This window comes from Mesotoga sp. BH458_6_3_2_1 (assembly GCF_003664995.1).
Taxonomy (GTDB): Bacteria; Thermotogota; Thermotogae; order Petrotogales; family Kosmotogaceae; genus Mesotoga.
Genome location: NZ_JFHL01000021.1, coordinates 126,880 through 184,550, shown reverse-complemented (window position 1 = coordinate 184,550; position 57,671 = coordinate 126,880). Strand labels below are relative to the sequence as shown.

Annotated in this window: 31 protein-coding genes and 1 pseudogene (1 of these 32 running past the window's edge); 15 read left to right on the top strand and 17 right to left on the bottom strand. The window is 45.8% G+C overall.

Going from position 1 to position 57,671, the window contains the following annotated elements; translation table 11 throughout:
• The 6 genes from Y697_RS10760 to Y697_RS10735 all read right to left on the bottom strand — a co-directional run.
• Nucleotides 1-1,022 carry the 5' portion of an SUMF1/EgtB/PvdO family nonheme iron enzyme gene (locus Y697_RS10760; protein WP_121551613.1) on the bottom strand. It extends 97 nt beyond the left edge of the window, so only the first 1,022 of its 1,119 coding nucleotides appear in the window; the start codon lies at nt 1,020-1,022; its stop codon lies off the left edge, out of view.
• 108 nt (nt 1,023-1,130) lie between these two features.
• Nucleotides 1,131-2,264, bottom strand: coding sequence for a formylglycine-generating enzyme family protein (locus tag Y697_RS10755; RefSeq protein WP_259462505.1), 1,134 nt, complete (start codon nt 2,262-2,264; stop codon nt 1,131-1,133).
• Nucleotides 2,265-2,819: 555 nt separating this feature from the next.
• Nucleotides 2,820-4,778, bottom strand: a complete 1,959-nt coding sequence (locus Y697_RS10750; protein ID WP_121551612.1) for a beta-L-arabinofuranosidase domain-containing protein — start codon at nt 4,776-4,778, stop codon at nt 2,820-2,822.
• A gap of 32 nt (nt 4,779-4,810) precedes the next feature.
• On the bottom strand, nt 4,811-5,632 hold the full coding sequence (locus Y697_RS10745) for a carbohydrate ABC transporter permease (RefSeq protein ID WP_121551611.1): 822 nt from the start codon (nt 5,630-5,632) through the stop codon (nt 4,811-4,813).
• Nucleotides 5,625-6,500, bottom strand: coding sequence for a carbohydrate ABC transporter permease (locus tag Y697_RS10740; protein WP_121551610.1), 876 nt, complete (start codon nt 6,498-6,500; stop codon nt 5,625-5,627). The genes Y697_RS10745 and Y697_RS10740 overlap by 8 nt, the downstream gene beginning before the upstream one ends.
• A gap of 62 nt (nt 6,501-6,562) precedes the next feature.
• A complete protein-coding gene (locus Y697_RS10735; RefSeq protein WP_121551609.1) occupies nt 6,563-7,810 on the bottom strand; it encodes an ABC transporter substrate-binding protein in 1,248 nt (415 codons plus the stop codon).
• 250 nt (nt 7,811-8,060) lie between these two features.
• Between Y697_RS10735 and Y697_RS10730 the strand changes: the two genes are divergently transcribed.
• Nucleotides 8,061-9,053 (top strand): LacI family DNA-binding transcriptional regulator, encoded by a 993-nt coding sequence (locus tag Y697_RS10730; RefSeq protein WP_121551608.1) that lies wholly within the window; start codon nt 8,061-8,063, stop codon nt 9,051-9,053.
• A gap of 225 nt (nt 9,054-9,278) precedes the next feature.
• On the opposite strand, the gene Y697_RS10725 is transcribed toward Y697_RS10730, so the two are convergent.
• Together Y697_RS10725 and Y697_RS10720 are read right to left on the bottom strand one after the other, a co-directional pair.
• Nucleotides 9,279-10,001, bottom strand: a complete 723-nt coding sequence (locus tag Y697_RS10725; RefSeq protein WP_121551607.1) for a hypothetical protein — start codon at nt 9,999-10,001, stop codon at nt 9,279-9,281.
• A gap of 497 nt (nt 10,002-10,498) precedes the next feature.
• Nucleotides 10,499-13,192, bottom strand: coding sequence for a hypothetical protein (locus Y697_RS10720; protein WP_121551606.1), 2,694 nt, complete (start codon nt 13,190-13,192; stop codon nt 10,499-10,501).
• 460 nt (nt 13,193-13,652) lie between these two features.
• On the opposite strand from Y697_RS10720, the gene gnd reads away from it, so the two are divergent.
• The 3 genes from gnd to pgl are packed head-to-tail and all read left to right on the top strand — an operon-like array spanning nt 13,653 to nt 16,825.
• Nucleotides 13,653-14,588, top strand: coding sequence for a phosphogluconate dehydrogenase (NAD(+)-dependent, decarboxylating) (gene gnd / locus Y697_RS10715; protein ID WP_121551605.1), 936 nt, complete (start codon nt 13,653-13,655; stop codon nt 14,586-14,588).
• Nucleotides 14,575-16,068, top strand: coding sequence for a glucose-6-phosphate dehydrogenase (gene zwf, locus Y697_RS10710; RefSeq protein ID WP_121551604.1), 1,494 nt, complete (start codon nt 14,575-14,577; stop codon nt 16,066-16,068). Before gnd ends, zwf begins: the two co-directional genes overlap by 14 nt.
• The gene (gene pgl, locus Y697_RS10705; RefSeq protein ID WP_121551603.1) at nt 16,055-16,825 is read left to right on the top strand and encodes a 6-phosphogluconolactonase; all 771 of its coding nucleotides are present in this window, start codon (nt 16,055-16,057) and stop codon (nt 16,823-16,825) included. The genes zwf and pgl overlap by 14 nt, the downstream gene beginning before the upstream one ends.
• A gap of 321 nt (nt 16,826-17,146) precedes the next feature.
• On the opposite strand, the gene Y697_RS15015 is transcribed toward pgl, so the two are convergent.
• Nucleotides 17,147-17,275: a hypothetical protein gene (locus tag Y697_RS15015; protein ID WP_259462504.1), complete on the bottom strand. Its 129-nt coding sequence runs from the start codon at nt 17,273-17,275 to the stop codon at nt 17,147-17,149.
• 46 nt (nt 17,276-17,321) lie between these two features.
• On the opposite strand from Y697_RS15015, the gene dapA reads away from it, so the two are divergent.
• From dapA to Y697_RS10675, 6 genes are all read left to right on the top strand, one after another.
• On the top strand, nt 17,322-18,239 hold the full coding sequence (gene dapA / locus Y697_RS10700; RefSeq protein ID WP_121551602.1) for a 4-hydroxy-tetrahydrodipicolinate synthase: 918 nt from the start codon (nt 17,322-17,324) through the stop codon (nt 18,237-18,239).
• A gap of 36 nt (nt 18,240-18,275) precedes the next feature.
• A complete protein-coding gene (locus Y697_RS10695; RefSeq protein WP_121551601.1) occupies nt 18,276-19,277 on the top strand; it encodes a DctP family TRAP transporter solute-binding subunit in 1,002 nt (333 codons plus the stop codon).
• Between the two features lie 66 nt (nt 19,278-19,343).
• Nucleotides 19,344-19,874: a TRAP transporter small permease gene (locus Y697_RS10690; RefSeq protein WP_121551600.1), complete on the top strand. Its 531-nt coding sequence runs from the start codon at nt 19,344-19,346 to the stop codon at nt 19,872-19,874.
• Nucleotides 19,865-21,160 (top strand): TRAP transporter large permease, encoded by a 1,296-nt coding sequence (locus Y697_RS10685; RefSeq protein ID WP_121551599.1) that lies wholly within the window; start codon nt 19,865-19,867, stop codon nt 21,158-21,160. The genes Y697_RS10690 and Y697_RS10685 overlap by 10 nt, the downstream gene beginning before the upstream one ends.
• A 26-nt stretch (nt 21,161-21,186) precedes the next feature.
• On the top strand, nt 21,187-21,936 hold the full coding sequence (locus tag Y697_RS10680) for an IclR family transcriptional regulator (protein WP_121551598.1): 750 nt from the start codon (nt 21,187-21,189) through the stop codon (nt 21,934-21,936).
• Between the two features lie 623 nt (nt 21,937-22,559).
• The gene (locus Y697_RS10675) at nt 22,560-24,050 is read left to right on the top strand and encodes an InlB B-repeat-containing protein (protein ID WP_121551597.1); all 1,491 of its coding nucleotides are present in this window, start codon (nt 22,560-22,562) and stop codon (nt 24,048-24,050) included.
• Between the two features lie 24 nt (nt 24,051-24,074).
• Here the strand turns inward: Y697_RS10675 and Y697_RS10670 are convergent, their stop codons facing one another.
• Nucleotides 24,075-25,772 (bottom strand): HD domain-containing phosphohydrolase, encoded by a 1,698-nt coding sequence (locus Y697_RS10670; RefSeq protein WP_121551596.1) that lies wholly within the window; start codon nt 25,770-25,772, stop codon nt 24,075-24,077.
• A gap of 446 nt (nt 25,773-26,218) precedes the next feature.
• On the opposite strand from Y697_RS10670, the gene Y697_RS10660 reads away from it, so the two are divergent.
• On the top strand, nt 26,219-27,040 hold the full coding sequence (locus tag Y697_RS10660; RefSeq protein WP_121551594.1) for a hypothetical protein: 822 nt from the start codon (nt 26,219-26,221) through the stop codon (nt 27,038-27,040).
• A 469-nt stretch (nt 27,041-27,509) separates the two neighbouring features.
• Here Y697_RS10660 and Y697_RS10655 read toward each other — a convergent pair whose 3' ends face one another.
• From Y697_RS10655 to Y697_RS10635, 6 genes are all read right to left on the bottom strand, one after another.
• Nucleotides 27,510-34,139, bottom strand: coding sequence for a DUF11 domain-containing protein (locus Y697_RS10655; protein ID WP_121551593.1), 6,630 nt, complete (start codon nt 34,137-34,139; stop codon nt 27,510-27,512).
• 93 nt (nt 34,140-34,232) lie between these two features.
• The gene (locus Y697_RS10650) at nt 34,233-36,707 is read right to left on the bottom strand and encodes a DUF11 domain-containing protein (RefSeq protein ID WP_183083793.1); all 2,475 of its coding nucleotides are present in this window, start codon (nt 36,705-36,707) and stop codon (nt 34,233-34,235) included.
• Between the two features lie 20 nt (nt 36,708-36,727).
• A complete protein-coding gene (locus Y697_RS10645) occupies nt 36,728-37,240 on the bottom strand; it encodes a hypothetical protein (RefSeq protein ID WP_121551591.1) in 513 nt (170 codons plus the stop codon).
• 18 nt (nt 37,241-37,258) lie between these two features.
• Entirely contained in the window at nt 37,259-42,406 is a 5,148-nt protein-coding gene (locus tag Y697_RS10640) for an SdrD B-like domain-containing protein (protein ID WP_121551590.1), read from the bottom strand.
• A 498-nt stretch (nt 42,407-42,904) separates the two neighbouring features.
• A complete protein-coding gene (locus Y697_RS15010) occupies nt 42,905-43,027 on the bottom strand; it encodes a hypothetical protein (RefSeq protein ID WP_259462500.1) in 123 nt (40 codons plus the stop codon).
• A 239-nt stretch (nt 43,028-43,266) separates the two neighbouring features.
• Nucleotides 43,267-44,754, bottom strand: a complete 1,488-nt coding sequence (locus Y697_RS10635; protein WP_121551589.1) for a hypothetical protein — start codon at nt 44,752-44,754, stop codon at nt 43,267-43,269.
• A gap of 941 nt (nt 44,755-45,695) precedes the next feature.
• On the opposite strand from Y697_RS10635, the gene Y697_RS10630 reads away from it, so the two are divergent.
• The 3 genes from Y697_RS10630 (at nt 45,696) to Y697_RS10620 (ending at nt 55,380) form a co-directional block, all read left to right on the top strand.
• Nucleotides 45,696-46,550, top strand: a complete 855-nt coding sequence (locus Y697_RS10630; protein WP_121551588.1) for a pirin family protein — start codon at nt 45,696-45,698, stop codon at nt 46,548-46,550.
• 207 nt (nt 46,551-46,757) lie between these two features.
• A complete protein-coding gene (locus tag Y697_RS10625; protein ID WP_259462498.1) occupies nt 46,758-50,096 on the top strand; it encodes a C1 family peptidase in 3,339 nt (1,112 codons plus the stop codon).
• A gap of 376 nt (nt 50,097-50,472) precedes the next feature.
• Nucleotides 50,473-55,380, top strand: coding sequence for a right-handed parallel beta-helix repeat-containing protein (locus Y697_RS10620; protein ID WP_121551587.1), 4,908 nt, complete (start codon nt 50,473-50,475; stop codon nt 55,378-55,380).
• A 313-nt stretch (nt 55,381-55,693) separates the two neighbouring features.
• Here the strand turns inward: Y697_RS10620 and Y697_RS10615 are convergent, their stop codons facing one another.
• On the bottom strand, nt 55,694-57,037 hold the full coding sequence (locus Y697_RS10615) for an APC family permease (protein WP_259462497.1): 1,344 nt from the start codon (nt 57,035-57,037) through the stop codon (nt 55,694-55,696).
• Between the two features lie 381 nt (nt 57,038-57,418).
• Between Y697_RS10615 and Y697_RS14735 the strand changes: the two are divergent.
• Nucleotides 57,419-57,671 (top strand): annotated as a pseudogene (locus Y697_RS14735) (hypothetical protein); the annotation flags it as partial.

Here is a 57,671-nt window from a genome sequence, read left to right as displayed (position 1 = left end):
TTGAAGTAGCTACCTCCCCTAATTACGAAGTCCTTGCTGCCGTCTATTGGGACGTAGGGATTTGTAGTTGAGTCGGCAGTGTATTCCTGGAAGGGTTCAGTGCACCATTCCAACACATTGCCGCTCATGTCGTGTATTCCCAACCCATTGGGTTCCTTCTCTCCGACTGGCCATGTTGAAAGGCTATCAGTAGTGTCATTGTGAGCATTCTCTCTGTACCATGCGACTTCATCCGGGTCGTTGCTTCCTGAGTACTTAAATAATGACTCTGAATCTCCACCCCTTGCGGCGTATTCCCACTCGGCTTCCGTGGGCAAGCGAAACCCATTTACCTCAGACGGGTCATCTGCCATGCCGCCTGAAAGATCGAGCAGATTACCGTTGTCGTCATACGCTCTTGCCAGTCCCGCCTTGTCGCTCAACCAGTTGCAGTAGGCAATTGCGTCATACCAGGAAACAGAAATCACTGGTCTCCTTTCTCTGCCCCAGGAGAAATCTTTGGGTTTCGTTCTGCCCAAGTCGTCGCAGAAAGCATCGAACTCATCAAAGGTGACCTCATACTTCCCGATGAAGTAGTCGTAATCTATAGTTACTTCGTGCAGAGGTAATTCATTCTCGTATCCGTCTCCCCAAGAGTCTCCCATCGTGAACTTTCCACTTTCAACCAATATCATCTCTTCAATGGCAACGAAATTCCAGGAGATGATATTCGAGAATGTGCCTTCGCTGTCTTCGGCCTTCACTTCAAATGAATGAACCCCGGTTCCGTAATCATTCCAGACGTATTCTGTTTCAAGTCCATAGTCATTCCAACCTGCTTCATCGACGTTGACGTAGTACTTCGCAATCGTTCCGTCTGGATCCGATGCGATCCACTCGAGAACGTTCGCTGAACAATCTATTACTCCTTCAGACTCACCGATCTTCTGGAGAACTGGCGGCTGGTTTTCCCTAGGCTTCTTACACCCTGCAAGCATCACCGCAAACAAAACTATCAGCAGTAGTATCAAAAGTCTCTTCATTTCTTCCTACCCCCCCCTTTTATTTCAATGATCGATTGAGAGCATATTGTACTCATCACATTGTTTCTCTTTACTCTATCATCCTCCAATGCGAGTTCAGAAGTATCGCTACTGAGCAATTCTAACGATTCTGAACCCGGCTATGCTTCCGAAATGTATGGGAATTGCAGGGTGACGATAAGAAACTCGGGTGTTTTTCTCAGGAAAGGCCCAACATCCGCCTCGACAGATCCGGTGAGTTCCGCTGGAAACGTACGGGTTTGTTTTTTGAGAAACCGTATATTCTGAGTAGAAGTCGGTGCACCACTCAAGCACGTTTCCACTCATGTCGTAGATATCGAGAGCATTTGGTTCGAGCTGGCCAACCGGTCGGGTCTTCTCGTTAGAGTTGTAATCGTACCAGGCTACTAGTGAAGGGTCATCGCTTCCAGACCATTTGTATTCGGAGTTATGTTTGCCTCCCCGTGCGACATATTCCCACTCGGCTTCTGTCAACAATCTGTATCCCAGTACTTCTGTAATGTCCGTCGTTAGCTTTCCCTCAGAATCGAGCAACTGACCTTCATTGACTTCGCAGCGACTTACGTAGGCAGGAGGCAGACCATCCTTTTCACTCAACCAGTTGCAGTATTCTATTGCCATCCACCATGGAACATTGATTACAGGCCTGCTACCCATTCCCCAGCCTTCATCGGAGGGAATTACGGCCCCCTTATCTACGCAGAACTCGTTGTACTCGTTGAAAGTAACTGGATACTTCCCCACAAAGAAATCGTACGTGAGTTCAACCTGATGGGTTGGTTTCTCCATGTTAAACCCGTCTCCCCAGGTATCTCCCATGGTGAAAGAACCCCCACTCACAAAGACGAAGTCTCCCAAATAGGGTTCAAATAAGAGAAAAGTGAAAGCCCAGAGTATCGGTTCAGAAGTGAGTCCTTTGTCGTCTTTCGCCCTCACCTCAAAGGTGTGATCTCCTTCTTGATAACCGCACCAGGTATAACTGGTCTTTGTACTGTAATCAATCCATTGTCCGCCGTCTGTCCTATACTGATACAGAGAGACGTAGCCATCGTCGTCATAACCGAGCCACTCAAATGTAATGCAGACATCAAGTGTGTCGCCAGAAGGTCCGGAGGATTCTTTCTCGATTACAGGTGGTTGATTATTCCTGAAGATGCATGAGGTTGTCACTAACATTGCAATTGATAAGAAAAGCACTAAGAAAAACAGTCTGAAATTCATTTTGTTTCCACCTCCCTAAAGCGCCACGCCAATGCTTAGATGGGTTAAACCTGCATAAGGAGGCAGATGCCAACTTATGAAGTGCTCCTATTAACCATGACAGCCAAATGCTGAGCTGACAACGCTAAAACTAAGTTGGCGCGTCTCTCCTAGCAGGTCTTGCAGATTGAGCTCAGAACAAAACTAAGCTCAAGTTCAATTATCTAGCTATGCGCCAAAAGAGAATCTATTAGGGAATTCAACGAAGTGAAAACACTGCAGACTTCAACGAATAGTCGATTTCTTGTCGACGCCACAACCACATACTATCAGACTTCTCTCTCTCAGCGGAGCAAAATCGACAGTCAAAGCTCATTTCCTCGTGCGACTAGAGGTGCCTTTGTGATCAGCCAAGCACATCGGTCAGTCTAGAACACAAAATCTACTGTGCCATATTGTCTCTTTGGATCTTGGAAAGCCATCCGAACAAGGGTTTCGGCCTTCACGTGCCTTGAGGAATAGACCCTTCACAAGTGGTTGTCTGAAACGATTTTGGAAGTGCTGCTATCATCGTTATTAGTCTCCTTCTTTCTTTGCTTCGAAGTAAGGAAACTGAGCTATTCTCAGTCGAGCCGCACCGTAAGGAATCAAACATACTTTCTCTAACGGTCCATCCGGTTTTACAGGACTTTCTGGGAGAGGCCCCGCCGAATTCCTTTCCATCGACCATTCTTCTACCTTAATTGCATCGGCTTCAATCAATACTGGAACTCGATTCTGATCAAAGGGCTGCTCGGACGATTTTTGTGTTTGCTTGACAAAAGAAAAGCTCTTTTCTGGGTTCTTGAGATCCACTTTCAAGGCGTAATTCCATGGGCTGGTTGTGTAAACCTCATATTCAGGAAACTCCCCATCTTTGTTCGTTGTGTTCCACTTTTCATCAAGTCTCAAAGCGAAAAGAAGAGGACCTTTCTCAACACTAAGTGAGTTTCTGAACCATTTTGAGGTTCTAACCCTAGACTGGAAGACCAACTCGACTAGATCTCCTTTGCTCCATGATCTTCTGATGGTCAGATATCCCCCAAAGACCTCTAGATCAAGTCTAGAGCCATTCAATTTTACTTCAGTTCTTGTAGCCCAGCCTGGAACCCTTAAATGAAGAGGTACTTCGAGATCAATGTCAGAATCGAATATAATCTCGATTTTGTCGTCAAAAGGATAATCAGTTACTTCTCTTATCAAAAGAGTCTGCCCAGATATGGACGTTTCTATGTTGCAGGGACCGTAAACCCCGAAAACCAACCCGCCGTCACTGCTCTTGTAACATAGATTCTTCACGAATTTGGGCCATCCTTGATGCATGTTCGCCGTACAACAACCAAAGTTCGGTTCAAGTCCGAATACATTTGAATCATCTAGATTGTTGTACCAATTGCGTTTGGCGTGACTGCACATTATCTGATTAGCTTGCTGATCGTATTGATGTGTGAGCAACTCTTTGTCAATTGTTGCGGGCAATGCGTTGTATGCAATCTTTTCGAGAATGTCAGCGAACTCGATATCATTGAAGACTCTGAAAAGCATCTCCAGCGAGAACATGTACTCGACTACTGCACACAACTCAGTTCCTTGGGAGGGATCATTTCCATTTAAGTGTTCGTCACCTGTTATCATTCCGTTTGATGTCCCGTGGTAAGTAGTCAGTTTTTCTATACCTTCTTTAACTATCCTTAACTGATTTTCGTCTCCATAAAGCAGATACCTTAAGGCTGGATACTTGATACCCATCACGACATTCACGACATGAGTTTCCTGAAACAGCTTAGAATATATACTGCTATTCTTTTTCTCCTCGTATTCGTAAAGCCCTTCGAGTCCCTTTCCGCTGGTAGCTTTCATGAATTCTTCCCAGTCCAGATACTCTCCGGTCGGCCTTGTGTACTTGAATTCTTCAAAATAATCGGACCAGTTCATTGACTTTTCAAAAAACCTCTTGGCAAGATCTAATAGGAAGTCATCTCCAGTGATACCATGAAGCCAGAGTATCACATAAATATTTTCCGCACTTCTGGTGTTTTCCCAAATTGCGAATTCTCTAGAATCTATGTTTCGAAGTTGATACTTGAAATACCTGGTCAAAAAACTAACCACACGTTGATCCTTAGTGTATTCAAAGTAGTTCTTTATCACTTTGAGCATGACCATTCTTGGCCACCAATCATCATTGTCTCTTGGTCCGAAGAAACCCTCCTCGTTCTGGCTTCCCAGAGCCCAGGTTATCCATTTTTCAGCCTTTATCTTAAGCCCTGCATCTTCAAGTAGATAGGCCAAAGGAATTAGACCATCACAGTAATAGGGCCCTCTCTCCCAGTTTTCGCCGCTTCCCCCAAGCCAACCGCTATCAGGACCGACATCTTTCCAGACCTCTTCCAGTCTTCCCGTCAGGCCTTTTGCCTGAATTCTGAGTTGCCTTTCCAGCCATCCGGCAGGCTTTACCTCACCTAGAGGTAGCTCCTTGAATTTCGTATCTATCATTGTTTCACTTCCTTTGTATTCATCAAGCTTTTCTATTCTTTGTTAGTCCCTGCCGTCATTCCTTCCACATAGTATTTTTGCAAGAGAAGAAACACAAGAATACTGGGAATGATGCTGAATGTTGCACCAGCATTGATAAGCCCCCAATCGCGTGTAAATCTAGTTGTCGCGAACAGAGTAATCCCTACCTGTATGTTTCTTACATCATTTGAACTGGTGAAGTTCAGAGCAAGGATAAAGTCGTTCCAGGTCATCAAGAATACATAGACTATTACAGTTGCAATTGCAGGTAATGCGAGCGGCAAGTGGACCCCAAATAGAATTCGTATTTCCGAAGCTCCATCTATAAGAGCACTTTCCCTAAGGGTATTGGGCAATGAAGAAAAATAATTCTTCATCATAAAAATGCAGAAAGGCATAGCATAAGTTGTATAGATTAGTGAAACACCAAACAACGAGTCCAGAAGCCCCATTGCATTCATCAGATTATACAAGGGAATCAAAAGAGACTGATATGGAACCATCATAATTGACAGTATTACCAGAAAGATTATATTGCTGCCTTTGAAAGGGAGCTTGCTTAACGAATAGCCTCCCATTATGCTCAGTATCAAGACCATTCCTATACTTAGTCCGCAAAGTATGAACGTATTTATGACATATCTTGTGAATATGGAATCTCCGGCTGTAAAGAGCTTCGTAAACTGTGCTAGAGTTGGTTGTTTCGCAACTAGACTTGGTGGATACGACAAAACCTCACTGGAGGGCTTGAACGAAGTTATTGCAGCCCAGTAAATCGGTATTATGAAAACTATCGAGATTATAATCAATGTGATGAAGAGTTTCTTACTCATTTTGGAATCCGCCTGCCTTCAACTGCAAATAGCTGATAAGAAGTAGAATTCCCAAAAATATCACCGATATTGCCGACCCAAATCCAATATCATAGAATTCGAATCCGATTTTGTTAATGTACATTACAATGGTCTCGGTGGTCTTCAGTGGGCCTCCTTTTGTCATTATGTAAAAGTGATCGAAGGCTTTGAAAGAACCTGCCAGTGAAAGAATCAAAGCGAGTACCAGTGTAGGGCGAAGAAGGGGGAGCGTTATGTACCTGAAAACTTGCGATTTCCTAGCCCCATCGATCGAAGCTGCCTCATAAATCTGAGGTGAAATTCCCTGTAAGCCCGCTATGACAATTATCATTGTGAATCCAAGAGTCTTCCATGCGACCATTATGGAAACCATAATTCGGGATAACCACGTCTGCCCGAGCCAGTTGATTGGTTGGCCTATCATGTTGAGAGATATCAGAATGTAATTAAGTACTCCGTAAGAGTCGTTGTATATCCATTGCCATATATAACTAGCAGCTACAAAGGAAATAGCGTATGGTACAAAAAAGATAGTTCTGAAAATCTTTGTTGAGCGTGAAGTCTTCTTCAAAGCATTGGCCAGCATGACTGCAGGAACAAAAATCATTGGGGTAACAATTATTGCGTAGATTACGGTGTTCCAAAGAGTTTTCCAGAACTCATCATCTGCGAGTGCCTTCTTATAGTTTGACAAACCGACAAAACTCGATCCCCCCATTATCTTCCATTCCTGGAATGACATCAACACTACTTTAATCAAGGGATAGATGAAAAATATGCTAATCATCACTATAACTGGTAGAAGGAATAGAAATCCATACAATCCCTTCCTTGTCTTCTGTTTCATTGGCGGTTCCTCCTAAAAAAATCGGGATGGCGTTTTAACCATCCCGATGAGGGAAGAATTATTTATTCTGCAAGTATCTTTTCAATTTCCTTTGCGCATTCTCTTATTGCTGTTTCTGCATCCATCTGTCCCAGGAAAACGCTCTCAAAGTAATAGCCAACTGGATCGTAGATTTCATTGTACTTAACAGAGTATGGAGTCTGCGCTATACCAAGTACATCCGCGAAACGCAGCATCTGGGGGATGTCCTTGTAGTATTCGTTATCATAAAGGCTAGGTCTCGCAACTAGCTGTAGACTTGGAGCGAACGCACCAACCTGCGCTTCTTCAGAGAACGCGAATTCCATGAATTCCTTTGCCGCTTCAACGTTCTTGCTCTGTGAGGTTATTCCTAGAAGACTCCCGCCACCGAATGAAGCGAATTCGCCTCTGTTCTTAGGGATCATAGCTACTCCGAATTCCATATCAGGTGCATCCTGTAGTAGAGATGTTATGTTGAAGTTGCCGCCTAGGAACATGGCAAGTTTCCCTGAAACGAAAGCATTGTATCTGTCACCCGAACCATACTGAACAGAGGAAACAGGAGCAATCTTGTACTTATGAACAAGATCTGCCCAGAACTGTAGAGCCTGAACTGTCTCATAAGAATCTAGCGCTACGTTGCCTTCATCGTCAAACATTCTGCCACCGTTTCCCCAGACAAAGGGCATGAACCAGAACATATAGGCGCCAGCGCCACCACCTGTAAGGTTGAATCCCCACTGATCAATGATTCCGTCTCCATCTTTGTCAACGGTAAGTTTCTGGCCCATTTCGACAAGTTCATACCACGTTTGCGGTGGCTGTTCGGGATCCAGACCTGCCTCTTCAAAAAGATCCTTGTTCCAAAGCATTGTTGATAAGTCAATCTGATAAGGGAGTCCGTAAATCTTATCATCTTTCATTCCAATTTCTAGCATTCCTTTGGTTAGTTCATCAAAGAAAGGTAGTTCTTTAGCCCATTCCGTGATATCAGTGAATGCGCCGATTGAAATGAAGAAAGGAAACTGAACAAGGTCCATTCCGTAAAGGTCCGGAGCAATTCCAGCAGAGAGGGCCGCCATGAACTTTGGAACCATTTGGTCGTAAGGTATCAGCTCAAGCTTCACTTCGATATCCTTTCCTTCTGCCTTCATTTTTTCGTTGAACATCTTAACTATGTCTTCCGTTGCTGCGAGCTGGTCCCACAGGACGAGTGTCGTTTTTGCCATTAGGATGCCCGAAAAAGCAAGCGTCACCACTAGGATCAACACCAGTAGTTTTCTTGACATAATGAAACCTCCTTTTTGGGTTTTCAGTTGCCGCTCTGTTCAAAATGCTATCACTTGAGAACGTTCCCGGGTGCGTTACCACCCTGATTCTATCATAGTTTTCGTTTCAATCAAAACCAGCCATAACTAGTCTCATCGAGTGAGACGCCGTCTGTCTCGATAACCACACTGTTTCTTGCTTAGTGTGATCTTTCCACACCGGGAAACTCTGATAGAATAATGATACTTGGTGCAGTAACGAGGTGATACTTTGAAGAAGAACTACGCTACCATCAAAATGATTGCTGAAGATCTTAATCTCTCCACTTCCACAGTCTCGAGGGTAATCAACAAGCATCCAGATGTTTCTCAAGAGACTAGAAGGAGAGTGCTTAAGAAGATTGAGGAGTTAGGCTATGTAAGAAACGCCACAGCTACGCTTATGCGTAACAATGTAAGCACGACAATTGGAGTGATCTTCGAGGCAGAGTACGATCCATTCTTTTCCGAGATCTTGCAGGGAATAGAGAAGGGTATATCAAAATACAACTATAGAATGATTTTGATCAACACTAAATTGAGATCTGAAGAAGCTAAAAGTGCAGTACACATGCTTTTAGAGCATCGAGTTGGAGGGATAATAATCGTCCCAAGCAATCCTGAGATCTCTTATGCTAAAGATTTAGTCAAGCGTCAGTTTCCGCTTGTAGTAATCGGTAGAGATTACAAAGAACTTGGTGTAGATGAGGTTTTTACAGACGACTATCATGGCGGTGAGCTTGCTGGAGAGTATTTGGTGTCTCGTGGAGCAACTCGTCTTCTGATGATCAATTCCAGAGATTCCGGTTCTGCTTCCAGTGAGAGGGAAAAGGGTTTTGTAAAGATTGCCGAGGATAAGAAGGTTTACTATGAAGTAATAAATGATCGTATTACTGATTACGATAATACTTTCAAGATAGTTAGGTCTATCTTTTTAGAGTCAATTCCTTTCAATGGTATCTTCTGTTTCAATGACACTCGAGCCTTCGCAGCAATAAATGCTCTAAGGAGCATAGATGAGTCGTTGCTTAGAAGGATATCTGTAATTGGTTACGATGACATTATCTTTTCCTCTATTTTCTCTCCAAAACTGACATCAATCAGGATAGACAAAGACATGGAAGGATTCGAGGCTGTGAAGTTGTTGGATCAAAGGATCAGAGGAGTAAGAAAGTCAGTGAAAAGAGAGGTACTGAATGTATCTTTAATCATTAGAGAAACTTAGTTTCTTCATATGCCGCTTGTCTTGCTGGTTCTATGAAGAAATGTAGCTTCTCTCTTCTCGAATACGCAATTTCTGGATACAGATGCATTGATTCTTTCAGAGAAATCGGAATCATTAAGTAATCAAGACATAAGAATACTACTATCTTCGACATTGGGGACATCAAAATGAACAGCCGGAGATATTTACAGTCTCCGGCCGGAAAGGCTTGCTTTGTTAAAGTTATTACTGGCCGAGCATCTTCTCCATTACTTCCAGCGCTTCATCAGATAGAAGCACCATTGCCAGTCTTTGAGCATTGAAGTTGTTTTGCACAGGTCTCTCAACTATGCCGGGTCTGCTGGCATTGAGCCTGTCTGACATCTTCTCTTTCAAGACTTTCATTCTTTCGTCAACATCGATATTCTTGAGGCGTTCCTGAGCTTCAGGAGGGAGATTTCTGAACTGCTGTCTAAGCTGTTCCTCAATCTCCGGAAGTCTTTCTTCGATTCTCTCTCTAATGGGTGCATTTTTCTCATAAACTTCAGAACGATTGGCTACCGGCCTTTCACTGAAGTATTCAGCGAGATTCTCGGCCTGTTCGACTGTGATAATCGATTTCAGACCGTTAAGATAATTCTCGACTATCGACTGCATTCTTGTCCTGGTTGGATCCATTTCCGGAAGAGCCGCTTCTTCGCCTGAGATTGCTTTTTCCAGAGTTTCTTCAAAAGTATTCGTAACTCTTTCCTTTAGAGCTTCGAGTTCCTCGCGGGTGGACTTTGCAAGATCATACACTTGGCCTAGCTGTTCAGGAGAGAGGTTGGCTGCATTTATTGCGTTTGCAATCTGGATTTGTAGACGTAGTTCCAAAATCTCCCCATCCATTTCACTTCTTAAACCAGGAAAAGCTGTGGCTACTACTCCAAGAATCAGCATTAGGATCGAGAGAACTGCTATCTTCTTCATTCTTGTCACCTCCATATGAGACTAAGACTATTATAAGAGCCTGTAAGTGGAAGGAATGTGAAATAGTTTACTGCTCTTATTCCTTATTCGAGATTAGCTTTCTTATTACTATTGCAGAGAATATACAGTACCAGGATAAAGATTAATCTTCGATTTGAAAGCTTCTGATCAAGCCTACTTATATTGATCATTTCGAACAGTTTAAACCCCGAAGAACTTGATGATCCTAATTTTCAGTCCATAGAATGCGTGCTTAAGTGGTAATGCTCCTGGCAAGTAATGATTTAGATTTCTCCTGCAAATCCCTGGAACTGAAGATAACTGGCTAAAATCGAATACAAAAGAGGAGTCTTTGCTGCAAGACTGAGAAACTTCACCAAAGAAAATCACACGAACCTTCCGAACTGATACCATTAATAATGATTTCTCGGAAGGTTCGTGCGACTTTGTCTTATCTATTGCCGATTGCTTCTGCTACGATCGAAATGAACCGGAACTCATCTGTAAATAATCCACCAGTTGGCCATTTGATACTTGTCGGTATCGTTTACAGTCCCACAGTTGTAGGAAGAGGTGGAGCTTGTATAAACCTGATGATACGAAACGTACTTGCCACTTGAAGCGTGCCTTAGCCTTACTATCTCACCATAGTACAATTTGTCCGTTCCAAATAGAATCCCCAGAACGTTAATTCCTGCGGGCTCTATGAACAGGTCCCACTGAGCTGTGTCATGGTTCAAATAAAGACAGTACGTCGAACTTGGATATTTGTACTTGTCGTCCTTAGTGTCTCTTGTATAGTATTTTGAAAGGTTATATGGAGCCAGGCACATATCGCTTAACTGAGTAGTGGCTCTCAACCAGACCGCATGATCTTTTGTAACGGGCCCCGTCGACCACCCCCAAGTATCTCCAGTTCCTTTGTCACCTTTGTTCGTCAATATCAACCACGAACTGTATCTCCCCGAGGTCATCCTGTCGGTGCTGTTGACCTTCACAAGATCGACTCCATAACTATCCCATGTAGGAATGAATAGAATCCAGGTCTTCTGCCAGTACGCTTCGTCATCGATTCTCATGTACCTGTTGAGTGCGAAATTCAGGACACCTATGTGGTCTGGATCTGTCGGGTCGGTGCTTCTTCCGTATATGATCTCTCTCTGCAAATTGCTGACTCTCAATGAGGGAGCGTATGCCGATATTGCTAGAGATTGAACGTGTAAGGTCTCCGAACCGATGTTCAAAGCATATTTTGTCTCATCCAGGTACTCCTCTGCAATGAACAGGTTGTTGCACATATTCTTTTGAGTATTCTCGAGAAGGGTTATTGAGTAAGGCGTCTGAACCACATTGCTGTTAGTGCTCCTTGAAATCGTATATTTGCCTTCCGACAGGTTTTCAAATACGTATCTTCTCATCACTACATTCGGTTCGACGGTAAGTTCCGTATCTTGATAAGTAAAACCTAGAAATCTGTATGTGCCGAGTGGATCGCTCGCCTCTATTGCCTCGTCGATACCGGTGAGTTGAATGTCCTGTTTGTCGAGAGTAAGTTTTACGCCGGAAGCCGAGTTCTTGAATATGTCGTACACCGGGAGCAACATTCCAAGTGTTTTCTGGAAACCTGGCAATATTGGAGAGAATCCCATGGGTTCGGTATTCCAGAAGACTCTCACAACTATTCCAGAGTCAAGCCCCATGGCTTTTAGCGCGGCATTGTCTGCCTGGTTGTAGAACCAGGCCTTGTCTGCATCGTATGCAGGGTTCATCATAAGGCTTTCTCCGCCAATAACGTAAGTCACGAATGTTTCGAGCCAGTACCAGAAGACCTCAACTTCTTCTGCGATGTACGAATTATAGTTGTTTAGATGAAGTTGGGCAAGACTGCTTCCCAGTTTGTGCTCATATTCAACCAGAAGGTTCAGAGCAAGAAGCTGTCTAGTTGTCAAAGCCTGGAAGAGGCTGACATAAGCTTGAACGTACTCAATGAACATAGGTGAATCGGCCGGACATCGCTGCGAAAAACCAAGATCGCTCTCCGTTTCGCCGTCTATTAGTTTCGCGGCCCTCACTGCGTTCATTGCGTTTTTAATGTAAATCTCGAAGAGCGACATGTAGCTCGTATCCGCAGTCCCTCCGACGATGACTTTCTTGATATTCAGCATTACCTGATCGAGTGAGCTGTTCTGAATATCGTACATCAGTTCCTGGATGGCGACATCTGTGGTAGTCGTTGCATCGAGAGTCGTAATGAACAGCAACTTCCCTGTGCAGGTCTCTATGGGAGTGAAGTAGTTCTGATCTACCATTCTCACATACGAGTCGTAATACTGCTGATCAAGCTTTGTGAGGATACTTTGGATCTCCGAGTCAATGGTATCGAGTTTTGCCGATATCACGTCAAGCTTTGCATTTATTTCCTCGACCTGATTGAGGATTTCGCTTATCATCTCTGAGGTTTCATCGCCCAGTCCGAACAAGCTCTTCATAACCCAGGATATTGCGCTTACAGCGACCTTAGAGATTATTCCAGTGGTAGTGCCCTTCAGGAGATCTTTCGCAAGGGTGGAAATATCTATGTCTAATGTGGCACCTACACCGAAATTGTATACAGCCCCTCCGGCGATTGCCTCGACGATAACTTCGATGAAGTCCCTGTATACTCCGCCAAAATTGTCCCGTACGAAATCCGAGAGCCTTTTCATAGAAAAATACGAGGTTTCAAATTCCGGGTAAAGCTGGCTTAGCACATTTACCTCGGGGGGTACGTTCAAGGCCTCTCGGACCTCACTTATGGCTTCCGAATAGCTGATTTGCTCCTTGAACATATAGGCAGCAAAAACCGAGGTAACGGGATTTACGAGTATTTGTTCCGAATGGAAGGACTCTTCGACAACAGATGCGAGTGCATCACTCCTCTCCTGTTCTTCAGGGATATCGAAGGAAGCCAGCAGTATTACCGGGAACTTGAAACCATTTGTTATGGGTATCGAGAACCTCCCGTAATTGTCGGTGAGAAACTCCCCTTCTATAACCTGATTTCCATCAAGGTCAAAGACTTTTACTGAAGCGTTTTCAATGTACTCGTCCGTGAAAACGGACCCTTTTATTTCGTTTGTCCGAAATAAACCAACACAACCTGTGATCAAGATTAGAATTACCAGAAGAACCGAGAAAGAGTACTTCCTCATTTCAATCGCCCCCAAATACCCTGATTGGTAAATCAGCTTAAAAATGAGTCACAGCGTATCTAGAGAGTTTGTCACATCAACAAAAGTTGATTTATCGAATTATTATACAAGAGACAGAAGCAAAATCAGTCATTTGTATACACTGTGAAAATCAGAACTTTAAGGGGCGGTATGAAAGTTTTCTTACTGGGAATTATTCAAGACCCAAAGACTCAAAGCTAATTCGGATTTGGTTCTTGAAGATGGCTAGTTGAATAGTAATAAAAGCACTGCCGAACGAGGGAGGGATGAGTCATCCTCGATTGATACAATAGGACTATGAGCAACTCGTCCTTTTCGGAAATTTGTGAGCCGGATTTTGGATCTATTTGGTTGTAACGCCTTAAACAACTCGACTCTGCTGTCGGAAGATCCGGAGAAATTTTCTGAGAGTCAGAGTTCTTGAGAAGGAGATACTTCTATGGAGATTGGGATAGTGGGACTTGGCAAAATGGGAGGCAATATCGCCAGAAAACTCGTCGCTGGCGGGCATACTGTCACCGGATATAATCTCAATTCTGAAATTACAAAGATTCTGGCTGAAGAGATAGGGCTTTGCCCGGCCTTTTCTTTGGAAGAGCTTGTGAGGAAGTTGTCGCCGGTTCGTATTCTGTGGTTGATGATTCCTGCAGGCGCTCCAATTGAAACAACAATAAATGCTCTTAAAGACTTGCTAGATTCTGGAGATATCGTCATTGACGGAGGCAACAGTAATTACAAAGACTCAATTAGCCGATCGGAGAGACTTTCGGAAAGAGGAATCAACTTCGTAGATGTCGGCACAAGCGGGGGAATTTGGGGATTGACAGAAGGTTACAGCATGATGATTGGAGGAGAGAAAGAGATCATAGATAACCTCGCGCCAATATTCACAACACTTTCGCATGAACAAGAAAAAGGGTGGGGAAGAGTCGGCCAAGCGGGGGCCGGCCACTTTGCAAAGATGATTCACAACGGAATAGAGTACGGGTTGATGCAAGCATATGCGGAAGGATTTGAGATTCTTAGAGCGAAGAAGGAGTTTGATTTCGATTTGAAGGAAGTGACCGATATATGGCTTCACGGAAGCGTGATCAGGTCATGGCTTCTGGAGTTGATTAGCGATATACTAGCTGGTGATGAGGATCTCCGCAACATAGAGCCGTGGGTTGCAGATTCTGGAGAAGGACGTTGGGCAGTTGTTGAGGCAATGGATCTCGACGTGCCCGCCCCGGTAATCACATTGTCACTGCAGAAGCGTATTGAGAGCCGCGTTGAAGAGAATTATTCGGCAAAACTCCTTGCAGCCATAAGAAACAGGTTTGGCGGCCATGAAATAAAACATACAGGACTGGCGAGTAGATATGGCGAAGATTGAGAATTCAATAATGATTGTATTCGGCGCTTCCGGTGATCTGACTCAACGCAAGCTGATTCCAGCCGTCCATTCTCTTGGATGTGAAGGCTTGCTGCCTGAAAGATTCCACATAATAGGTATCTCCAGAAGCGAGTTATCTGACAATGCTTTTCGAAATAGGCTTTTTTCAGGTGTAAAGGAATACTCGCGATCGGATCCAAAGGTATGCAGTCTCTGGGAGGGATTCGGAGAGAGCGTAGAGTACTTACGCGGAGAGTACGATAAACAGGAGACCTACGATGCCCTTAATAAGAGAATACAGGACATCGAGAGTAATGACCGGAAGAATTACAACCTTCTCCTCTATTTTGCCATTCCCCCTGATGTTCACGAGACTATTCTGAAGCATCTAAACAGATCGGGTCTCGTCGGTTCCGAGGGGAGAAAGGTTCATATCGTCATAGAAAAGCCGTTCGGTAGAGATCTCCAGAGCGCTAGAGAGTTGAACAGGCTTGTTCACGAATCCTTTGGAGAAGATCAAATCTTCAGAATAGACCACTTTCTTGGAAAGGAAACTGTACAGAACATTCTCGCCTTTCGCTTCGCCAACTCGATATTTGAACCGTTATGGAATCGTCAGTTTGTTGATCATATACAGATAACTGTAGCCGAAGAGGTTGGACTGGAGCATAGGGCCGGATACTATGATCACTCCGGCGTATTGAGAGATATGTTTCAAAACCATATGCTTCAACTCTTGACTTTGATTGCGATGGAACCCCCCGCTGTGTTCGAGGCGGACGCTCTGAGGGATGAGAAGGTCAAGGTATTGAGAGCACTGAATAAATGTTCAGATGTTGTTCTTGGGCAATATAAGGGTTATCTTGAAGAAGAAGGAGTTGCGGAAAAATCAAAAACGCCGACTTTTGCTGCGCTAAAGATGTTTGTGGACAATTGGAGATGGAAGGGCGTGCCCTTCTATCTAAGATCTGGGAAGAATATGAAGAAAAAGGTTTCGGAGATATCCATTAATTTTAAGAGCGTGCCCCATCAGTTGTTCGGGCAGTCAAATGGCGGTAGCAGTTTGAGGCCAAATGTATTGTCGCTTTGCATTCAGCCGGACGAAGGAATAAAACTTCTCTTCGAAGCCAAAATCCCGGGCGGCCCAATGAAGACGAAGACTGTAGAAATGGATTTCAGCTTTTCTAGTGGCTTTGGGAAGAAAGAGCTTCCAGACCCTTACGAAAGGCTCCTCCTGGATGTGATGAAAGGCGACGCGACCCTTTTTGCAAGATCTGACGAGATTGAGCTTGCATGGGGCATCATGGATCCGATCATCGCTAAACAGGAAAACTCCGAAGTCGCGATTCGCTCTTATGACACAGGTAGCTGGGGCCCGGAGGAGAGCAACAGTCTTCTTTCCAGAGATGGCAGAAGATGGATCACTGCCTGCTGCGAAGAAAGTGAGTTGTTAGAGGAGAAAGAAAATGGGGTCGAATAGAACTCTCAAGGTATTCGATGATCCTGAGAAGCTGGCGTTTGGCGCTGCAAGATACATTGCCGGACTTCTAGACGAAGGGCACAGCAGCGAGGATAAGTTCTCAATGGCTCTTTCGGGAGGTTCAACTCCTACAAGACTTTACGAAATCCTCTCTGAAGAGCCTTTCAAAAGCACTGTAAATTGGGTAAGAGTCGAGTTCTTCTGGGTGGATGAGAGATGCGTTCCTCCGAGCGAAAAGGAAAGCAATTATTGGCTAGTAAATGAGCTCTTGCTGAGAAAAATATGCATTCCCAACGAGAACATCCATAGGATCAGGGGTGAGCTTTCTCAAGAAGAGGCCGTATCCGATTATAGAAGTGAACTGATAAGCTACTTCAGAGGGTGTGACGTAAGTTTCGATCTTGTGATACTTGGGTTTGGAGAGGATGGGCATACCGGGGCCCTCTTTCCGGGGTCGAAGGAAATCAGCGATGTCCGTTCCCTTGTTCTGCCCACTGAAGGAACTTATGAAGACAGACCTTCAAAAAGGATTACTCTCGGTCTTCGAGCTCTTAACCAGTCCAGGAATGTTATCGTTTTGGGCACGGGAGTCTCGAAGGCTGATATTGTCAAGAAGGTCTTTCTTGACAAGGATTCCGAACTGCCGGTCTCGAAGATTTCTCCCGAGAAAGGCAGATTAATCTGGCTACTGGATAAAGACGCAGCCCGATGTCTGCCGGATAGATTTCTCTCTCAATCTTCATGTTGGAGTTTGTAGTCGTTTTCAGGTCTTTTAGATCTCCCGACGTGTCGAACTCGAAGAAAGCCTTCTTCGAGGAGAAACAAGACAGGAAGTATATTTCTCCTTCACTTTAGCTAAGAAACTCTTTGTACCCCTTTGCCAGATCCGCAACCATTCCTTCGGCAAATTTCCACATAAACGCCGGTTCTTAAGTTAGGCGAGCCGGGTTTCCCCTTACCTTATCCAGTATCAGCTCTGAGAAAAGTATTGTTGATTCGATTCCAATTTCTCCATGGATCGAACTTTACTGTAATTAGCTTTATTAGATCTAGATCTCTGCTCGGGTCGAAGATGTGCTCACGAAAGATTGCCTTTGCGAAGAAATTCGATAACTATTGAGATTAATCGATCGCCTGCGATTCTAGTCAGTCCAGGATAGACCTCAACGAGTTTAGATAAATGACCTATGAGGGGATACAATTTCATTGACAGAAATAACGTTTCAATGAATGAAATATAAGGAGGAATTTCTATGGACGTTGTTGGCAAGTTTGGAAGGATACTCATACCGATGAGTACCGCGTTTGCAGCTGATTATTCAATCGACTATCCGATGACTAGGAGGATAGCTAGCTATTTGATTGGAAAGAAGTACTGTGATTCCCTTGTAATAGCCGGAACAAATGGCGAGTTCTACACAATGAGCTTTGAGGAGAAGGTAAGACTCTTTGCAGAAGTTAAAGAAGAAGTTGGCGACAGGGTACCACTGATAGCAGGAACAGGTACGGCTAACACTCACGAGACTGTAGAACTGACGAAGGAAGCGGCGAGACTAGGATACGATGCTTCCATGGTAGTTGTTCCTTATTACTGTCACCCGACTCAGGAAGGAATCTACTATCACTTTTCTCAGATCTGCAAAAATACCGATCTTCCGATTATGGTCTATAACATTCCGCTCTTTACGGCTTCAAATATCGATCCGGCGACGCTGGCCAAGCTAACTGAATTTGAGAATATCGTTGCCGTCAAGGATGAGGCCGGAATTAATCCGTTGCAGACCTCAGCCTTCTTGAAGGCAACAAAGGGAAAGATCGTGGTTTATTCCGGAGACGATCTAATGGTTCTCTCGGTCATGAGCCAGGGTGGAATAGGTGTTATAAGCGGGGGTTCGCACGTAATTGGAGACATGATGAGGAACTTGATAGATGAGTTCCTCTCTGGCGACGCCACCAAAGCGACAAGTAGCTTCAAGGAGCTGTATGAGCTTTTCAGCGCTTTCTTTGGCAGAAATAGGCGGCTTACAAACCCATTGCCTGCAGTAAAAAAGGCCTTCGCACTCCACTCGGGACTGGGTGTCGCGAGAGTAAGGCCGCCACTCATGGAAATCGAGGAGGACGAAGTAGCAGTACTGAAGGATACTCTCAGAAAGTTCGGGAAAATTTCTTGAGCCTCAAGAACAAAAAAACCGAAAGGGGGTTTAGCGATGAAAAAGGGATTGATCGTTGTTCTTGTTCTGCTGTTAGTTAGCATTTGTTTTGCCGTGGAGGAGACTTATACGATACGGTTCAACACGGTAGCTGCACCAACTCAACCTCAAGTTCTGGCAATGAACAAGTTTGCCGAGGTTGTCGAAAATCTAAGTGGTGGCAAGATAGTGGTAAAGGTCTTCCACTCGGGCCAGCTTGGAGATCAACAGACGTCTCTCCTGGGTGTTATGAGAGGGGATCTTGAGATGGCCGGGGACGGTGCGCCATCTTGGTTTGCCGATCTCGGTAACATGCCGAAGATGGGAGTATTGAATGCTGCTTACATCTTCAGGGATCTTGACCACATGTACTCTGTAATGAACAGTCCCATGGTGAAGGGATGGTTCGATGAACTTGCCTCGAGTACTGGAATGAGGGTTCTGGATACATGGTATCTCGGTATGAGGCAGCTCAACACAACCGAAAAGGCGGGTCCCGTTTACAAGCCGGAAGACCTCAAAGGCATGAAGATCAGAATGCCCAACAACGAGGCCTTCATGGACATGGGACGTGCTATCGGAAGCAATCCCACCCCAATGGGTTTCGGAGAAGTGTATCTCGCTCTCAAGTTAGGAACTATCGATGGGCAAGACAATCCTCTCCCAACAGATCTGTCTGCGATGTTTGTGGAGGTCACGAAGTACATTGTTCTCACTGACCATTCAATAGGGATGATTAATCCTGTGATATACGAGAAGTTCTGGCAGTCACTTCCCTTTGAGTACAAGACATACATTATCAAAGCACTTGAAGTTGCTCGATACTACATGAACTATCTTGTTTTGGAACAGGAGTCAAGCCTTCTAAAACAATTCGTTGACGACTACAACATGGAGATTGTAGTTCCCGATAAAGAAGCCTTCATGAACCTTGCGAAAGAATTCTATTCACAGGAGAAATTTGACAATGCCTGGGGCAAGGGGATGTACGAAACAATTCAGTCGTATCCCGTGGACTGACAAGATGAGCTGTATTTCCTGGACCAGGGCCAGCCTGGTCCAGGCTATCATTTACGGGGGTCTATCATGAAGAAACTCTTAGCGTCACTTTTCAAAGTCTTTCAGATTACGCTGAATTTGATCGAATCTTGGGGAGGAATAATATTTCTTGGACTGCTCTTCCTCAGTATCTTTTTCCAGGTGATTCTGAGGTATGTATTCAGCAGTCCCTCCCCGGAGCTATTCGAGATAGCGCAATATAGTTTCATCTGGACGATTTTCCTCGGAGCGCCTTATGCAAGAAAATTCGATGCACACATAAAATTTGACATTGTATTTCTCAAACTTGGCAGAAAGGCGCAGCTGCTTCTCCAGATAGCGTTCGATCTCTTCTTCTGCATTGTGCTTTTAGTAACGCTTGGACCTGTGCTTGGCGATGTTCTTTTCTATAAGATCATCAAGTCTGAAGTCTTAAGGATTCCCTGGACGTATCTCTTCATGTGCTTTCCAATTTTCATGGCATTGACGTTCATTCACAACGTAATCTGGATAGTGAAGAGTTTCATAGAACTCTTCTCCGGAAGAATCGTTCCCAAGGAGGTCGAACCATGGGATTGATACTCTTTTTCATAGTATTCGGTGCTGCCTTTGCCCTGGGTTATCCGATAGCGTTTGGAATGATCATGGGTGGCTTTGCATACTTCATCACTTCCGGAATGGACTTGGGAATCTTCCTCGACATAATGGCAATAGAATTGAGAGCTCAGGATGTCTTGTTGGCAGTTCCGATGTTCATATTTGCTGCAAACGTGATGAACGATACCGAGATAACCGACAGGCTTTTCGGCTTCTTGAAACAGCTTCTGGGTGGCATGCGTGGCGGTCTTGCATATGCAAATATAGGAGCCAGCATCATTTTCGCCGGCATGAGCGGTTCGGAAATAGCCGACGTATCTGGACTTGGGACAATAGAGATAAAGGCTATGATGGATGACGGTTACGACGGCCCCTTTGCCTGTGCGGTTACGTGCGCTTCGGCAACGATTTCTCCGCTTATTCCTCCCAGTATACCGATGGTAATCTATGCAATGCTGACAGGAACCTCTCTGGGATACCTCTTTCTCGCGGGAATTCTTCCTGGGCTCTTTCTGGGTTTTCTCGAGGCCGGTATGGCCTTCTACCTTTCGAAGAAGAGAAACTATCCGGTAGGAAAGAGATATCCGCTGAAAGTACTAGCGAAGAGTTTCATTAGGTCCTTTCCCGCTCTAATGGCTCCGATTATTCTCCTAGCCGGGATCTACGGGGGAATATTCACTCCAACTGAATCTGCTGCGGTTCTCGCTGCATATTCAATTCTCGTCAGCATCTTCATTTATCGAACGCTTGGATTGAAGAAATTAAAGAGGATAATGCTAAAGACCGTATATAATGTCGGTGCAATTAGCTTCATGATTGCCGGCGCCTTTGTTGTGAAATATGTGCTTGCAAGAGAAGAGATACCGCTCTTGCTCACTAACGTCTTCGTAGATATGGGTCTTCTGTCAAGCGCGTGGGTGCTGCTTCTGAGTGTGAACGTTCTCTTCTTCATACTTGGAATGTTCTTCGACGTATCCGTCATACAGCTGGTTGTAATACCGATAGTCTTTCCACTTGTGAGGGCGGTGGGGATCGACCCCGTTCACTTCGGGATCGTAACCACTTTCAACCTTATGCTTGCGCTGGATACGCCTCCTTACGGGCAGACCGGATTCATAACGAGCGCAATAAGCAAGACTCCCGTCGGAAAGGTTTTTAAAGAGATGCTAAAATACTGGATACCGATAGAAGTTATGGGACTTGTAATCATTACTTACTGGTCTGATTTCGTTTTGTGGCTGCCAAGATTGCTGGGGTATGCGCATTAAGGTCAGATCATAGTTGAGGGATCTAAATGCAGAGTGTTGAGAGGATCGTCAAAATCGTCAGTTCATTCAGTCTTGAAGAATCGAGATTGAGCCTTGACGATCTGACGAAAAAGAGCGGTTTGCCCAAGGCGACCGTGTATCGAATCACGGAGGCCCTTTGTGAAGAACACGTTCTCGAAAAGGACAGCCTGACTTCTACATACAGGATAGGGATAAAGCTTTTTGAGCTGGGAAGTCTTTATCTCTCTTCTATGAGGCTTAAGGATGTGGCCTTTGCCGAAATGGAGAAACTCCACTTTCAGACTGGAGAAACGATACACATGGGCATACTCGACGGAACGGAGGTTGTCTCGATTGAAGGCTTCGAAAGCTTCAAATCTCTTCACACAAAGTTATACATAGGAAGACGGGCCCCTCTCTACTGTACTGCTGTGGGGAAGGCGATACTTGCCTTTCTTCCCGAGGTTGATCGTGAACAGCTTATTGACGTTCTTGACCTTGTTCCCCAGACTTCGAAGACAATAACAGACAAAGCAAAGCTAAGGGAGGAGCTGGAAAGGATAAGATCAAGAGGGACAGCTTTCGATAGGGGGGAGAACGAAGACGGTGTAGCATGTGTTGGAGCTCCGATATTCGATTCATCCGGCATGGTTGTCGCATCGGTAAGCATATCCGGTCCTATATTCAGGATGGAAGAGGAAGTCATGAAAAAATACTCCGATCTACTCAAGAAGGTTGTGTCAAGAATCTCTTCTGCACTTGGGCATGGATCATAGGAATCAAGTGCTTCCTCTTTTAAGAATTCATGATTGCCAGTTAATAATATCTAGAAGGATTGACAATACTTTTCTCCGGTTAATTTGAAAATCGTCGCGGCGCAATTGATTGATCCTCCTAGCTCTTCTGGAGGCCAGAGATTTCCATTCCGATCTAAATTCCAGTAAACGCACTTGCCACAATCTTGATTGCCAATCAGTTCTTGGTTCAATTCTCAGTAGCATCAGATATGTATATAAAGCTATTATAGAGTTTTGTATGAGTCTTGCTTCATAAAGAATAATCTGAAAAAAGTCAAATTAAAAGGACATCTGTTCTCTCTTCCGAGATAGATTCCCCAAAGATCTGAACATCAGCTCCTAGCGTACCTCTTGGCTTAATACATTTTCTATTCAATTACCTTCACATTATAGTGCTTCTGCAAAAGCATGCGTGGACGTTGACCTTCTTCTATGTCCCGTGAGAATTTTTGGCAGATAAGATTGCAACCATTAATAGATTAGGGTCACCTATCATTGGATGACTGTTGATAATGATTTTTTTCACAAACAATCGGGAATATAATACGGTTGAGAGAGGACCGTGAAACGCGGAAGATAAATATGTATTTGGGAGGTTTTTTATGAGAACCTACAGGAATGGAAAACTCAGGTTTCACAAACTTATGATCTTCGTTGCAGCAATTTCTTTTGTCTTCCTATCTACTGGGTGTATCTTCAAGACCGTAACTCTAACTATGCTCGAGCCAGATGAGGGAGGAGAGGTTCAGCCCCTTCCCGGAAATCATAAACACTTGATCAACACGTCTGTAGATCTTCTGGCAGTGCCGGACGACGGGTGGGACTTCGACCGATGGGAGGTAGATGAGGAATTCTATTCAAATGAGAAAGAGACAAAGCTGGTTATGGATTCTGAAAAAACCATCAAAGCCTTCTTCTCGAGACAACCGGTTACCTTAACCATGGAAGATGAAGAAGGAGAGGGAAGTGTCTCACCAGAACCGGGAGAGTATCAGTTTGATTATTCTACCTTGGTCGGTCTTTCAGCTACTCCGACAGAAGGCTGGGAATTCGATCGATGGCAGGTTGACGGCGTTTTCTATTCGAGTGAAGCAGAGACGGAATTGTTTATGGACGCAGATAAAATAGTAAAGGCTTTTTTCAACGAGGAGCCTGTGGCTTCGGTCACTCTATCTATGCACGAACCAATTGGTCAGGGAGCGGTTGCTCCGGCTGTCGGAGATCACAAGTATGATGCAGGAAAGTCTTTAACACTTCAAGCGACACCGGCAGAAGGGTGGCTCTTTGAACACTGGCTTGTCGAAGATGCAGTCTATTCCACTGAACATGAAGCCGAACTCACAATGAACACTGATAGAAACGTGAGGGCCATTTTTGTTCGTAAGACTCACACACTTACAATGCTTGAACCTTCAGGTAGTGGAGATGTCGAACCTGCCGTCGGGAACAGTGTTTATGAAGAGGGCTCCGAGGTTTCCCTTGCTGCAACACCGTCCGACGGCTGGGACTTTGATTTCTGGCAGATAGATGGGGAATTCTTCTCAGGTTCTGAGCAGATAACAATCACAATGAATGCCAGCAAGACGGCTAAGGCCTTTTTTGTTGAAGAGCCGCCAACAGTTTTTACCTTGACAATGGCTCAGCCAGCCGGTCAGGGTTCCGTTAGTCCTTCAGTCGGAAATCACAACTACATAGAGGGAACCACCGTCCTGCTTTCGGCTACTCCCGCAGAAGGATGGGGTTTTGAAGCGTGGTACTTAGATGGTTCTAATTACTCAGATAGCCAGAACGTTTCAGTTGTTATGGACCGTGATAAGTCAGTTTCGGCCACGTTTGTGCAAGAGGTGGAAAAAGTTACTCTAGAAATCTATAAGTCCGGAAGGGGAACCGTTAGTCCCGATGTCGGAATATATTCCTATGATAAGGGTGCTGAGGTCAATTTGAGCGCAACGCCTGATGCCGGGTATCATTTTGAAGATTGGCTTGTTGATGGCACTACCTATGAGGTTGCCGACATAACGATAACTCTTGAATGGGACACTATTGCAATCGCCACTTTTAGGTGTAATTGCGGAGGGGTTCATCAGGAGTGAAATTGAGATCCTGGTAGTAGAAGATCATAGTGGAGGATAACTTTCAAGGATTTCAAGGAATTCTTTTACAACGTGCCTGTCAAACTGAGATCCTGAGTTCTCAAGAAGGTATTCAATCGTTTTTTCTTTGCTCCAGGCCTTTCGGTAGGGTCGATCAGAAGTCAGTGCGTCGTATACATCTACAACTGCGAATATCCTCGCTGCGAGAGGGATCTCCTCTCCTTTGAGTCCGCGGGGATATCCGCTTCCGTCCCAGCGTTCATGGTGACAGTAAGGAATATCCAGTGAAGGCCGGAGGTACTCCACTTGCGACAAGACTTCATATGCGGTTACAGGATGAGTTCTCATTATTCTCCATTCTTCTTCAGTGAGAGGCCCTTTCTTCAATAGAACGCTGTCTGGTATTGAAATCTTGCCAATATCGTGAAGCAATGCTCCTCGATAAATACTCTCCAGTTCTTCTTCCGTTACCTCCATCTTCTTGGCAAGTTGAACTGTAAGATCGGTTACTCTCCTTGAGTGTTCCTCGGTGTCCATGTCTCTCATTTCCAGTGTTCCTGCAAGAACTTCCAGGGTCTGATCGTAGGCTTTTGCGATCTTTCTGTTGCTTTCTCTCAAATTGTCGATCATCAGAGCAACATCTATCGCGAGTGAAGCTTGTGCCGCGAGCGTCTGAAGAAAGTCGTTCCATTCACTATCTCTGTGAATCTGCATCGTGTCAAATGTTTCAAGGACTCCCAGAATTCTTCCTCTTGTTTCAAGAGGTACAGCATGATAGTCCTTCACTTTCATATCTATCAGGTTCTTGAGCCTTGGGCATTCGGGATTGCTAGAGGTGTCCAACGGACCGGAGTAAGGCTTTCCCGACGAAGCAACTGAACCAGGTATTGTTCCTTCCAATGGAAGTTCTCTGAAGTCCATTTCTCCAGTGACTATTCCCATTCCATGAGCGTATCTCAGAACACTACGGCTATTGTCAATCAAGAAGACATCGGCGCCATCTACGCCAAGCCTCGAGATCAATCTTTCGAGAAAGACATCCAGCATCTTTTCAAGCTCGAAGTGATAGCTGACTGCCATATCAATTTCGTGCAATGCACGAATATTTGCCAGTCTATGCGTTGCGCTTCTTTCGGATTCTACCAGTTGAGTTATGTCTACACCTGTCAAAACGAAGTAATCATGTTCCCCTTTCCAGCTTGTAAGATTGCTCAGTGCCCATCGGACATGTAGAGTAGCCGACGAGGTTTCTAAATCGGCCTCATAGAAGTTCTCTACCTTCTTGTCCGGTGTTCTGCTTACAGTCTTCTCGATCCAGTTTGCAAGATCGGGGGTTGCGAATACTTCGGAGCAATTCCTTCCAACCATATCCTCCGATTTGAGTGAGAGAATCTCCTCGAAAGTCTCGTTTGAGAAGACAATGATTCCTTCGCTATTGAATACTGCAACAAAAACGCCCGCCGTGTCGAGGACTGCGTCGGAAAAGTCTTTCTGCTTCACGAGTTCAAGTTGAGTTTTGTTTTTCTCGCTGAACTCACGGTAAATGAGAAAGTAGAAGAGAATCCCGCTGAAGAGCACAAAGGCCCAGCCTTTGTAAGTCTGTGCATGAGTTGCGATACTTCTGTCAACGAACATCCAGTCTACAACTATATCCGACAGGAGTATCCACAGAATTCCGAATAATATGTACAGAAACGCTACTTTTAGCGCTGGATTCTTCATATTAGAATTCTATTCGACCGATGCTGGGAAAAGCAACGAAAGTGGAGAGATCTCGTTCTGATAGAAGCTATGGATTCCATGTGAAAGCACGCTGTGTTCACCCCTCTTTCTCCACTGCTAACGGGTTTTTCTCGACTTCAATATCCCTTTCCACAAGGATTGCGAATTGGACGAAAATATTGAAGACCCTGGAGTCTCGTAAGTCCAGGCCTGACGATCTTCAATGATGCTGATAAAACCGTGATTACCGAAGCATACGAAAGATTCAAAGAGATGAGAAATCCGACAACTTCAAAGATCTTTGTGATGTCTTTCATATGTTTGCCCTGTTATTCGATGACGTGGATACACATTAATTACAGACTCAACTGGAGAGAATCACTTTTCAGGAAGAACTGGTAAACTTAAATAGGAGATAAACGATCGGGATAAAGGAGACGATTGTTATGAAGAAATACCTTTTTTCCGCTGGAATAGTACTTTTCATTGTTTTGTTTTTCGCCGGGTGTTTCAGTTTAAATGGAACTCCCGACAAAGTGAAGAACTCCGTAGAAGCTGTCATGAACGATTGGAATCTTCTATTCTCGAATTCACTCGAACTGATCTCCTGGGATTACCGTGGAACGATAGCTAATGACAATGACCTAAAGGAAACACTCGAGTTGCTTACAGATCCCGATTCCGTTCGGCTTTTCCAGATAGACATAATAGATCCTTCCTTTGCATCGATAATTCTTCTCTCTTCAATTCCGTCTGCTGACCAGGACGAATTTGCCGAGTCGGTTGAGGAGCTTGTTGAACTGGGGCAGCACAAGGTCAAATTGAACTGGAGAACTGTTGGTTCCGGTTCGGAGTTCACAACCATCGCCCTAGTGGATGAGAATAACATAGTCTGGGATTCAATAATTGGAAGTGTCGTTGTGGAAGAGGAGTTCTTACCGGTTGCTGGAGAGAAGACTGGCAGCGTTATCATCAAATGGCTCTGGGGAGCAGAGAGAGGCAAGATCAGTTGGAGTCTCGAATGCAGCGGTCCACCTCTGGCATGCAATTACACTTCAGAGTCAAAGATCGTCTCCGGCGAAGCACGCATTGAGACCAAGCTAGTAAAGGGTGAGGAGTGCTGTACACTTTATTATGCGTGGGCCTACAGAACTCCGACAGGTTCAATAAGCATCGACTGGAATCAAGATACGGAGCAGTTCGATGTAGAGGTTAGCAGCTGGGGAAGCACAGGAAGCGGACAAGGGATTTTCGAGTGTTGCCCATGAGTTGATTGTTGACGAATGATTATAGAATTTTCTTGCTGCAAGTATTCGAAGTCATCTCTTTCAAAAGAACCATTCATTTGCCCAATCGCAGAAATTCAGTGACAATAATTGGAGTAAGTTTTTCCGAAGTACTATCCTTAGTTTCAGAATTTTGATTATCATAGACAACGTTCTTTCTTCATTAAGTTAGCGACTTTTTGAGTTTCGCTCCTGAAAGGTTTTGTAGTGAAGCACTTATGGAAAGCAATTAAAGCATAGTATTCAGGTTTTTTTGGACGCTGCTCTGCAATGATTTGCACAGTGCAACAATTGTGACAAATCGCGAATTTTTTTTACTCAGACCATTGTCGCATGCTGAAGATTTTCATTTACAATGTTCTTCATCTGTCTATAAACCGATCATTCTGTACACCGACATGTTTTTGATTTAGATAAGTGTATGACTTAAGCTTTTAGAAAGAGGTTAGCTTCACTCTTTCTCGACTGAGATGGATAGATCTCCCTTTGAACCAGGTTCGAGCCATACAGTCCTGAAATTGTCCGAGACTACATATCCCTTAGGCAAGTCGATTACTTCAACTAAATGTTCCCCGAATACAAGTCCTACAAGTTCTATAAATCCGAAGACCTGGAATTCGACTCCATCGACGTTTAGGCTAACGACTTCGTACAGATAATCTCCAGACTCGTCAATTATGGAAATGTTTAGCGAGCTTCGTTTTGCGAAACCAATTTCCAGTCGAGTATCGCCTTTTTCGTCTACTTCGACTGTCTCGATTTCCGTCGTGCGTGAGTAAAGCCGCTCAAATCCCTTCTCCATTGAAAGGACCACCTGGCTTTTTCCCGAAGAGACTCCTTCCAGAATAGTCTGCGAATTCACTCTGAAGGGACGGCCGCCGATCGTAAGGACACCCGAGGCATCGAGAAGAGGTTCCTCCGTTTCTCTTGTGCCGTTTCCATTGAGATCATCAAATAACGTGACTTCCATCCTTCTCTCGTACGCGATTCCAAAACGAACGCTCTCTATCTCCCCGGCTTCAAGCTCTACATTAATATCAACGGCTCCAGTAGTTATGCTTACTCCTTCTCCAAATGAAGCCAGATCGAGTGAAAGCTTCATTTCTCCAGGAGTCACCGGCACCGTAAGTGTTCCCGAAGTTGTGAATATCGATTCCTCGCTAACGCTTACTGAAAAACTTTCAATGTATTCCTCTCCTTCTTCAAACTGGCCTGAAGTGTTGGAATCCACAAATACCGCTACGTTCAAGTATGCCGGAGATTTCATGAAGGGCCAGTAAAAATTCCTGACACCTGACTCGGGAACGCTGATCTCTAAAGGGCCGCTGACAAGAGAAATCATTCCCGAAGGGTATTCGATCAACTCTACGGTATGGAGACCGGCGGGAAGATCGATCTCTATTAAGCCTCTCTCATCGCTTTGATATTCCGTATCTCCGATTTTGACTCTTACTGGAACGGGTTTTTCGCTGGTTTCCATGATTTGATCAAGGTTTCTGTCCTCGAAGAAGTATAGGTTCAACCTTCCTTCCTTCTTCTTCTTGAAGAACCAGCTGTCATCGAATTTGAATCTCATTCCGAAATAGAAGCCGTTCTTTTGGAGATTCCCTATGAAACTTTCTTCTAGAGAGCCCCAGCCATATCCTGCATAAATCTGTGTGTCGGGGAGGGGAGTTATCCCCATTTCAACTATGTATCGGTTGTAGAGTCTACCTGATTTGTCCAGTACAAGATACCCCGAACCGGAGATAGAAAGCAGATCCATGAGTGTCTTTTCTATCCTTAGGCCGCCGATCATGTAGAGTGAGCTCTTCTTCAGGTACAACTCTCCAGTAAGCGAAAAATTCATTGTTTTGTCCATCCAGAATGCGGAATCGATTGATAGGCTTCCCTCTGTGTCCTTTATCCCCTCTCTTGTTTGGGAATAGTAATCGGCCTGGAAGAGTAGAACTAGAGGTCTTCTGAGATCGGGCACATAGGCAAGCTCCGCCTGGGCTTCAAATCTGCTTGTCTCAACGGCAGGGCTGTTTGAGTAAAGCATATGGTAAGCGGGTCTTAGTCTTTCGAATCCCGAGTACTCCCCGCTGCTCTCGAAAAGCATTCTCGCAAAGCTAAGGCTTCCATCGAGTTTTAAGTCTGCGTCGAAGGCTAGCTTCAGATCTTCAATTTCCCTGTTTTCAACGCCGAAATGAATTGAGTAGAAGTTCTCGGTTTCTGTACCACCCAGCGTGTGATTAGCCTGGAGAAGAAGCTCGATATCTACAATGTCTGGAGAAAAAGAAGCCGTATATCCCGCGCCTATTGACAGCTTTTCGGCGAGGGTTGCTTCAATATCGAATTTGCCGTGATCCATATTTAACCCAAAACCTATGACGGTCGAAAACTCAAGCGAAGGGAGGATCTCAATTTTCTCCCGGGCAACCAGTGAAACCTCGTCGAATCTCTTCAGTAAATAGGGAGAAAGGGATAATCTGTTTTCTTCTCCGCTTGAATAGTCAAAGACGAGATCTCCTCCGGCAAAGAGCGTCTCATTCACTCCGAAGTCCGCCCCCAGAATCATTCCCATGATTGGATCGAGATTCTTCAGTCCAATGCTGACCTCACCCCTGAACTTGAAATCCTTTCCGGAGAACACTGGCTTCATGATTGCCCTGATTTCGTTATCCATATTCCCATCACGGTGTATCAAAGTCTCTTTTAGAGAAGTTTCAAGAAGCGTTTCTCCAAGAACGAAATCCTTTAGCAATTCAAAAGAGAGCGTTCCGAGCGAGGTCTTCTTATCATAGTTGTATCCTGACAGTATCTTCAATCCCAGAACTTTCGGAGCCAGTGATAAATCAATTCCAAAGCCGGAAGATTCCTTCGAGCTTCCAGGAGCAACGAATTCTCTATCGAGATGGGCTGCAAGGCTCCCGTCGAGAAATTCATTGCCAAATCTCAAAGAGGAATCGGTTCTAAATCCCGCATTACCGTCATCGAAGGCAAGCTGCATGTTCATATCCATTTGCATAGTTTCTGAAATAGGTTTTGAAACGTCAAGCACAACAAACCGATGTCCAGATCTGAATCCTTCGATCATGCCCGCTACTTCAAATTCCCATTCGTCAAGTTCATAATTCATTCTTCCCATCAAATCTAAATCGCCTGGCAGCGAAGATTCAACATAGTATTCGATTTCAATGAATACTGGATTGAAATCGATGTCAAAATACGGCACTGGACTGCTGAAGATTAACATCCCGCTATTGTAGAGGACGTAGTCTCTGCCGCTTTTCATGAGCTCGCTATTTATCACTTCGCCGTCCCTGTCTCTGGTGACGATCATTATTGTTTCGCTGCTCTGTATTGGAGATTCCTCCAGATAGTAAGGGCCTCTTATTCCCTCGCCCCTGAATACCTCCTTTTTCACCTCTCCGAAGACGGGATTTGCGAAGAATGAATATGATAGGCTCTCTCCGTGATACTCGCTTGAGAGCCCGTTGCCTCTGGAAGAGAGACCGAAGTCCGCCAGATCGTCGAAAGAATAATCCCCGAGCTGTAAATTGAAAAGGCCCTTTTCGAAACGGAAGAAATACCATTTGTTTGAGGAAGCCAGCGTTCCTGCCTCTGATTTGTTTCCGTGAGTTAAGTACGAGTCGAAATTTCCCGACGCCTCTTCACCTATTCTGAAGGTTAGCAGGGAGTCCCCCAAGTTAAAACGGCTGAAAAGACTTCCTTTCAACGCGATCTTGCCGGTCGAAAGGGTGTATTGTAGGTCTGTGAATCCAGTTACTAGTGGGGGCCTTTCTTCTACCCTGTACTCTATACTTGCATCGGCCGAGAGGTCGGAATATTTGACAGTAAATTCCAATAAACCCGCCTTTGACCTGGGCTTCAGTTTAAGAGTGGCTACACCGTTCTCCAGTCTCAGAACTCTACCATCCCAGCCACCGCTTTCCTCAACTGCCTCCTCGGCTTCGAGTCCTTCGATTATCAGTGTGCCGCCTACTGAGGAAGGAACTCCCTTCTCGTCCACAAGGGAGATAGTCAATACCGCTTCGGTTATTCCGTCGGCAGTAATTATCCCTGGCTCAGTTACTATCTCTATTCTTTGAGGTTTTCCCGAAAGGTAGATCTGAATCTCGTGGCTATCCTCGTAGTTTCTGTCCTTCCATTCAACTCTTAGATAATTCGTTCCGGGAATTAGCTTCACGTTGTAGTACTTCACAAACAGCCATTCCTGCAGCTTATCGGTGGCCCTCTGGCCAACCTGGCTTTCCGGAATTAGCACATCGTTTACATAAAGCGAGAAGCTGCTTTCAGAAGGGACCGCGATTTCTACAGGAATTCTCTCCGAACCGACAAATTCCTGTCCGTCCACCGGATAGAAGATATACCCGTCACCTGAACCATCGATTATCTCAGAAGAGATTACAGAGGAGATTATGGCAGACCTTCCATTGATTCCCTTCAGAAGCGTGGGGTCCTTAATATCTATTGATTCGAGCGGGACTTGCTTCGTTACAAGAGGAATGTCAATTATTGAATAGATACCCGGTAAAGACTGGAAGATGAAAGATCTTTCGTTACGTAACGAACGCCCGTCCTGAATCGTCGAAAGCTCGTAATTAGTAACGTCGATGTCAACCTTTATAGAGTGTGTTCCCGGTTTCAGTCTTTCAAAATGGAACAGCCCTTCTTCATCGGAGAGGACGAAGGAACCGTCTTCAAGGAAGATCCTCGTTGGTGAAGGGGCCGTGTCCTCTGAATCGTAAAATCCATTTCCGTTGTTGTCAAGATACAATCTGCCCACAATACCCGAGCCCTGATTCATAGGTCTTAGTACGGTCGCTTTAGAGACGACCGGTTCTGTCTCTACCTCCGAGACGAACTCCTCCGAAAACATCTTTCCGGTAGCGGTCACCCTGTTTTTCAGAGACTCTCCAAAAAACTCCTCGAGCTTCAACTTGTAGATAATGATGATCGTTTCTCCGGGTCCCAGAGAACCAAGACTATCGAAAATAAGTCGATTGCCGGTTACTGCCGGTTCGGAAGAGACCCCGCCGATTGTGGTGCTTCCTATTACATATTTCGTTCCTTCTGGAATATTGTCCGTTATTTTGAGCTCAGTGATTGTGGCTATGGAACTGGGGTTCGATATTTCGATCCTGTAAGTAAGCTCCGAACCTAGTTCCACAACGGAAGGCGAGACAGACTTTATCAGTTCCAGCCTTCCGTGATAAACCTTTGAGCTCACAGTACCTGAAACTACTTCTGTACCCTTTCCGAATGCCGAAGCAGAGTTCTCGATTATTGAACCTTCGGGTAGATCTTCCATTGTCCTGCACTTGAAGGAGATCGAAACACTCTCCAGCGGGTCAAGGGATTCGAATTCAACGATCAAAGTTCTGCTCGAGTTTTCGAAAGAAACCGTCGCTTCCGTAGTGACCTCTATATCAAACGGATCTGACAACATATCGGAGATCTGATCCGTTACCACAATTCTCCCACTACTTTCAAAGTTCTTATTCGTTACAGATATCGAATACTGAACTTCCTCTCCGGGAAGTACTAGAGATCCAGATATCAAAGACTTTTCTATATCAATCGAATCGGCTCCCAGCAAGACTGGGATAATATCTATCGTTCTGTTTGCCTTCTCACCGACGCGCGTCTCGGGAAGGAATTTAAATGTATTTCCGTCATTGTCTCCAGTGAGACAGGTCGGAACCACTACTTCCAGTTTTACGTCAACTTCCTCTCCCGGCAGAACAATTCCTACATCCACAAGGCCATTGCTGTCACTGTCCTTCAGAAGCTCTCCCGAAATATCATAGAATACAAGAGACCAATCCGCATCTTCGAAATTCGCGCTCCCTACGAGAAGATCCATTACACCGGGAACGTTTCCTCCGTTCTTAACAGTGTGAAGAAAGATGACCGTCTGACCCTCATATACCGTCTCGGTACTGATGGTAGTGTCTTCGTCTGTCATCTCTGCGGCTTCAGGGTAATTGAGCGGGCCTATCATGGGTGTTTGAAACGGTACAATGGCAAATTCAACCTCGTTTGTTTCGATCTGCTTTGTTTCACCGAGCACAGAGTATTCAATTGTCCCTTCATTGAATCTGTTGCCCGGTTTGGCTCCCGGGGGAAAGATTACGTCGAATTCAACCGTTATCTTTCCCTTTGCCGGGACATCAATGAATGTCAGCTCAAATCCCTTAATGTCCTCGTCTCTTTCGGGAAGCGTATCCGACCAGTTTTCACCGTCGAAGAATCGAGCTGTGAACTGGAGATTGGAAGAAATGGAGTCTGGAAGGAGAATGCCATCCAGAGAAAGGCCTTTGAAGTCAATGTAATCCGTGAACTTTACCCAATGGAGATCTATGTCGTATCCGTTCGTGAACTCTATCGTGTAGGACTGTGTGGTACCCGGGACAACTTCCTCCTGTGAAAGGTATTTGGAGGCAGATACGAGCTGTTCCTCGCGAACATTAACTCTCGCAATGTTGTCATCATCCTTATTTCCTGCCAGATCACTTCCAATGACATTCAAGAAACAAGAGTCGTATTCTTCACCAACACTCTCGACGACGAACTCGGCAATTATCCTTGCCGATTCGCCCGTTTCAAGCGCAATCTCTTCTATGAGTGGTTCGTTACTATCCACGGAGCCGTTCTCATTTTCATCGTAATAGATCCCTTCGAATCCAAGAACTGATTTTTTCGAGGTATCGGCCGCTACTAACTGGATCTCTTCTTCAACATCATCCTGGAAGACCTGCAGAGCCTCAAGGGAAATCACAGTTGGGCTATTCCCGTAATTTGTCACTGTGAAGTGTGCGTTGACCAACTTCCCCACCACACCATCTATTTCCTGACCGGGCCTTTCGAAGGTCCCGTCCGGTTTTATTGTGAAACCGTAGACAGGCATGACAGTTGTAAAGACCTTTTCAGAGAAGACAGTTAGCATGTTGCCATCACTGTTGTGAAATCTCGCCGAGGCAATATTCTCGATCTTTGTACCGGCCGGTGTTAAGGCCAGCGCAATTCCAGACGTGACAATTAATATGATAGAAATGAGTACTCTCTTATTCACCGAACCACCTCATCGACTTCCTCGGCTCTACGATCAGGGGAAGTGATCGCAGAGCTGAAGGCCATGGCCCGAAGGCCATGGCTGAAGAGATTCTTAGTTGTCGTATCCGTCAATCACGACGGGGAAGCTAACAGTACCGCTCCCGCCTGCATTTAGTGTCCCAAGTTCCCATCTCAGTGTCGTCACATTTGCAAAGACGGCACTCTCGAATGTTTGCCAAGTTGCTCCAAAGTCGTAGCTCAGTCCCGTTGGAAGAGGACTGAAGGTTCCGTCCGTTATTGATTCGTGGAGCTTCGTGTAGAATGGGATCGAATCGTAGACCGTGAAGGAGGCCACTGGTTCCGTGCCGATGTTGGAGTAGGAGACCGTGTATATCAGTACTTCTCCGGGTTCTGCCTCCGTCTTGTCAACGGTCTTCGAAATCCTTATGTTTGCACTTACTACGACCGTTACGTCGATAATCGTAGATGTGACTGATGTGTCTTCCTGTACCACTGCTTCAAGAGTAGATACGTCGATTACTCCCAGGGGTTCTCCCGGTACGAACAACCTGAAGATTCCCGTGACACTTTGACCCGGTTCCAGAGGGAACGCAGAGTCGAGAGGCACAACATTTCCATCAGCTTCGAAAACGTATGACCAGTTGCGTGAAGAATCAGGATAAAGCATTACAGTAACAGCGACGTTTCCGGTGTTTGTCAGTGTGTGCTCGTAGTCTATATGCGAATTTGGGGAAGCCGAACCATTTCTGGAAGGCTGCAAGAGAATGCTGTAGACCTTGTTCACCGTAATTGTATTTTCCTGATAATCGGATACAGTCGGGTTGTTCAGAGAAGTCGCGTGGAATTCCACCGGTACTGGAGTACCTGTCCAGAGAGTCCCTTCCGGTATCAGTACCCTTGCGATTATTCTCTTTCCAGCGTCAGGACCTACCACACCGGTATTAGTCACCGAAGACATTTCCTCGGGATCGAGGATTCCGTCTCCGTCTTCGTCTATGTAGAATCTGACGGTCCATCCAACTGGAGTAACGGCGGAAAGAGTGAAGGTGTCGCTCCCCTGAGACTCGTTTACGACGTCCAGAGGGAAGTAAACGTATGTTCCAGGGTCGCCCGTAAGGTTCACAGGAGTCTTGTCATAGACATTGTCGAATGCAGTTTCAGAAGCGTTTCCTATGGCGATTTCCGGTGTGGTTATAGGATGAACTATGTCTAAAGTTGTATCGGAAGCCGAACTTGAGATCGAGGAAATCGCCCTTACGACCGCCGTTATCGATGCGTCCGGTGTAGAGATGCTCGAAGGGACGAATACCTTGACAACAACATTGAATGTCTCTCCGGGAGCAAGAGGTCCGGAGTCCTGCATTCCGTTGTTGTTCGAGTCCGGAAGCGGAGTAAGGTTTTCTGCGAAGAAGGCTATTGCCACAACTCCTTCGAGATCTTCAGGTATGATCTCATCTACCGTAACGTCAATCACATCAATTGAAAGGCCGGCGTTCTCAACGGTGTTGACGAAAGAGACTAGAGTGCCCGCAACGCCAGACTCCGTAGATCTATCAGTAGTTTCTACGAGGGCCCTGGGATCTCCGGACGGGCCTATCCATACCATAGTGGTTTCATATCCCGGTCCGCCGACCATTATTGTCGAGACGTTAGAGCTTCTATTGACGATCCCGCTACTGGTAGTTTCGTATTGCATAGTGGCAATATTCTCAATCATTCCCGAATGAGTATCGGCGTTGATTGTGACCTGAAACTCAACGCGGAATTGGTTTGCTGGAGGAAGCTCACCGATAGTTATAGTTATCGTACCGGCCGTATGTTCAAGTCGAGCGTCAGCGGAGCTTACGAAAGTAAGGTTTCCATCAAGAATATCGGTTATTACAATGTTGAAGGCGCTTTTGTTTCCGGAGTTGTTTCCGGAAATCACATAAGTGACAGTGTCCCCTGCGCTTACATCTTGTGGAACGACTGACTTGTAGAGATTTACTACTGCATCGTTGTAGACGGTAGCGTTTGCGGCGTTGTTGTAATCATAAGCGCTTACAGGATCGCTAGCCGAATCGACGTTTAACCATACGGTTGCCGTTGCCCCTGCAGTCGTCGCGCTAGGGACTCTGTACCTTAAGATTGCGTACCTGAAGTCATTTGAAGGTATAACGATACCCGCGCTCCAGAGAACCTCTCCAGGATCAACCAGTCCGTTGGCATTCTCATCGTAGTAGACTTCGGGAGTGATCGGCAAGAAAGTTGAGTTCACGTCGTCAATAACGGGTGTCGCATTGAAACTATCTGACGTGTTTGCCAGATTGTCGATTCTGAACTGGAAGTTCAAAGTCTGTCCGGCAGCGGCCGGCTGTTCAATTAGGTCCGGTGTTACCTGGACCGAGTAGACCGGCAAGACCGTAGTGATCACCTGGTTTGAGAGTATCGTTCTTTCAACGCCCGAGTTGTCGATGTACGTTGCCGCAGCCTGGTTCTTTATCTGTGTGCCAGCAGCTGGTGGCACGGCAATCGTGGCTGCCATAGCCAATGCCACGATAAGAACCAGAAGTAGTTTTCTTCTCATAAGAATCACCTCCTGAGTTTTCATTCGGATACTTTCACTCTGTAACATACTTTCAAAATATCAAAAGGGTTAAAGTCTTTCGCATAGATCCACAGGATGTCCGTGTAAGCGATCGGATTTACGAGTTTCTTGACCGTTATTCCTCCGACTACTTCTTCTGCAAAGAGAGGCGGTTTGGAGAAAGATATCCCGCCGTCTATACTAAAATGTAGTTCGATTTCCTTTGCCTCCCATTCTTCATGTTCCCTCTTCTCTCCCGTGGCGCTTCCCTTAATATAGAAGGTTCCTTCAGGTATCATCCCTACCATCTGGAGTCCCCCAAAAGTGGATTCCGAGACATTTTCGTAGGTAAGAACGTACAGTATCTCATCACCTGGGAAGACTTCCTGAAGAATTTCCAGTGTCTCCGTTGCCGTTCTCGAATCCCAGACCTTGTAGCTCTCAATCGACACTTTCACCGGTTCTTCATTCGAGAGACCGACTGCTCCTACGAAGCAAAAGAGAACGAGAATAAGTACCAATATCCTTTTCATTTAAAACCCTCCCAGATCTTATTCATTAATCCTGACCTTGAACAAAACGCATCCTGAACTGCCAGGTTGAAGTGCCCCAACTATTCTACTAACTTCTATAAAAAGAACGCCATCATTAAGAAAAGCGTAGTCGAAATTCGCATCTTCTCCCGCTTCCGCAAACAGGAGATGATCGTCTTCTCCGATGCAGAGCAGAACGTTTCCATGAAGCTCGCCGACCGTGTATCCGTTCTGCAAGAGAAGAAGATTTCTGTCGAGAGGATCGGTTACCTTCAGTGAGTTAATCGGAGCGCTCCCATTATTTGAGAAGGAGATCCTGTATTCGATGGTATCGCCCGGCTTTCCTTCAGAGAATAACGACCATGGTGAGTCGAAGGTGAAATTCCTTGTCTCCTTGGATATAACAAGTCCATCAAAACCGACGGTCAACGTATCGGATGTTGCAGCACTGTCCGTACCGGAAGAGTTTGCCCAGCTCTGCAGAGCTCTCAGAATAATGCTGTCAACAGTTCCGTTGTCCACGTCCAAGGGTATAATCACGCCAATTCTTATGTAATACATTCCAGGATTTCTGATTACAGATTGATTCCACTCTTCAATAATCCCTCCGAACTGATCTGCTTCGTAGATAGTTGTTTCGAAATCCTGAGCCGAGATAGCTTCAAGATATACACTACCCGGAGTGGAGACAGTTAAAAAGTGATCGAAAAAAACAACTGAGTTTGGTCTTCCCGAAGAACTATTGATCCCTGACAGAAGGAGTCTTCTCACATCGGCAAAGTTGTAATCTAAATCTGAGTCTATTCCCGAGCCAATCGAAATTCTGTTTCGCTCCTCGTAAGGATCAGAACCGTCGCTATCAAAGTCACCCGTCGATGTGCAGGAAGCAGGATCGTGTTCTGTGATCGTTATGGGATAAGATGGACTGCCTGAGACGAAGAATTTGAAATAGCCATTCTCATCGGTGTATCTTGTGTAGGAATCAAGGCCGTTTGTCAGGACTATTTTAGCTCCTGCGATCCCTGATTCACCCTGATTCTTGACTGCGTTGTTTGCGTTCTCAAGAAGGCCATCTCCCGAATCATCGAAAACGAATCCATTCACGATGAACCCCTCATAATCTCCAAAACTCGCCGATCCATTCATACTATCAACAATTATCTCGATCCAGTTCGGAGTTGTCGAGATAAATCCATAGGGATCGGAGCCTACCGTAGAAGAGTAATAGAGATTCTGCGCATCTTCAACGACTCTGTATGATCCTTGAGTTACGGAGAACTCATAGGAGCCGTCCGATGCAGTTCCTGTATAATCACTCAACGACCATGAACCGGATTCGTATTTCCACAGTGCGATTGTTACGCCGGCTATTCCCGATTCGCCCGGGTCCAAAACCCTGTTGTTGTTGAAATCTTCAAAAACAAAACCTTCTATCGTGAGACCCTCACCAATCTGCTTGTTAGGACCGAATTCCGAAGTAGAGTTTCCAAGTATCGTGATTCCGGTAATCACAGTCTCCTGTGAACCGGTGTCAATTGTGCCGCTAAAACCTCCGTTTGTATCTACCAGGACTGAACCAATGTATTTTAGCCCTTCGCCGTAAGATGCTGCGAGGTGGGTATCTCCCTCACCGGCCAGGGCGCTGTAGATTTCTACTGTAGCTCCGGAGAAAATCGGACTCCCGGTACCGTCTCCAACGTATCCTTCTATGGTAAGTAAACTACCGGAGTAGCTTGCGCCTGTAATTACAGGGTGATCGATACCATCATTTCCGAAGCCCGAATTGAGAAGACCATCATTCTCGTTAACTCCTTCAATAACTGAAGTCGAAGGATCCCTAAGAAGATCTATCGCAAGACCTCTGTTTTCGTAATAAGAGTTCTCAATGAAATGGCCCTCTGAGGAGTCGTTTCTTACCCTTATACCGGGGCCTGAAAGAGAGCCGTGGATTACGGTCCGATAAACTTCTGCACCGGCCGAGAGATTAAGCGATACTCCGCAAGACGATGAGTTGCTTACAGTGAGATTCTCTATCGCAGTTGAAGAATCACCCGATGTATATATACCATTTCCGTGTGAAACGCCGGAGTGACTCCCTCCGTTCAGATCTACAAGCGAGTTTCTTATTGTTATCTGATTCGCTGGCGACAGAACCGTTATGCCATTTCCGTCAGTACCGGAGGGACCTATCGCGTTGTCATATGTATGAATGTTTGTGACAATTATGGAGCTGCCTGTCAACAGGAGACCCGACCCATTGTGTGCGATGTACGAATTCGAGAGATTCCCGTTGCCTCCAAATACAATGCCAAACCGCTTGTTCAGGAAATCATCCAGAGGTCTCGCCCCGTCTGCTCTTGAACCAATCACGAGTCCACTCAGATCCGTGTCAGGACCTGCGATAATTACTGGAGCCGATTGGTCTCCAAGAACGCCTCCACCGTTGAAGAAAGAGACCTCTCTAAGCACGAAACCGGAAGCTGTCACCAACGTCTTGAAGCAATAAGCCAAGTCGTTGCAGTCGATTTCAACTTCCGTGCCTGCAACTGCCGGTACAGCGATACCGTCTGTTCCAGCCACTCCACCTCCAAATGTGGATAGGTTAGTATCAATGGTTTCACCAGCAATACTGAACACAGTGCCATCTATAATAGTATTGGTGTCAACAATCTCCGGAAGAGCGGAAAGCGGTTTGAATGTCCACCAAGAATTCTCACCTGAGAAGGAGTTTTGCGGGGTCATCAATACGAACCTTACCGCGTTTTCTCCTGCAATCGCGTTAGAATTCAGCACAAACTGCCTGAGGCTTCCCTGGTTTCCATCTGTTCCTGGATCATTCACTCCGGAATCCCCGTTGTTCACGACAACGTTGAAGGAAAAGCCGTGGTCGATTCCATACACAGTTTCAGTCGCTCCCGTAATATCTACAATGGACCGATGCTCAAAGTTGCTGTCATCAACAGCCGTGGAGCTAATCGAAAAATTATCAGATGCCTCTGGATCTATACCGCCGAAGGCCTGCGAATCGAGATAGACACCGTCGAAAAACTCACGCTTGTAGGTCTGTTCGGCCCAGACGACATCTTCAGCGAAGCCAGAGTTTATTCTCGAAGGAGAGACATCCCTCGAGTTAACTACAACGTAGTATCTGTAAGGAGGCAGAAAACCGAATGTGTACAGTCCGCTGCTATCGGTGGTAGTTTCTCCAAGAAAAGAATCGCCAGCGCTAAGAATGCCATTGCCGTCGATTTCTCTGTACAGTCTTACGCGAACCCCTTCTTCTGGTAGATCGGTGCCAGCGGAGAATGGGTAGCCGTCGGCCTGTGAATCCTCAAAGACAGTCCCTGAAATCGAAAGGCTCAGGCTGCTGCAAACATTTTCGAAGTGAGCTATCTGCCTCAGATCACCGTCAGTGTACTGAAGATACGAGTCCATTGTGTTCCCCTGATAATCGACAACCACGGCTTTAACTATGTAATTCCCCCTGGGAATCTGTGAAGTGTCCCAGCTAAATCTCCAAGGATTGAATCCGTCAACGGAAGTAGCGTTGCCAATTGATATCCAGTCAAATCCGTCATCCGCAAGTCCGTTTTCGTTGAAATCGAAGTAATAGAAGAACTCCACGCCCGTAACAGATGATCGTACCTGGCCATCGACCAGAATACTGGCATCCTGTACCAAGGCCTCGACTAGAGAAGGTCCGCATCCCGTTACCGTAATCTTCGATGTCAGAGGGATCTGACTTATCTGCCCGGAAGTGTTTATAGGGTCGCCAAAGAGAACGGGGCTATTTGTGTCCATGTTGAAAATTCCCTGATAAGCCAGGTCCTTTTGAACGGGGTTGTTTGTATTGGCGCTTGTGGTGAAAGCAAGCTGGAAGACTGAGCTGGTTGTGAGCTTCGGCCCGCCTACTGCAGTTGCGTCAAGCGCCGAAAGAGGAACCTGAATATCTAGAATGTAAACCGTGCCGGCTATTGGATCACTGTATTCCGTAACCCTGGTCCTCGAAAAATCCCACACAGAAGGTGATGGATCTACATCCCAGTTCGCAGGTTTTTCGGGCTCGCCGTCGCTGTCCGTAGGATTGTATCTGTGCCTTGCGCTGTCCTGCTTCCAAAGCATATCACCGTCATAAAGATACTGGTCGTTGATTTCTCCGTAGAAGATCCTTATATCGTCAGGAGCGTTTCCTGAATCCGTTCCGTCGAGTTCGACCGCAAAGTCTCTGTATCCGTCTCCGTCAACGTCAATAAGAATCACCCAGGTTGAAGATGTATATGGAGTGCCCCTCCCGGATAATGAAAGAGGATTTCCGCCCAGTACTATTCTGAACATCATTACTCCGGAGTCGAAGTAGACCATTACAGAGGGGAGAGAGGGCGTGCTGACGATATCTACTTGTGAAGGGTTTACAGATCCGCCGCTGGAACCATCCGCACTACCTGATTCATCATAAACCTGATCTCCTGAGTAGGTGTATGGAATCCATTCTCTTAGATCAACGCTAGCGTTGTAGACTCTTACGTAGTCGAACTCTAATTGAATAGTTCCATCACAACCTAGGCCTACATTTCCGCTTAAATAGGGATCTTCCGTGTCGGTGTATCTGAGAACCTCTATACCGTTGATATGCATGCTGAATTCATTTCCGATAACGGTTACCGAGATTTCCTGCCACTGATTCCAGTCGAAACCTGTCGAGGTTACCGATGTAATTAGGGTTGCCGACTCTATTCCATTTACAATTCTCTTTATGGCGAATCGATTTGAATAGTTCGTGTCTATTTCAAACGCGTATCCGTCGAAACCGCTGGCTCCTCCTGTTGTGCGAGCAAATACCTTATAGCTGGAATCTTCCGCTCCGACCACCCTTGCAAGAACCTTCAAAGAGTAGTCAGTCCAGGCTTCACTACCATTAAGAATGGCGCGACTCTGTCCATTACTGGTAATACTCAGCAGACCACCGGACACACTCCAGGCTCCTGTGGGGTAATAGTCAAGCAAATCGGCTGTTGTGGAAAATTCGAAGGATGCCAGTGCGGGGCTTGGATTATCCGGCCAAAATGCCGGATATCCCGTCGGATCTACGTAGTTTGTCAAAGCTAGACCCAGTGAAAGGATCACAGCAATGAACAATATTGACGAGACTATCCTCTTTTCACCCATCGGTCACCCACAAGAATAAAGTTGCGATTATTCCAGCCGCTCAACTTGCTGGACACACATAAGTTATCTATTTTAATTCATTCCAAATAATAATTCAATCGCTCATATTGTTACATATTAGTATATCTCAAAATTGCTAACAGAGATACTGAAAAACCTTTCTTGATTTTGCTTTAGAAGTAGTATTTAGCGCTGTGAAGAGCAGCCTCTGCCGTTTTACGTCAACTATTTCTTAGGAATGCAGAGGTATGAAAACTAAGATCTTACATCATATCAACTCACTCTGGAGTAAGGTCGTCCCTGGTACTAAGTTCAAGATTATGACCCCGTCCTTCGAAGAGCAGTTAGGAGTTGACTGTTCCGAGTTGCAAGGAAAGAACCGCTGGTCGCTGATGAAAACCATGTTGCCCGTCAAGGATCCACCGTCCCCGTCAAGAATACCGTTTCTTCGTTCCGACGCTACGCGCCCAGGTTCCGGGTTCTTCGTGAGGGATTCCGTCATGCTGAACTTGATTCAGAATCTCTCGTTTTTTCACCTTGACCAAGAACGAAGAACAGGTTTTTTATTCGGAGAACGGAGAACCATTCAGCGGTAATCAGGTTTTCAGTCGTTCTTTCCAACCCCCGACCTCCGACCCCCAACCACGGTTTCTCCAAAGCCCAGATCCCGAAACAAGTTCGGGATGACAACTAACGGTTATTCCTAAAGGCTAGATTCCGTTATTCCGACAAAGCTCCTGGACGGAATCTCGATGTTATTGGTTCTCCTCGGCGAACGGAGAACCGTTAAACAGTCAACCAGTTTCTTTTGCTCTTTCCAACCCCAAACCTCCTACCCCTGACCACGGGTCATTGACGGACTACTTTTTTGGACTGAAATGTATTACTTTATCCATCAGTATCTCTTCATAAGATGGCCCCACACCGGTTGTGGGATTTACATAAGCACGGAAGCCTATCATCAATTCGTCATATGTGATCCTTTTCAATGTCGGTTCCGGTAATAAGAGGCAGTAGTCTTCATTATCGGGATTGTTCTTGGATACTTTCCAAACGTAGAAATACTTTGCACTTGGATCGTCAGGAAGAAATCTCTCCGCACTTCCCGGCAGTCCGAGCTTGGTTTCGGCACTCCTTTCGCTGTTAATGCTTAGGAATCCATAAAGGATACGTGATTCGTAAGGAAGCAGGTCCTTTACAAGATCATTTGAATAGACAACAAAACTCGAGTAGATAGCCTTTCCCGTAAGAGAGTGAATAGGCCCGAATACTATAGCAAAATCATCCGGGTCTTCTTCGAGGGCAAATGGATCACTTTTAAGATAGATTGCATCTCTGCTGTCTCCCAGGACGTCGGTATTGTTCTGGATCGCATGGTAACTTATATCTACCCACCTGTAAGTTCGCAAAACATCTGCGTTCAGATCCGAGTAGTGATAAATAATTGCCTCTTCAAGACTGTCCATTGTCGATTTGAGGTTTAACTCCGAATAATCTCCCGTATCTCTAGGGGTCAGATTCGGAACAGGGTAGGGATCAAGTTCAATTGGATCCGACGGTGTTACACGTAAGACCCATCCTCTACGGTTTGAACTGTAGGGTGGCTCCATCCAGAATTTCCCGTCTTCGAGAGCGGAGGGATCCAATGCGTAGGCTTTGTCATCCGGATTATTGAAGAATGCGAAACGTGCGCCTATTATGAGTTCGTCACAGTCCTCTTCGATTCCTAGATTCAGCAGAACCGAAGGCACAACGTCTGTGTTCATTATGTCCTCGGTAAAACCGACTTCTCTGGCAGTCTCTCTGATAATCCTGTCGACATTTCTGTCGGGGGTTGTAATTATTATCATTGGGGCATTGTACACAGTGCCGGCTGTCTTCTCAAGAATGGAATCTCCCGCCTTTACGTTTGTTATGTTCACCGTGTCTCCCACACCTCCGAATATCCTTACTGGTCCTTCGACATATGGCAGGTATCGAAACATCAGAAGCGTTTCGTAACTGAAGTACTTCACTTCTGGGGGAGTCCATCCCAGAAAAACCACAGCTTCGTCTTCCCTAAGTCTGAAAGTGAAAGGGAAGGTATTCTTGACAGTCTGATAGGGAGCCGGCGGCATATAGTAAACACAGTAAGGTGTATCGGCATTGTTTCCGTAACAGCTGGGCGTAATGTAGTTTGAGAAGAGATCGGGCATATCGAATGAGTAAAATGTACCTTGCTGCACGATGAACCCTTCCGACTCGAGCTGTTCAATAAACAGGTTAACATTCTCCTCGGTGAAGTAGGGGTCGCTGCAATAGACTATGGTCGAAAGCACCACGAAAAGAAGGACCAACAGACGTTTCATATTCATACCTCCTTGAAGTTTTCAAGATTATCAGACGATTTCAAAATATCTCTGTAAGCTCGGCTGAAGAAAACTGTTCTTTTCAAGATCAGCATATGCTTTCAGATAAGTATTCAAAAATGTCTCGCCATTTAGAAAACAAAGAGAAAACTGCAAAGCAAAGGGAAATTTGCACGAACTTCGAACATTTCTCTGTAAGTATCGACAGGTAGGTGTATACGATTTTGTGAAAGTATGAAAGGATAACGGGTATCTAGAAGGGGATTCACAGATAGCGACTGTTGCCGAATACTAATTCGCATTCATTGCATCCGGATGGTGTCTATGACCTCCGGCAACGACACCTTTCCGACCGGTTCATCTTCTTTGCAAAATTGCTCTTAGATGTTTTGTGCACACCGGAATTCTATCATCATCTCCTGTGAATCCAAAGAGATCGAATGATTATGCGCTCAGTGATCTGCAGATTTCTCAATCTTCCCTTTCTTGGCATGCCATGCTGTTTCAACGAGGTTTGCCGAGAAATGAAGACAACTTTCAGGTTATCTATCATCTTTTCCCATACTTCTGCGACAATACTCCCAAAATCCTATCTTAAAATCTATTTGAAGATGAATTGAAGAACCCTAAAGGTAAGTATGACCCCCGATATAGAAGTGAAGTTAGAGGTGACTAATTACCAGGCACAGCAGGACTGACAGTGAAAACTTTCATTACCTTTCTCACCCCATGCCTTAAAGCCGGGCCAAACAAGGTCCGGCCTTCCTATTGACTGTGATATAACTAATGAGGATATTCTTACAGGCTTATCTGGGATAATAGATAATGAGATTCATAAAGAAGGTCATTCAATGCTGGAGATCTGGAAATACCATTTTATGCGAGAAGGTTCTTAGTACTGATATATAAGAATCCGTCGCGGAGCTAAGAGGAGAATGACAATGAGCAGAATACGGAAAATCAGCAAGATCGTGACGGGGAGAGCTGCCGTTGATGGGGCCGGAGTAAAACTCGTTAGGGTTTTGGGTCATAGAGACGTTGAAGACTTTGATCCCTTTCTTCTGCTAGACGCCTTTGATTCCACTGACCCGGAGGACTATGTAAAGGGTTTCCCTTGGCATCCTCATAGGGGTATCGAGACCGTAACTTATCTTGTTAGCGGGATTATCGAACACGGTGACAGCCTTGGTAACAAAGGAGAGATACTAGATGGTGACTGTCAGTGGATGACCGCGGGTTCGGGAATTATCCATCAGGAGATGCCCAAGCCAGCAGAGAGGATGCTTGGGGTTCAGTTGTGGTTGAATCTTCCGGCAAAGGATAAGATGACTGATCCGAGATACGGTGATATAAGAAGTGAAAACGTTCCGATTGTAACTGAAGAAGGCGCAAGAATAAAAGTAATCGCCGGGTCTTACAAGGAATCAACAGGAGCCTTTGAAGGCAGGTACGTGAAGGCCACATATCTTGACGTGTTGCTCGATGCGGGGAAGGAATGGTCATACAAGTCTGAGGATGGATCCACTCTGTTCATATACATTCTGCTTGGCAGTGGAAGTTTTGATCCTGGCCAACCCGAAGTCATCGAGAACAAGCGAGCAGTTCTCTTTGGTGAGGGTGAGCAATTTTGGATCAAAGCAGGGACAGAGGGGATTAGGTTTCTTCTTTTGTCAGGGAAGCCTTTGAAAGAGCCCATTGCATGGGGAGGCCCCATAGTTATGAACACAAATGAGGAACTTGAACTTGCTTTCAGGGAACTACGCGAGGATTCATTCGTCAAGAGCGACGGCGGATAACTACTGGTAGCGGAAATGACATTTCGAAAAGACCCGATGGAATATTCAGATGATAAACTAATCATATGTGGTCTTTCTGACGGTTCTTTCGTATTGCATCTGCCATGTTATGTAATTAACGATTGGATTGGCCTCATCTTTTTCTCGAATTTGCCAACTTGTTATTTAGCCAGCTCTGTTTGGAGCATTTAGTAGGGGGAGAGAAACTTGAAGAAGTATATCCTTTTCGTTCTGTCTTTGTCTTTGATTTTCCTGCTGCTCGGTTGTCCAGCAGTGAACAAATCGCCCGAAGTTGTGAAGCTCGATGGAGCTAGCGGCAAAGTAACTACGGACAGCTGTACATTCTTATGGTCGGGAAGTGACGCCGACGGTTCAATCATAAGATATGAGTTTAGAAAAGACTTCGCTGACTGGGAGAGCAACGGAAACGAAACCGGTTATACATGGAGCGAATACTCCGAAGGCGAGCATACATTTGAAGTAAGGGCTCAGGACAATGAAGGGGCCTATTCGGAGATAATCGTCTGGACCTTCAATTACGATCCTCCAAATGTGCCACCAGCAGTGACAAAGACCGGTGGCCTTGAAGGAGAAACGGAAGAGTCAAGCAATGCTTTCTCGTGGAACGGAAACGATCCAGATGGTGAAATAGTGCGATACGAAATTAGAAAAGACTCTGGAGAGTGGATCGATACGGAGCTTTCAACTGAATACACATGGAACGGTTATTCCGAAGGTGAGCATACATTTGAAGTCAGGGCGCTCGACAATGAAGGAGCCTATTCGGAAATAATTGTCTGGACCTTCAATTACGACCCTCCCAACGTGCCACCAGCAGTGACAAAGACCGGTGGCCTTGAAGGAGAGACTGAAGAGTCAAGTAATACATTCTCGTGGACTGGAAACGATCCAGATGGTGAGATAGTACGATACGAAATTAGAAAAGACTCTGGAGAGTGGGTCGATGCAGAGCTTTCAACTGAATACACATGGAACGGTTATTCCGAAGGCGAGCATACATTTGAAGTAAGGGCTCAGGACGATGAAGGGGCCTATTCGGAAATAATTGTCTGGACCTTCAATTACGACCCTCCCAACGTGCCACCAGCAGTGACAAAGACCGGTGGCCTTGAAGGAGAGACTGAAGAGTCGAGTAATACCTTCTCTTGGACCGGAAACGACCCAGATGGTGAAATAGTGCGATACGAAATTAGAAAAGACTCTGGAGAGTGGGTCGATGCAGAGCTTTCAACTGAATACACATGGAACGGTTATTCCGAAGGAGAACACACTTTCGAAGTAAGGGCTCAGGACAATGAAGGGGCCTATTCGGAAATCATAGTTTGGAGCTTCTATTACGACCCTCCTAATGTACCGCCAGCAGTTACAAAGACCGGTGGTCTTGAAGGAGAGACGGAGAACGCCACAAACGCCTTTTCCTGGTCGGGCAGTGATCCCGATGGCACAATAGTTGAATACGAATACAGAAAAGACGCAGGGGTCTGGACTAACATCGGAATGGAAAACGAATACGTCTGGAGCGGCTACTCTATCGGGAATCACTCTTTTGAGGTTAGGGCTAGAGACGATGAAGGATCATATTCTCCAACTCTTGTCTGGAATTTCGAATATGTACTGCACAATAATGCTCCTACAGTTACAAAGACCGGTGGAATTGAAGGCGATACTACCAGGTACCTCAATACATTCACCTGGACCGGAAGCGATTCCGATGGATCGATTGAACGGTATGAATACAGAAAGGACCGCGGTGACTGGATAAGTGTAGGTACTGACTTGAGTTATACGTGGAGGGGATACTCAGAAGGAAATCATGTCTTCGAGGTTCGCGCTCTGGATGATGGAGGCACGTATTCGCAGATAGTTATCTGGTCATTCACTTACAGCTATGCGAATCAGCCCCCGGTAATTACAAAGACTGGCGGTCTTGAAGGCGATATATTCGTGTCAAGCAACTCGTTTTCATGGACAGGCAGCGACTCAGATGGCACGATAGCGAAGTATGAATACAGCAAAGACAACGGTGATTGGATCGATTTTGGACTCGGGACGAACTATACGTGGAGTGGTTACTCAGAGGGAAGCCACTCATTCAGAGTCAGGGGACGGGACGACAGGGGCGCGTATTCCGAAGAGGCTCTCTGGAGTTTTACATACAGTATTCCTCCGCAGGAGATGGGGGCTTTCAAGGTCGTGAATTCGTGGGGAGTCGGTGGTTGGGAGAACGTTCCGGACGGATTTCTGTACATCACGTACGAAGCGATGAAGGAGAACCAGGTTCGCTGTTTCACTATAGATCCAAGAGACGACTACGAACCGAGAGCAATAGCTGTATTCGAGATCTCGCATGGAATAAGAGATGATTGCGAGATAACGGTTGGGGTCGGCAACCCTTCGTCCCCCAAAAGAGAGAAGAGATTCGATGACTATAGCTATCGGGGAGGGCAATATCCTTTCCCGGACAACAAGATGGTGCTGGATATCACCGAGCTCCTTCCATTTGATGACGACACGTTGTTCCTGAAGGTATTTGATTCCTTCAGAAACTTCACTACGGGAACTATCGAGTTCTTTTCGGTGGAAGTATTCGACAGTTATCAATCTGGAACTCCCGTCGCGATATACACTTCGACCGAGACACCAAAGAACACCGTAAACAACTCATTCGTGAACGTGCAGATTTATAATGTTGTTGCAGCACAGGGCTCTTCATACTACCTTTCAAGCATAAGGCAGGGATTATCAACGGAAATGCTCGAACTTCTTAAAGCAGACCTAGGGGTCCTCGAAGAAGGAGGAAACTACAATGAGATCATTGACGGACACGGTACTGGTCTGCGTCCTCCTTCTGAAGACGATTGGGATGAAATCGCCAGGACCTGGCATTTGATGGACGACTTCTCAGCCCAGGGAAGCTTACCATCAACTGTAGATCATTCCGTTTCGAATTACTTTCCTCCCGTAGGAGATCAGGGCAGCGAGGGCTCGTGCGTAGCCTTTTCAAATGGGTACTATACTTCCACTTTCTATGAGGCCAGGGACAGAGGCTGGGACCTCAGCGGTGCAAGTTGGACAAATGGCGGTGAACCTACTCCTTCGTATCAGAACAGGATATTCAGTCCTGATTTTATATATCATCAGATAAATGATGGGGAAGATGGCGGGTCATCTTACCTGGATGCCCAGAAACTTTTGTCGAGAGTGGGAGTGAGCAGCTGGGAGAGGATGCCTTACGATACGAGCGATCACACTTCATGGCCTTCCGAATCTGCATGGAGAGAAGCGCCTAGATACAGGAACAGCCTGAATGTGATTAGTTACTTGACGGTAAGGACCGATCAGGACATACTGACTATCAAGTCCTATCTCGCCGCGGGTTATCTGGTATCTGTTTCAGTAGACGCTAATCAGTACAAGAACCTTACAGAGAAAGATGTCTGGAACACATCAACATACATTTATCCCGATACTAATCACGCAAACACAATAGTTGGTTACGACGACAATTTCAACGGCTCTCTTTGATTAACGTCAGCTTCTCAATTTGCGGCAGTACTGAGCATTGAGGATGTCTACAGAAGCATTCTTTCTGTAGAACTGCGATACTTTCGAATTCACAGGTTCTTCGGATTCAGTATCGCTTCGCCATAGAACTACGATTTCCCTGTCAACGAGTCTGCGGGGAAGAGCGTGGCAATGGGATTGAGTCAGAGGGTCTGGCTTCAGTTGTTATAGCAAAAGTTTCTTCTGTGGTTTCTTTCTTGCGTTGTTTTATCTGTTCACTTCTGCAAGGGATTGCTTCGAGACGAATGTATAATCTGTTCATACGATGGCTTTGATAGGAATACAGTCGCTCTCCGATTAAAGTTCTACAAAGCCTGGGACAACTCGGAGGTGCCACATGAAGAGAGTTTTGGTGCACATTTTAGAGTTCGTAAGATCTTGGCTGCTGATAATGCTTCTTATACCTTTTGGATTGCTTTTTGCGGAGAACATGGAAACACCTGTTGACAATTACAAACCTCCCACAGAGGTTTCCGGGACTATTGCCGAGGACACGGTCTGGACAATCTCGCGTAGCCCGTACCTGGTTAGGGCGACAATAACGATTTCTCCAAACGTTATCCTCACAATAGAGCCCGGCGTGGAAGTTCTCATAGTCCAAAATCAGGATTTCATCGTTAATGGTACGCTGAGGGCCGTTGGCAACGAGGCAAACCCGATTGTCTTCACCGGTACTGCTCAGGTACCAGGTTGGTGGAGATCGATCAACATTCAGGGAGAAGGTTCGGCATTTCTTGAGTGGTGCGAAGTCTCCTTTGCAGGAGCGTCAACGGGGGCCGGCATTCTCAAAGCTGGATCGGGTTCTCTGAGACTCGTCAATTCCGTTGTTAGAAGGGTTATGGGAGATGGCCTTCGGATTTCGGCAGGGTACTCCTCCTTTGAGAGTATCAATAATACCTTCATGTATAACACAAACGGGATTAGGCTCGGAATAAATGCATCCTACTCTGATCAGAGTTCGACCTTTATTTCGAACCAGGTTGACATCCATCTTGACGGCGGAGCGATCACTGGAATCGTAAAGTGGGGAGCCAGTTGTGATTACTCCATGACGGTTACCGGAGATATTTCTATAAACGCAGGAGCATCGTTAGAAGTAGCTCCGGGAACGGTTGTCAAACTGAGACAGAACAACAGGTTTTTGGTTTACGGTCAACTTCAGGCAAGAGGAAAAGAAGATCAGCAGATCTACTTCACCGATTTGCGCGATGATACTGTCGGAGGGGATGCTAATAGAGATGGCAGTGAGACGATCGCTGAAGAGGGATGGTGGAGATCTATCAACATCCAGAATGAAGGCTCGGCAGTTCTTGAATGGTGTACTCTTGCATACGGAGGTAGATCGGATGGTGCAACTCTGCTCAAGAGTGGGACGGGCTCTATCAGGATATCCAATTCAGCGATTGTAAGAAGCTCCGGGGACGGGCTTAGAGTAGCTGCAGGGTATTCTCTATTTGAATCTTCGGACAACTATTTCGGGTATAACTCGGTTGGTATGCGATTGGGAATAAATTCATCTTTCTCTGATTTCACTTCCCGTTTTGAAAGTAACGATCTCGACGTACATCTTGACGGCGGGACGATTAGCTCCAGAGTAGTATGGGGTGCAAGCAGCGAGTATTCGATGGTAACGGGCGGCGACATTGTTGTCGCTGCGGGAGCTTCATTGAAAGTGATGCCTGGTACTGTAATCAAGCTTAGGCAGAACAACAGAATCATCGTCTACGGTCATCTTGAAGCAGTCGGTCAAGAAAGCGCCCCGATCTACTTTACAGACTTTAGAAACGACCTTGTCGGAGGGGACGCAAACAGAGACGGCGAAGCCACCGTTCCTGCAAGCGGCTGGTGGCGCAGCATAAGCCTGCTTACAGAAGGTACCGCGAACTTTGAGCATTGTACAATCGGGTATCTTGGAGTAAGTGACATGGCAGGAGTGATAAAGAGCAGCACTGGCGCCTTTTCTATTCTCAACAGCACGATTCACGACGTTACCGGTGACGGATTGAGGATCGACAATGCCTCAGGCGGTGCGGAAGTAAGGTATTCAACACTCTCTTACAACACAGGCGCCGGACTGTACTATAAAACTGACGGCGTCCACATTGAGGCGCTGACCATAGCTTCCAACGGAATTGGGATAAGACTCCCGGCGGGCTGTTCGGTCGAGGTTGATGAACAGACCTATTTTGATGGGAACAATACTTCAATACAGATCGACCCCGCCACAATCTCAGGCAAAGTGACGTGGGGAGCACCTGACTACATATCCATATTAATGAATGGCAGTGTTTCAGTTGCATCGGGGGCAAGTCTTACCGTTAAGCCCGGCAGCGTGATAAAAATTGCTCAGAACTCATTCCTGGCGGTGGACGGAGAACTAATCGCGAGCGGAACCGAGGATAACCCTATCTTTTTCACTGAGACAAGGGACAACTTGGTTGGAGGGGTAATACCGGGCGATGGTTCTTTGCCAGAAGCAGGCTGGTGGAGGTCTATCAATATCCGCAATGAAGGTAAGGCCATTTTCGACTGGTGTAGAATTGCCTATGCCGGTCGTTCCGATGGGGCTGCGATATTGAAGAGTGGAACCGGCTCTCTAAGGATATCGAATTCAGTTCTGTCGCACACTTCTGGAGACGGTCTACGCTTATCTTCAGGTTATTCGTCCTTCGAGCACTTTCAGAACGAGTATTCTTACAACACGATTGGAGTCAGGTTGGGCATAAACGCTTCATTTGCCGATGTAACCACCACGTTCGAAGGCAACTCAACAGATATTCATCTTGATGGTGGGGCGATAAGTGTTGCAACATCGTGGGGATCGAGCAGCGACTACTCTATGGTCATAACTGGTGACGTGAGCATCGCGGCCGGCGCTTCTCTGAGCATTCTCCCTGGTACGGTGGTCAAATTCAGGCAGAACAACAGAATCCTTGTTTACGGAAGTCTCGAGGCATTGGGAGAAGCGGATTTGCCAATCTGCTTCACCGACTTGAGAGATGATGTTGTTGGTGGAGATACGAACAGAGATGGTGGAGAAACGGCCCCCGCTCCTGGCTGGTGGAGATCGATAGGAATTATGACTGACGGCACGGCGAGTTTCGAACACTGTATGATTCGATACGCCGGATACGGTGATCGGTCCGGGGTTCTAAAGAGCAGTACTGGAGTGGTTTCGATTACAGACACGGTAATTGAAAAGGTTGCAGGGGATGGCTTCAGAGCAGATAATGCTGCCGGAGGAGTTAAGATCGACAGATCGACTTTCTCTGAAAACTCCGAAGCCGGACTGAACTGCAGGACGGACGGGGTTTCGGTAGAAGAATCCGTCTTCGTATCCAATGATACGGGTGTAAGGACAGTCGCAAACGCTTCTCTGATTTTAGATGACGAAACCTACTTCTCTGAAAACAGCAAAGACATCTATGTAGAAGCGGCAACTATTAGCGGTAGTGTTATCTGGAGAGTCCCTAAGCACCTCTCCATACTTCTCAGCGGCAGCACTTCAATTACAAGAGATGCGAGACTTGAAATAAAGCCGGGAACTGTAGTTAAGATGACTCAAAACTCTATGATCACTGTCGATGGGGAGTTCATCGCGCTTGGAACTGAAGAAGAACCCGTCTTCTTCACCGATCAACGTGATGATTCCGCTGGTGGCGATTCCAATAGAGATGTCGATGATACCTTGCCGGTCAAGGGCTGGTGGAACTCCATAAATATTAGAGAATCCGGATCGGCTGAACTGGACTTCGTTGACATCGGCTATTCGCAAAATGGCATTGTAAGAGCCGGTTCGGGATCATTCACACTGACCAACTCCAATATCCATGATGTTTCTGGAGATGCACTAAAGATTCTCGCAGGATATTCAAGCCTTAATCTCTCGAACAACCATTTCCTTAGAAATGGAACAGGAGTAAGGTTGGCCGTTAATGTCTCTTTCGATGATCCGCTGGCTCGATTCGAGGAAAACGCGATAGATGTACATGTTGATGGCGGGACAATAGACGCCGATACGGTCTTTGGTCTAAGCAGTGAGTATTCTTTCTATATCTCAGCTGAAATAACAGTCTCAAAAGATGCGACTCTTGAAATAAGGCCCGGTACTGTCTTGAAGTTTGCGGAATACAGGGGATTGAGGATTTCCGGCCGGCTTAAGTCGATTGGGACCGAGGAAGAGCCGATAACATTTACCGATTGGCGTTATGATTCCGCTGGGGGAGACGCAAATCATGATGGTGATGCCTCACTTCCTGAACCTGGTTGGTGGAGGTCGATCTACATACAGGAAGAGGGTAGTGCAGAACTTGACTGGGTCAGAATAATGTATGCCGGTTATGGAGACAAGGCAGGGATCTTCAAGACAGGTTCAGGATCGCTGATGTTAAGAAATTCAGTGATCTCTCGAATTGCCGGTGACGGTCTTCTGGTGAGTAACAGTTCAGGTCATTTGGAAGTCTCCGGCTCTTCATTCCTTGAGAATTCAACAGGAGTGGGCATCTCGTCTCAGCAGACCGTTCCGCTAGAATTCACGGACTGTGTTTTTGAAGGGAATGTTGTCTATGGGATAAGGAACGATAGCCCGGTAGAAGCCGTCGCAGTCGATTGCTGGTGGGGCGATATATCGGGACCGCATAATCCTTCTATTAACAACCGGGGAACAGGAAATCCCGTTAGCGACAGCGTATCATTCGATCCATGGATAGGAAAGGATGAGCTCATGAATGAGTCCGAAAGTGAGGAAGTGCCCCCTGAGAATACTCAAGAAGTCGTTCAAGAGACCGTTCTGACAGAATGGATAGAAGTTTCTTCTGATGGATTGTGCTATGAAGTACCTTCGGCCTGGTTCGATGATACGGAGGGGTACAGACTTGAATTGGAGGGCGATGAGAATTCGAAGCCGGTAAGCAGATGGTTTGATGCTGAACCCGGGTCCGAGAATATTTTCTTTGTCATCGCTAGAGTGAAACCGGAGTTCCTTGAGAAAGAAGAAGAGGAAACAAGACTGAACATGGAAGTCGTTGAAGAATTCGAAAGGCTAATAGCCGGAGAACAGGGAATCTGGATAGAGCTTACGGCACCGCAATGGGGTGTTGAAAGGACTATCTATTCCCATGTTTACGAACCTGGAGATGATGGATACTGCCTTTCAGTCGGCTTTGCTGCGAAGACAGGCTTCTGGACTCAGTACGAACCTGTACTGGAAAGAATAATGGAAACATTAAGATATTGCGCTAACTGATCCGACTACCATAGCGAGGTACTCAAAAACACCGGCGAAGGTTTTCCCCTTTGCCGGTGCATTTTGCAAACGATTACTCTAAACTTCTAGAAATTACTTCCGTGATGATAAAGTCTATTTATCCAGAAAACATCACAGTCCGCCATTCTTAACCTGAATCGGAATCTCGATTCTTCTTATCGATCAACTGAGAGCCGTTCAACGGAGGACCAGTTCATTTTGCGATTCCCGACGCCCTCACCGGCTATCCCCAATCACGGTTCCTCAGAAGCTCGGATCGCGAAACAAGTTCGGGATTACTAAGTCCAACAGCTCAATCATCAAAGACCGAGAGGTCATTTTCGGAGAATACATTCTTCTCCATACGATCTAGGTACCTTAATCTGAAGATGAAGTATATCATTCCGATTACTTCCCAGACGATGAAGAACAGGAAGAAAGAGGTACTGAAGTCCACTCCTACCTGGTAGAGAAGAATAAGCATTATAACTATTGAAAACACCACACCGAGAATGGGAATGAAGATGAACCATTTCTTCTTAACAATTGCAGGAGCCATCTTTCTAAGCGTTTCATTCTTCTTCAGTTTGAAAACTGCAAACATCGTGGGAATAATCACCGCGATTCCTCCAATCGAAGCGAAGGCTGCAAATAGGTTCAGTCCAGATTCGCCGACTGAAATCAGCATAATGGAAGAGAGAAGCCAAATAATCGTCAGCAAAACCCACGGTGTTCCTCTCTTGTTGACCAGTCCGAGTTTCGAGGGGAATACTCGAAGTTTGCACAGTGCAAGCAAAGATCTCGTCCCCCACATGTATGTCGCGTTAATCGTTGTAGCAATTGCGAGAATCGGGCCACCGAATGCGAAGACGTAGAAAAGAAATCCGCTGAGGTAATTCGAGGCGACATCGTTCAGAGTACCACCTTCCAGCAGCTTTCCACCAATTCCAAAGGAAACGGCAGCCATTAAGAGATAACAGGTCAAAACTACTGTAAGAGAAAAGATTACGGAAAGCGGGAGATTCTTCTTGGCATTTTCCACTTCTCCGCCAAGCTCAATCACTGCGTTAGAGCCCGCGAACGTGAAAGTCAGGAGCGCCGAAGCGTATATTATCGAACCGATCCCTTTCGCGAAAACGCCTTCGAAGTTGCTCGCTTCGATTCTGCCAATGCCAGGCACAGTGTAGATTGCGATAGCAATAAAAAGTAGAGCTACAGAAATAATTTCCACTCTTGAAGCCATTTTCAGACCCATAAGGTTGACCACATAGAAGAAGGTGAGAATAATCAAAGCTACGGGCACCAGGGAGATCCCGTCCCAGATACCCTTCATATATGATGCCAGTGCAAGCGCGTTCAACGGAAACAGGCCGACAAACGCACCGAAGAGATAGGCCCAGAGACCTAGGAATGCAACTTTGGGCGAGAAGAGGAAAGCGCCGTACTTGAACGTGCCTCCAGTAGTGGGAAGTGTCGATCCGAGCAACATGACGTTTATCATTATAATTGACATCGGAACAAAGGCAACAACGAATGCCATTATTGTTCCCACTCCCGCGCTCTGAGAAGCTATCGGCATATAGACAAATATGCCGGCACCAATAGTCATACCTACTTCTAAAGCGACAAGATCCCAGAACTTCATAGTCTTCTTCATCTATTCCACCTTTCTGAGCACCAACCAAGAACTTTCGCTCACCTCTGAATGCCTTTCATGATGCATCTTTTATTATACATTGTGTGCATTCTTTGCTGAAAGAGATCTCTGTTTCGACTTTCTTCAGACCAGGAATTTTTGCTTCCGCAGGTTCTGCCAGAACGGTCATCATTTGTTGAAATGATTCCCTTTATTGTATACAGGATTTGAAATGCTTCTTGAGACTGCTATTGGTGAATTGTTGGCAGATCGGAGAATCTCCGTCTGCCAGGAGGATCTGTTGGCACTGTATTGCAGGGATGCCCAGTGAGACAGGTTTTTGCTATCATGCCTTAAAGGGAATATACTTGAGAAGGTCTCCTTTTCATTGGAGGTAAAGTTATGTCTAAGACTATTACCGTTTCCGCATGGATATTGATCGCCCTAGCCTCGTGGGCAGTGTCTCGTTTGAATTATCTTCTTTTCCACTCGTTTATCGAAATTACTGCGATCTTAATCGCCGGAGTCCTGGTTTCAATGGCATTCATTTCCAGGGGTAAGAACGTACTTGTGCTGAGAATGGGATATCTCTACAGCGTAGTAATTTTTTTGGATGTTCTTCACACGATCTCGTATGCCGTCTTCTGCTTGAAAA

What these genes read in the sequence shown, in the direction of transcription:
- zwf (WP_121551604.1), top strand. Translation starts at nt 14,575, where the DNA reads ATGGCGAAGATTGAGAATTCAATAATGATTGTATTCGGCGCTTCCGGT.
- Y697_RS10750 (WP_121551612.1), bottom strand. Translation starts at nt 4,778, where the DNA reads ATGATAGATACGAAATTCAAGGAGCTACCTCTAGGTGAGGTAAAGCCT.
- gnd (WP_121551605.1), top strand. Translation starts at nt 13,653, where the DNA reads ATGGAGATTGGGATAGTGGGACTTGGCAAAATGGGAGGCAATATCGCC.
- Y697_RS10645 (WP_121551591.1), bottom strand. Translation starts at nt 37,240, where the DNA reads ATGAAAAGGATATTGGTACTTATTCTCGTTCTCTTTTGCTTCGTAGGA.
- Y697_RS10745 (WP_121551611.1), bottom strand. Translation starts at nt 5,632, where the DNA reads ATGAGTAAGAAACTCTTCATCACATTGATTATAATCTCGATAGTTTTC.
- Y697_RS10695 (WP_121551601.1), top strand. Translation starts at nt 18,276, where the DNA reads ATGAAAAAGGGATTGATCGTTGTTCTTGTTCTGCTGTTAGTTAGCATT.
- Y697_RS10660 (WP_121551594.1), top strand. Translation starts at nt 26,219, where the DNA reads ATGAAGAAATACCTTTTTTCCGCTGGAATAGTACTTTTCATTGTTTTG.
- Y697_RS10635 (WP_121551589.1), bottom strand. Translation starts at nt 44,754, where the DNA reads ATGAAACGTCTGTTGGTCCTTCTTTTCGTGGTGCTTTCGACCATAGTC.
- Y697_RS10720 (WP_121551606.1), bottom strand. Translation starts at nt 13,192, where the DNA reads ATGAGGAAGTACTCTTTCTCGGTTCTTCTGGTAATTCTAATCTTGATC.
- Y697_RS10675 (WP_121551597.1), top strand. Translation starts at nt 22,560, where the DNA reads ATGAGAACCTACAGGAATGGAAAACTCAGGTTTCACAAACTTATGATC.
- Y697_RS10725 (WP_121551607.1), bottom strand. Translation starts at nt 10,001, where the DNA reads ATGAAGAAGATAGCAGTTCTCTCGATCCTAATGCTGATTCTTGGAGTA.
- Y697_RS10680 (WP_121551598.1), top strand. Translation starts at nt 21,187, where the DNA reads ATGCAGAGTGTTGAGAGGATCGTCAAAATCGTCAGTTCATTCAGTCTT.
- Y697_RS10670 (WP_121551596.1), bottom strand. Translation starts at nt 25,772, where the DNA reads ATGAAGAATCCAGCGCTAAAAGTAGCGTTTCTGTACATATTATTCGGA.
- Y697_RS10685 (WP_121551599.1), top strand. Translation starts at nt 19,865, where the DNA reads ATGGGATTGATACTCTTTTTCATAGTATTCGGTGCTGCCTTTGCCCTG.
- Y697_RS10615 (WP_259462497.1), bottom strand. Translation starts at nt 57,037, where the DNA reads ATGAAGAAGACTATGAAGTTCTGGGATCTTGTCGCTTTAGAAGTAGGT.
- Y697_RS10640 (WP_121551590.1), bottom strand. Translation starts at nt 42,406, where the DNA reads ATGGGTGAAAAGAGGATAGTCTCGTCAATATTGTTCATTGCTGTGATC.
- Y697_RS10755 (WP_259462505.1), bottom strand. Translation starts at nt 2,264, where the DNA reads ATGAATTTCAGACTGTTTTTCTTAGTGCTTTTCTTATCAATTGCAATG.
- Y697_RS15015 (WP_259462504.1), bottom strand. Translation starts at nt 17,275, where the DNA reads ATGAAATTGTATCCCCTCATAGGTCATTTATCTAAACTCGTTGAGGTC.
- Y697_RS10620 (WP_121551587.1), top strand. Translation starts at nt 50,473, where the DNA reads ATGAAGAGAGTTTTGGTGCACATTTTAGAGTTCGTAAGATCTTGGCTG.
- dapA (WP_121551602.1), top strand. Translation starts at nt 17,322, where the DNA reads ATGGACGTTGTTGGCAAGTTTGGAAGGATACTCATACCGATGAGTACC.
- Y697_RS10740 (WP_121551610.1), bottom strand. Translation starts at nt 6,500, where the DNA reads ATGAAACAGAAGACAAGGAAGGGATTGTATGGATTTCTATTCCTTCTA.
- Y697_RS10650 (WP_183083793.1), bottom strand. Translation starts at nt 36,707, where the DNA reads ATGAGAAGAAAACTACTTCTGGTTCTTATCGTGGCATTGGCTATGGCA.
- Y697_RS10630 (WP_121551588.1), top strand. Translation starts at nt 45,696, where the DNA reads ATGAGCAGAATACGGAAAATCAGCAAGATCGTGACGGGGAGAGCTGCC.
- pgl (WP_121551603.1), top strand. Translation starts at nt 16,055, where the DNA reads ATGGGGTCGAATAGAACTCTCAAGGTATTCGATGATCCTGAGAAGCTG.
- Y697_RS10735 (WP_121551609.1), bottom strand. Translation starts at nt 7,810, where the DNA reads ATGTCAAGAAAACTACTGGTGTTGATCCTAGTGGTGACGCTTGCTTTT.
- Y697_RS10690 (WP_121551600.1), top strand. Translation starts at nt 19,344, where the DNA reads ATGAAGAAACTCTTAGCGTCACTTTTCAAAGTCTTTCAGATTACGCTG.